Raw genomic sequence first — 52,601 nt, forward strand, 5'->3', positions numbered from 1 at the left:
CAGCTTTCCGGCGCAAAGCGGTGCATCCGGGAGTCTGCGCGCTCCCAGTGTGACTGCCAGTGCTCCGCGCCCGAACCGCCGATGCCGGGCAGGACCACGTAGCGCGTCATTCAGGCGTGTCCGCAGGCCCCTTGAAGCCCTTGGCGATCACGTACCACTCGGACGAACCCTTGCGGCTGGCGGGCGGCTTGGCATGCTTCACGCTGGTGAAGCGCTTTTTCAGGATGCCGAGCAGTTCGGTATCGGTGCCGCCCGCGAAGACCTTGGCAACGAACGTGCCGCCGGGCGCCAGATACTGGATCGCGAAGTCGGCGGCCGTCTCGACCAGGCCCATGGTGCGCAAGTGATCGGTCTGCTTGTGGCCCACGGTATTGGCGGCCATGTCCGAAAGCACGAGGTCGGGCGCGCCTTCCAGCGCGCCTTCCAGCGCGGCGGGGGCTTCGTCGGCCATGAAGTCCATCTCGAAGATGGTCACGCCCTCGATTGGGTCGGTAGGCAGCAGGTCGATGCCCACGACTTTGGCCTTGGGGCATTTCAGGCGCAGCACCTGGCTCCATCCGCCCGGCGCGATGCCCAGGTCGACCGCGCGGGTCACGCCCTTGAACAGGTCGAACTTCTCGTCGAGCTCCAGCAGCTTGTACGCGGCACGGCTGCGATAGCCGTCGGCCTTGGCCTGCTTGACGTAAGGATCGTTGATCTGGCGCGTGAGCCAGCGCGCAGAGCTGGTCGTGCGCTTCTTGGCGGTGCGAAGCCGCTCGTTGGGGTCGCGTCCGGAACGGCTCATGGCCGGTTCTCCAATTGGTGTGAGTGCCCGGCGGGAGCCAGGGTCTTGCTGGCCGAATGCGAAGCGATGAGGCTGCGCAGGATGCCTTCGCGGATACCGCGATCGGCCACCCCGAGGCGGGCGGCGGGCCAGAGGTCGAGAATCGATTCGAGGATCGCGCAACCGGCAACCACGAGATCGGCGCGCTCACGGCCGATGCAGTTCACCTCGCGCCGTTCCTCGATCGACATCGAGGAAAGCCGCGAGCTGATCTCGCGCATCGATTCGGCGGGAACGATCAGCCCGTCGACCATGCGGCGGTCATACTGCGGCAGTTCGAGGTGCAGGCTGGCGAGCGTGGTTACCGTGCCGCTGGTGCCGAGCAGGCGCAGCGGGCCGGTCTGCGCCGCGCCTTCGCGCGCCGGGGAGACGCGCTTGGCGAAGTCGGCGAAACTGTCGGACACGAGGCCATGCATGATCCGGTAGCGTTCCAGGCGCTCTTCCAGCGTGGTGCCTTCAGGGCCGCAGCTCTCGGTGAGCGAGACCACGCCCCAGGGCACCGATTGCCAATCGAGGATGCGGGGCACGGTCCCGGTGCTTTCGATCAGGACGAGTTCGGTGGAACCGCCGCCGATATCGAAAATCATCGCCGGGCCGAAACCTTCCTCCAGCAGGACGTGGCAGCCGAGCACGGCCAGCCGCGCTTCCTCGCGGGCGCTGATGATGTCGAGCGCGATGCCGGTTTCCTGCCGCACGCGTTCGATGAATTCCGGCCCGTTCTCCGCACGGCGGCAGGCTTCGGTGGCCACCGAACGGGCGAGATAGACGTTGCGCCGCATCAACTTGTCGGCGCAGACGCGCAATGCCGCCAGCGTGCGGTCCATCGCCGCTTCGGACAGTCGCCCGGACTGGGCCAGGCCTTCACCCAGCCGCACGACGCGGCTGAACGCGTCGATCACCGTGAAATTCTCGCCCGAAGGACGCGCGATCAGCAGCCGGCAGTTGTTGGTGCCGAGGTCGATCGCCGCATAGGATTGCCGGTACGGCGTCCGCAGCGATTGCCCCGGCGCGACCGGGGAGAAACGGGCGATGGCGGGTTTCGGATCGGCGGCGGCGGCCGGTTCGATCTGGAGTTCCGGTGCGGGGCTGGACGCGGTTCCGGCCGCCTTGGCGCGGGCAACGGGCGCGCGCCCGCTCTTGCCCCGGCGAGACGAGGATTTTCGCGAACCTTTCTGACGCGGACTTCCCGGCCGCGATTGCGACTGGCGGGGTGACGACTGCGCGTCGGAATTCGTTTCTTCGCGCGGCGCTCCGCCTGCCTCGGCGGCGCTGCCCGGAGGGCGCGCCTTGGCCGTGCCGGGTCCGGAGGAGCGTGACTTGCCCTTCCTCGCCTTGCGCCGCCTTCCCGGGCGGCCCGACACATCGACTCTTGCTGCCGGCGGATCTTGCTCCGCCATGATATGTAATCTCGTTCGAATAAATCTTACCGCCAGCGGCGGATACCTGACGCGATGCTAACGCCCCCCGGGCAAAGGGGCAACCCTGACTGCAAAAAGGTGGCTTGACGCGAATCACGACCCCGACTAGAGGGGCGCCTCCCGATGCCCCGTCGTCTAATGGTAAGACTACGGATTCTGATTCCGTCTATCGAGGTTCGAATCCTCGCGGGGCATCCACTTCCTTATCTCAGCCGGTCTCTACCAAGCGCGAACGCCTTGCGTTTCTGCCGCTTTTTCTGCGACATACGGCTCATGCAGTCTCAGCCAGTCTCAGCCAAGCGCAGGCCTCTCGGGGGTACTGTTGGGGGTATCGGGGGTATTCACCCTTGCTAACCGACACTGCCTGCCGGAAGGCGATTCCGGGCGAAAAAGACCGCAAGCTGACCGACGACAGAGGGCTGTATTTGCTCGTGCGCAAGTCGGGCTCCAAGCTCTGGCGGCTCAAATATCGCTTCGCTGGGAAGGAGAAAACGCTCTCGATTGGGGCGTACCCGGACGTGACGCTCAGCGCCGCGCGGATCGCCCGCGACAAGGCGCAGGCACAGCTTCGCGATGGGATCGACCCCTCGGCCGAGAAGCAAGCACGCAAGATACAAGCGCTGGCCGACGCCTTCGACAATTTCGAGCGAATCGCCCGTGCCTGGCACGAAGCGAAGGCCAAGACGCTGAACGATCGCTATGCGGCTGCGATCCTCGGTCGGTTGGAGTTGCATGTTTTTCCCGTGATCGGGAAATTGCCGATTCGCGGCATCACGCCTCCGGTCGTTCTGGAAATGATTCGCCGGATCGAGAAGCGCGGCTCGCACGACGTCGCGCACCGGGTGCGCAACCACGTCTCGGAAGTCTTCGTCTGGGCGATTGCCTCGGGCCTGGCAGAGAACGATCCGGCCGCGATCATCCAGAAAGCACTTCTGCCCACGGACCCGAAATTGCGGCCCGCCGCGCTCAAGGTCGAATTCGCGCGGAAGCTGCTGAAGGACGTGGAGGACTTGCCGGGGTCGCACTGGTCAACTGTGCTGGCCTCCCGCCTGCTGGCGCTGACCGCAGCGCGGCCGGGCGTCGTTCGCTTGGCCGAGCGGCAGGAATTCGAGGGGCTGGACGGTGCGAACCCGATCTGGCGCATTCCGGCCGAGAAAATGAAGCTCACGCGGTCGCAGAAGCGCGATATCACGTGGGAATTCGTCATTCCGCTGTCGAGGCAGGCGGCGGACGTCGCAAAGGCCGCGATCTCGGAAAGCTTGGCCTGCCAGTCGAGGGACGGGCCAAGCTGGCTCTTCCCCGGCCCCGGTGCGTGGACCAAGCCGATCAGCGACAGCACCTTGAGCAAGGTGTACCGGCTCGCGGGGTATCGCGGGGTACACGTGCCGCACGGTTGGCGCTCGACCTTCTCGACCATCATGAACGAACGCGCCGCGATGGAGGATCAGGAACGCGACCGCGCGATCATCGATCTGATGCTCGCGCACGCGCAACAGGGCGTCGAGCCCATCTACAATCGCGCCATGTATCTGCCCCGGCGGCGAAAGCTGGCGCAAATCTGGGCCGACTTGCTGATGCAGGGCGCGGCCGAGCCACACTTGCTGCTGCCGGCACACCGGCCATGGCGATCCAAGGATCGAGCAACACTGGCAGGCTGATCAACCCAGCGGAGGCCGCGCGATGAACGCGGTCTCCTTTGGCAATCTGCTGGCAGGTGCCGCCCGCATCCCATCTTCCGAAGCCCGTGTCAGCTTCTGGCGCCGGACCTTCGACGTCAGCGATTCGCGCGCTCAGGTCGGCCGCATCCTTGGCGACGGCAGCGCCCGCCAAGGCAAGATCGTCCTCTCGACCATCATTGAAGTCGCAAAGAAGTGGTTCAAAAAGGCCAACGAAGATGCCCGAATCGCCTTCGCCGCCGAGCGGGCAGCCTGCGCGAAGGCGGGCGAGGCTACCGGCCAAGCACCGAAAAAGCAGCGCCCGCTGAAATGGAACGTTCTCACCACGCTGGACGCAGTGCTGGGCTTCACCGATTTCAAGACCGGCGAATGCATCGCTACCTATGAGATGATCGCCCAGGCTGCAGAGTGCGGCCGCGACACGGTGTATCGCCATCTCAACATTCTTCGGGATCTCGGCCTGATCGATTGGGTGCGCAGGTGCGAACCCACCGACAACAAAAAGCAGCCGACGAAGGCCGCGCCCAACGCCTACTTCTTCGAAATCACGCGCCTGCCCAGCCCGGTGCAAATGCTCATGCGGCAAATCCTCAAGCGGCGCGGCGTTACGCTCGCTGCGCACCCCGACCGCGTAGGATCGGGTAAGGTGCCCAACCGCGTGCAGCGCTTGGCAGACCGCCTGGGCAAGACCCTGACCGGCGCGGCCGACTTCCTGCGGCGCGGGAAAGAGCGCGCCGAGAAGGTCGATGAAGCCGCCTTCGTGCGCGAGGAAATGGCGCTCATGGGCGACATTCCCACCGACCAGTGGGCTGCGATCCGGCACCCCGACGACGCGGCCGCGCAGGCCTCGTACAACGCCCGCCTCGGCATCCTTTCATTTGCCTCTGAAAGTATGGAAATGCCGCTTCATTCCCCACCTACAGAACCAGATAGAAAGGACTAAGGGCGCTTGGGGCGCCCTTAGGCGTCAAGTTTGTATTGCCCCCATGCCCAGAACATAATTCCCGCCTTCAGCGGAGCGCCAACGGAGAAGGCGCGCGGGGGCGGCTGCGCCGCCCCGGTGTGTCCAGGGGGGCAAGAGCAAAGCTCGTGCCAGTTCCAAACCGCGCGTAACCGGAAAGCGCGTGCAAAAAGGCGCAAAACGACGCGCAAAGCGCCCTCCACGGCCAACTATCAGCCAAAACCGCGCCCTTCCGGGGTGCGCAACGGCGATCCCGCATGCGAAATAACCGCCCAAAGAGCGTGGAGGCGGGGCGTGGGGGCCAGTGCCGCGCGTGGGGTCAGGGCGAGGCCGATCCGTTGCGGGGATACGCAATAATATTTCACCGAGAGATAGGGGGTGACCGCGCGCGGGGGCGGGCCACTCGACCACCATGGGGCGGCGGCCGCGACTGACCTTGCCGCTTGTTCGTGTTATGTTCTATTTCATCGCCATGCGAATCGACCGCCTCTCGCGCCTTGCCCTCCAAGTCCTTGAAGATGCTGCAGCACGGGCGCACTGCGGCGACGTCGAGCGGACATGGGGGCATCGCCTTGCACTGGAATTGCTGGTGCAGCGCGGCTTCGCAGAGCGGTGGCAGGCCGCCCAATTTTGGGAAAACCTCGCCTTTCAGTCCACCTTTCACCAATTCGACAGCGGCGCGACCTATATTCAGGCCAGCACCATGACTTCTTCGGTGATAGCGTGGGCCTATAACATGGGCGTGGAACCGATCGATCCGATCAGAATGGGACGCTTGGCGCGGCGCTATGCGCCTGACCTTGAATTCGACTGCGGAACGCAGCAGCTTCCCTGCATGTGCAACCGATACACTCCGGGCGACCGCCAGCTGATCAAGAACCTGTTCGGCACGCGCCAGTTGCGCGAATTCAACGAGGGCCCGCCCATCGTCCATCCTCGCGATCCGGGCTGGGTTGTGCGCCTGGTCGACGGCGAGCGCGTGCTGGAACAAATGACATGGGGTTTCCCCGTCCACCTGCGCGGCAAGGCGGGACAGCCATTAAAGCCCAAGGCGGTCAACAACGCGCGGTTCGACAAGCTGAAAGGCTTCTGGAAACAATGGGCCCTGTTCCCGGAAAAGCGCTGTCTGATCCCCGCAGCGGCATATGCCGAGGCAGTCGGCCCGGCCGGCGCGATGATGACAACTTGGCTGTCCGTCAAGGACAGCCCGGTTTTTGCATGGGCTGGTCTCTGGCACGACAGCGACGAATGGGGAACCTGCTACACCGGCGTCATGACCGAAAATGCACCGGAACTGGCATCGATCCATGACCGATCCCCGGTAATTCTCGATGCTTCGGATTGGGATACATGGCTCCACGCCCCGTTGGACGAACTGTTTGCTTTCAACCGACCAATGCTGGCAGATCGCATTCGAATTCAGTCCACCAATGTCCTTTGGAAAAATGGCGGAGGCACATTACCTCCCCCTGCAGAGGAGCCCAAATTCTGATTCCCCCTTCACGGAGCCGCGCCTCGTAGCCGCCACCAACAAGCGTTTAAAATCTAACGCTTGTTGCCTGTCCAGCCTGGTTCGGGAATGGCCGAGGTTAGTAGAAGCGCCATTCATACTAGGGGCACGGCATGGCCGCTTTGCGCCCATGTCGGCCGCTTAAAGTTTTCGTTGCCTCTCCCATAACCGGACATTCGCGGGTACAGTCACCCGATGTTCGAAAAGCGTTATACGATCATCGCGGACTCCCCACGCCCCATGTCGAGCGACGATTACGCAAAATATCTGAGGGTGGCGTGGCCAGAACTGCTCAATGGCAACCCTTCTGAATGCCAAATTCAAAACTTCCTAGAGCAACATCCTGCAATGATTCCGGGGGCTTTTAGTGTGATCGGTGGGCCATCCGGGCATGCCCCTTTCCCCGATGCCGTAATCTCGCAACCGGAACTATATGGCTATCAGCGCCGCAAGCCCGATTTCATGTGGATTTCGAAAAATAGCCTGACATTGAATCCCGTTCTCATCGAGATAGAAGCTCCAGACAAAAAAATGTTTCGGAAAAACGGGACACCTACGGCTGAATTTACTCAGGCGAAGAATCAGATTTCTGAGTGGAAAGTATGGTTCAGTAAGCCGGAGAATCAAATTGCGTTCCTTAAGAACTACTCAATCCCATTTAATCGACTAAAACTTGAACCGCATTATGTGCTTATTTACGGGCGCCGTGAAGAATATGAGAATGATGAACATTTAACTCGCCTTAGGTCCGAGCATATGGGTGAAAACGAAGTTCTTATGAGTTTTGATCGATTGCATTTCGATTCGAATTCCGATCAGTTCACGAGCGTTCGGCATAAACCATCGGGATATGAAGTTCTTCATGTCCCGCCCACGTTACGGCTGGGACCGGCAATGTTCAGCTATGACCAGCGACTCAACGGCCTTCGCGAGGCAGTTGGTAAAAATCCACTCATTAGCAATGACCGTAAGCAGTTCATGCTGGAGCGCCTCCCCTACTGGGAGAGAGTGAATAGTGAACGGCGAGGAATATATTCTCAGGCTGATTGCGAGTAATGTGCCAGCTTTCCAGAATATGGCTTATGCCAAATATTCCCACAATCATGTCAGGCGAACCTTGCAACGCCCACGATTGTTTGTACCCTAACAATTGAAGCGGGGTAGGTGATAGGCAGCTTGCCCGCTTTTGCATGTTCACATCGGACATTCCGCTACCGGCCGCTGCAGTCGGGGAACAGGGTGTCGATGTCCAGAAGGGAGCGATTTCTGCCGTTTCTCCGGTGTGCAACAAGCGTGTGATCTCGACCACTCTGGTAAGAGGCTGTTTGGGAAATGCCCAGCAGGGCATTTTCGTTGCGGCACCGGCCCGCTCCCCACCCTACCACACCCAGGATAATTATGTGGGGTAGTAGAGTGGGGAGCAACGGGACGGTGCCGCAAAATTTGCCTGCAGCGAATTTCCAAACGGGCTCGAAGCCCCCCCCGTTTGGCAGCCCTTATGGTCAATTCGTGATGATCACCTCGCCCACCGACTTGGCATTGGCCCCGCCACCAACAGTGTAAGCCAGCTTCTCTTCCCGGAAATCGAACCCGGCGAAGATCCGGCGCACCTCGGGATGATCATTGAGCGACAGGATGAACCGCCCGCGCACGCCGCGCAACTGCTCGGCCATCTGTTCGAACTGGCCCCGGTCGAACAGATCACGGCCATAGTCGCCCTCGCAGCCGTAGTACGGCGGATCGAGATAGAACAGCGTCCCCGGCCGGTCATACCGCGTGATGAAGTCCGCCCAGGGCAAACGCTCGATCACAACGCCCGCGAGCCGTTCGTGGACTGCCTCGATCATCGGGGCCAGCTTGGTCACATCGAACCGCGCGGCCACGTCCGGCGCCACGCCGAACGTCTTGCCCTGCACCTTCCCGCCGAACGCGAGGCGCTGGAGATACAGGAACCGCGCCGAACGCTGCATGTCCGTCAGCGAACTCGGCTCCAGCGCCAGCAGCTTTTCGAAACCGGCGCGGCTCGTGATCTGCCAACGTAGCATGTCGAGAAAGGCGAGGTAGTGGTGCTGGATCACGCGGAAGAACGTCGCCACGTCCTCCGACCAGTCGTTGATGACCTCGGCCTTCGGCTTGTGGTCGCGGCGCAGGAACACCCCGCCCATGCCCACGAACACCTCGGCATAGGTGCGATGCTCGATGGAGTTGATCAGCGAGACCAGGCGCTTTGCCAGCGCGCGCTTGCCTCCGATGTACGGCGCCAGCGGGCGCACAGGTTCGACCCGCTCGATGGACGAGAGAGGGCTCGACAGCATTGATTATGTTCCTTATTTGTTCCCGCGCCGAGTCGGTAGGCGGGGTGGCCCCATGGCGGGACCGAGTGGGATCATGACGAACTGGCATTCGTCGGACAAAGGCGGTGCAACGCCCAAGTCCCCCGCCTCATCGGCGGGAGAAATCCTCAGACGCCCGGCGCCAAATCCGCGGGCGTCTGAAACCGGACGGCCTCAACGCCAAGCCACTCGTTGATCTCCTGCAAGCGGCCCTGAATAGGCACGATCTCCATGTGGTAAAACGACGTCTTGGCGTCGTTGACGTTGCCGAAACCGCTGGTCCCCTTCGGCACCATGCCGATGAGTTGCGGCGGCACCCGGTGCGAGGCGAGCAGATCCTCGGCCGTGACGCTCTTGATGTTCAGAAACTCGTCGTTCGCGCCGATACTGGCGATATTGTGGACCTTCAGACTGCTCTCCTTCCCCTTCGGCAGATGGAGGAAGAAATTGCGGAAGTTGCCCGGCCCTTTCGAATCGCGCATCGCCTGTCTGATCGCCTTGCTATCCTTGTCGCTCAGGCCCTCGTCCGTGATGCACAGGATATAACCGGCGTGCGAACCGTTCAGGTAATACTTGCGCCGGAACAGGGTCGCGCTCTCATTCAGCAGGCCGGATTGCAGCGCCGAGAGATATTCCGGCATGCCATAGATTTCCTGCATGGGGTCCGGTTCGGAAAGGTGATGGATGGCCCCGGCAGGATACTCCACCGCGTCGGAGATCGCATAGCCACGCGGCACCCAGAAATACTGATCGGGACGAAGCCCGACACGCGTGTACGCGGCGGGCGAACAACGAAGCGCGACTGGACGGCCAAGGCGGTTGTCCACCCGTTCCAGATAGGCGTTGCCCATAATCAGCCAGTCGAGTGCCCAGCGCACAAACTGGTCTTTGGATAACAGTGGACTCGGCACGAAGCTGGCCGACAGGAGGTTACGCTTCAGCAGGATCGCAGATTGATGGTGCGGAGCCATGCGATAGGCCCGACCAAGCCCGGCCATTGAGATCGGCGGCTCGTACCAGTGCCCGTTGTGAGCCACTTCGAACAAGTCGAAGATGTCCCGCCTGTCGATGATGCTTTCCGGCGCGCCAAAGGCAAAAGCGGCAGCGCCTTCCGGCGCGTCGACGGTCGCGGGCAGACTGGCCTGCTCGATCATGAGAAAATCTCCAGCGTGGAATCGCCCTCGTCCGTTTCCGTGATGTCGAGGGGTTCGAAATAGAGGGCGTGCATCGTCGCCCAGGCGAGATCGGCATGGCCGACGCCCCCGGCGCGGCTCGCGACGTAGGTGACACCGTACTTGGTCAGTTCCGGCCGGATCGCCATGAAAGCGGCCATCATGTCCAGCCACCCGGCGTCGAACTCCAGGCGACCCTTTGTGATCACGTCCTTCGCCTTGATGACCATCGCAGACTTGGTCTGCACCGAGTACGTGATGGCCTCCGCCGAGGGGAACCATTTGGCCACCAACTGGTGAACGGCCTTGCCCGCACCGCTGACGTCGATGCCGATCTTGGTGACGTTGTATTTGCCCGCCATCGCCTTGATAGCCGCAGCCTGCTCGGGGAATTGCAGCCCCTTGAGACGCTGCTTTTCCAGAATGCGGAACTTGCCGCCCGGCTTCGTGGGAGCAGCGATGGCGACCAACGCGGCATCGTCCGCCGTTATGCTCTCGCTGGCGTTTGGATCGTGCCCGAGCCACACCTCGCCATCGTAGGGGCGCAACGCATAGGGCTGGAAATCCTTGTGCCAGGCGTCCCAGCTATCGACCATGCAGCGCCGCATGGCTTGGAACGGGAACATGCTCTGGCTGTCATCAAGGAAGATGCAGCGGAACAGGTTGTCGAATTCGTCCGGGGCGTAATCGAGTTGAAGCTGCGCCAGTTTGACGAGGTTGAAGCCGCCCTCGATCGCATCGTGCACGGTGACGATCTGGCGCCAGATACCGTCCCCGCCCAACACGCCGCGCTTGAGCGCTTCGTGGCTGACATCGATCTTGAACCGTTCGGCTTTCGGCAGCTGTCTGTTGACGCGCTCGCCCGTCCACATGGGATAGGCTTCGTGCGCCAGCGTGCTGGGCGTCGAGAACAGGGTACGGGTGAAGTGTTCATGCGTGGCGATTGCCGACGCGACCTTGAACAGTTCCTCGAATCCGTAAATCCAGAAGCACTCGTCGATTATGACGTCGCCGGTGTAGCCCTGTGCGGTGCGGTAGTTGGTGCCAAGGAAGTACAGCGTCACCGCGTCCAGCGGCTCGCCGTCCTCGTCCTCGCCGCGCTGAAGCACCATCGGATCGCCTGACAGGGCGATGCCGCAGACCTTCTGCACCCACTGCACGATGTAGTTGCGGAAGATGTTCGCCTGGGCGCGGGAAGCCGATATGAAAATCTGGCTCTTTCCGGTCTCCAGCGCGACCAGCAGGCGCTCGCGTGCGAAGTACCACGTCGCGCCGATCTGGCGCGATTTCAGGATCATGCGGGTGCGCTGAGAGGTGGTGGAAAGCCACTGCTCCTGGTGCCCGAACAATCCGCTTTCGAGATCCGCGCGCAGCTTTGCCAGCATGTCGCGCGTGATGAGGTTCTTGGTCTTTTCCTTCTTGGCGTTCGTCGCCTTCGCGCCGTTTGAGCGGGACGGGTTTAGATCAGCCTCGTTGCCGCCATCGGAATACCGGGCCAAGCGCGCCAGACGTTCGAACTGGCGCCCGATCAGGTCGATTTCCTTGAAGTCGCCGCTAGTCTTGTTGTCCTTGGCCAGCAGCGTCAGGTAACGCTCCAGCGTGCCTTCCTCGGCCCGCTGAATCGCCGGGGCTTCCTCCCACTTGTGACGAACCTTCCACGAATACACCGTGGCATAGGGCAGGCCCATTTCCTCCGCGATCTGCTGGATAGTCCAGCCCCGCCAGAAGAACGACCGCGCTTTGGTGCGCTGGGCGACAATCGCGGGCACGGCGCCCACGGTCGGGCGCTCGCCGGACGGTTCTTCACCGCCCGCCGCCACGTCCTGCCGGGGTTTCTTCGCTGCCGATTTGCTCGCCATGGGGCCACGCTACGGGCGAATTTCATCGGGATCGCCGGGGTAGGGTTGTGGACCCGCGCAGCCACAACGCGCCCGCGTTGCGAAGAAGTCTCCCGCCCTGTCTTTTGGGCTCAATCAGTTCGGCCAGACCCGGCCGCGAACCCGAAGGACCGGAGCTAACCGATGGCAGAACTTCGCTATTTCCGTGTCGCCGTGGAAGGCGACACCACCGATGGCCGCAAGATCACGCGGCAGGACATTCTCGACTGCGCCGAGACGTTCAACCCCGCCCTCTATGGCGTGCGCATCAACCTTGAGCACTTCCGCGCCATCATCCCCGGCGGTTCGTTCGATATGCTGGGCGATGTCACCGCCGTAAAGGCGGAGGAAGTCGCGCTGCCCGTGGGCAACGTCACGCAGAAGGTCATGGGCCTGTTCGCCGCAATCACACCGCTCCCCGCCTTCGTCGAGATCAACAAGAAGAAACAGAAAATCTTCTCGTCCATCGAAATCGGCCAGAACTGCCGTGGCACCGGCAAAGCCTACCTCGTGGGCATGGCCGCAACCGACAGTCCGGCATCGTTCGGCACCGAAGCGCTGGAATTCGCGGCCAAGACGCCCGGCTTCTATTCGAACCGCAAGCTCGCGGCGGACAACCTGCTCTGTCAGGCCTATGAAATTCCGCAGGAAGTCTTCTCGGCCGATCAGGCCGAGGAGCCGAACGCCGATCCTACCGGCGTGTTCGGCTCGCTCAAAGGCCTGATCGACAGGCTGACCGGCACAACCGCAACGCCTCCCGCCGCCGTCGCGCCGCAGCCCATTGCCGTCGAGCCGGCAGTACCCGCTCAGGCCGATCCTTCGCTGGCGGCCTTCGGGATCATCCTTGGTCAGATGGCCAGCGCAATCGAGACTTCCAGCAAGGAAAACCGGCTGCAGATCACCAAGCTGACCACGGACCTCGCCGCGCTCACGACGCAGATCAACGAGACCCCGCAGTCGAACTTCACGAGGCGCTTACCCGCCACCGGCGGCCATGACGGGGCCAATTACGCCGACGTGTTCTGACCCCGCGCTTTCGCCATCCCTTTTCAACGCCGCGCCACAACAAAGGACGATCCATGCAGCGTTACACTCTCTCCGACAACGGCCGCCGGGCGCTGGACAACCTGTTCAGCGAAATTGCCCGTCGCAACGGTGTCGCCTCGGTCTCGCGCGATTTCGCCGTGGAACCCACTGCCGAACAGAAGCTGATCGACCTTCAGCGCGAGGAAGTCAGCTTCCTTGGCCTCATCAATGACTTGCCGGTGGGCGAATTGGTCGGGCAGGTCATCGGCCTGAACGCCGAAGATTTCGTCGCAAGCCGCACCGCCGAAGAGAACCTTCCGCGCCGCCCGACCTATGTCGGCAACATGGATGATCGGGAATACCGCCTCTACAACACCGAATTCGATACCAAGCTGCCGTGGCAGCTTATCGATGCCTGGGCGCGCTTCCCCGACTTCCCTACCCGCTATGCACGCCACATCGCGCGCTCCATCGCCCTGTCCCGCATCTCGATCGGTTGGCACGGCCTTGCCGCAGCCTCGCAGAGCAACAAGACGAACAACCCCAACGGCGAAGACATGAACGTCGGTTGGCTGCAGAAGCTGCGCCTCGAAAGGCCGAGCCACGTCATGGGCCGCGAGCTTCTGAACGGCACCGCTACCGGCGCGGCCAAGCCCATCCACATTCACGCCGATGCACAGTACAAGAACCTTGACGCTCTCGCCTATGACCTGATCGCCGGTCAGCCAAGCTGGGCGCGCAACTCGACCGAACATGTCGTGCTGGTCAGCCAGGACCTCGTGGACGAAAAGTACTTCCCCATGATCAACCGCCCGCTTTCGACGACCATCGACGGCGGACGGTCCACCAGCGACGAAGTGGTCGGCGCGATCATGATGTCGCAGAAGCAGCTCGGCGGTCGTCGTGCTGCCATTGTGCCGAAGTTCCCCGAACGCACCATGGCGGTCACCCCGCTCAAGAACCTGTCGATCTACTGGCAGAACGGTTCGCGCCGCCGCTTCGTCAAGGACGAACCTGAAAACCGCGCCAGCCTCGTGGACTACAACAGTTCCAACGAAGGCTACGTCATCGAAGACACCGATTTCATGACGCTGGCCGAGAGCATCACTTTCACCGCGCCCGAGGATACCGGCGGCGCCTGATCCCCGGATACCCGAGTGCTACGCGGCAACCTGTAGCCAGTGACAAAAGGTGGCCATGCCGCACCGGCCACCTTCCCTGCCCCCGCCCGGCTCCTTCCTCTACCGGGCGGGGCAGGTTCCCATTCGATGGAGCCCGCCAGCCATGTCCAGTCCTTTCCGTGCGCACCAACAGCGCGTCCTCGCCGCCATTTCCGGCTCTGGCCCGGCCGTTGCCGTCGGCTGCGCCGCCCCGATGCCCGAAAGCGGCCCTGTCGCAACCGAGTATCAACTCCTGCTCGCCAGCCTTGGCATCGACCTCAACGCCTTGCGCAACATTCAGTCCACCGAGCGCAAGATCGAAGCCAAGCGCACCATGATCGAGAAGTACCGCCCATGGGTGGAAAGCGCGGCGAAAGCTGCCGCTGGCGCTCAAGACGAAATCGTCTCGAACATGATGATCTGGGCCATCGACATTCAGGATTGGTCGCTGGCTCTCAATCTGGCCGAGTATGTGCTGCTTGCCGGGATCGAACTGCCCCAACGATACAACCGCACGCCCGCCACGCTGGTGGCCGAGGAAGTGGCCGAAGCGGGCATCAAGGAACCCGGCAGCGTCCCCTTCGAAGTGCTGGGCGCCGTCGCTGATCTGGTCAGCGATGCCGACATCTTCGATCAGGTCCGCGCCAAGCTGGAAAAGGCGCTCGGCCTCACGTTCAAGGCGCGGGCCGATGCCTTCGATCCGAACGCGGAATCGGCCGTGGCGGGCGGCAAGCCCGCCCTGCTGGCCGCCGCGATCAGCCATCTCGACCGCGCCATCGCCCTGCACGAGGGCTGCGGCGCCAAGAAAATCAAGCAGGCCTACGAGGCCGAACTGAAAAAGCTCAGTTCGTCCAACGACACGCCCGCATAACAAGCTGCGCCAACCGCGCCGGGGGGCGGAACAGAAGCGGACGGCAACAGCCCAATCCGCGCTCTGAGCCTCACCCCCCACCCCTTTCAGGCCCCACGCCAATCAGGACAATCCGCCCATGTCGTTCGTCGCTGCACCGCCTCGTCCTGCTGACATAACGGTGCCCGGCGATGGCTGGTATCCGGACTTCAACTGCACCGCCATGCGCGATGCCCTGCGCCTGACCACCATGGTCACCCCGGAGCAGCTGCTCGGCGCAGTGCAAGGCGGCATGCTGTCGGTCGAAGGCGAACTGACCGAATGGCGCGCCGAGCGTGAGGTGGACGGCGCGGCCGCCTTGGCAGACGTAAAGCCCGAGCGCACGGTGGCTGGTGAGCATCGCCTGACGCTGCTCTACACGCGCGCCGTCCGCATGTACGCGGCGGCCGAACTGGCCGAGACACACCGCGATCTGACTGCGACGCAAGACGGCCAAGCACGCGCGGATACCGAAGCGACCACGGCGCAGGAATATCTGCGGATGGCCACCCATGCCATCCGCGACATCCTCGACACTCCCCGTACCGCCGTGGAGTTGATTTGATGATCGAGGGACCGCCGATCTGCAACGAATGCTGCCATTTCGTACCCCGCATCAACGGTCTGCCAGCCATTTGCTTGCGGCCGATTGGGCGCGCTTTCAGCCCCGTTCATGGTCAAATCGTCAAACGCCTTGGGCGTACCTGTGGCGCGGAACGGGCAAGCCCACATACGATGATCTTGCGGCGGCTCAAATGTGGCCCTGCGGGGACATTCTTCGTTAAACGGGGCCCGCCGCCGCCCTGCAGCGAGCGTTGATGCAATGCCTTCCTCTGTCATCGCCATGCAGGGCGACACGCTCGACATGATCTGCTGGCGCGTTCTGGGCACAACCGAAGGCGAAGTGGTCGAACAGGCCTATGCCCTGAATCCCGGCCTCGCAGCCCTCGGCACGATACTGCCTGAGGGCCGCACCATCACGCTTCCCGATCCGCCCGCCGCTGCCGCCGTCGCGCTGGACACCATCAATGCCTGGGATTGATCCATGAAGAAGCCCGGCCTGCTCCGCGAAGCCATCGCCGTCTTCCTTCCCGAAACCGCCCGCGATCCGGACAGGCTCGCCATGTGGGTGGAACGCGGCAACATTCGAGCCACCGGCAACCGGCAGCACGGCTTTTCGTGGGAATATGAACTGATCGTCGTGGCCGAGAACTTCACGGGCGATCCCGCCATGCTGTTCTTCGTCATCGTCGAGTGGGCCCGCTATCACCAGCCAGACCTGCTGGCGGGCGATGCCCCGCCGATCCCGTTCGAAACGAACATTATCGACGACAAGACAGCCGACGTCCGCATCACGCTGTCCCTGACCGAGATCGTCACCGTGACCATGGTGGGCGGTGCGCCCGTGCTGACTGTCCTCGACGAAACCGTGCCGATGCTGCCGGACGATACGCCATTGCGCGCCGAAGAAGGCCCGCTCACCTCGATCTGGGCTCATGACAATGATGCGCCGTTTCAGGTCTCCCCGTAATGGCTGAAGGATTTGCCCAGCTAGAGGCGTTCCTTGTCCGCGAACTGGAAAAGCTGTCGCCCGCCCGGCGCCGCCGCATCGCCCGCAAGATCGGCATGGAACTGCGCAAGTCGAATGCGAAGCGCATTGCCGACAATATCCAGCCCGATGGATCGGCCATGCAGCCGCGCAAGAAGCGGGACCTGAAGGCTGGGAAAGACGGCATCAAGAAAGGTCGCATGTTCCGCAAACTGCGCCTCGCCCGCTCGTTCAAGATCAACGCCACACGGGGCGGTGTCTCAGTCGGTTTCGAAGGCATCGTCGCCCACACCGCCCGCGCGCACCAATACGGACTGACCGATTTCGTGGGCCGAACCGAGAACGGAAAGACCGTCCGCACCAAGTATCCCGAGCGTGTCCTGCTCGGCTTCACCCCCGAAGATCTCGATCACATTGCTGAGATCGTCTTCGACATGATCGACGAATAGGAGCCAGGAATGTTCAAGCGCCTTTTTAACCGCTCCGCTGCGAAGCCTGCCCCGAAGGCGGTAGTTCTCGGCTCCCCGCCGCGAGCCACATCGGTCGTTGCCCGCCATACTCGGCCGACCGTGGCAGTCCACTCGCCGCGCGTTGCGATGCCCGTTGGCAAGCCGATCCCCGCGCCGTCATCCCCCTATTCGGACGCATCGCCGGTCTATCAGGACGTGGCGCCCATGCTGGTAAGCGTGATGGACAGCATCGCCGGATCCGCATTCGATGCCTCCCCCTCGTTCGATGCGCCCTCTTGCGACTATTCCAGCGGCGGCAGCGACTTCTGCGGGGGTGGCAGTGATTTCGGCGGCGGCGGCGCCGATGGTGGTTGGTAGCTCCAAGAACACACAAGCCGGGTAACAAAAAACCCCGCCGCCCTATTCGGACGGCGGGGTTTTCTATGTCTCCCGTTATCTGGCGATTACGGCGAAGGTTTGGAGGATTGGCTCGCTGCCAGTTTTTCTACCGCGTCGATCAGCGCATCAAGCTGCACAGCCTGCTCCGCAGCGATCAATCGCTCTTGGGGCGTGAGGCAGAGGCCAGCGGCGCCAGCCAATCGTAGGTCGGCCGCACCATCAATTCCGCCGGGGGCAGAGAGTAGGCCGGGCACTGTGACATTTCCGGTCGTACTGCCAGCGGCGTTTCCGGTTTGGGCGTCCCCGAGCAGGCGCTGATAGCGAGCGCGCACATCGGCAAGGCGCTGCGCATAATCCTTCGAAGCGGCATCGTTGATCTCCTGCTGACGCGCCTTTTCGCGCGCAATCCGTTCGGCATCGAGCCGGGCCGCTTCCGCCTGGGCAGCGCGGTAATCGTCCTTGGTCTTTTGGTGGGCGGCGACAGCGGCCGTGGTGGCTGCGTTGGCCGCATCCCGTTCGGCGATGGCATCCTGTTTGCCGCTCCAGAGCCACCACAGGATGAAAGCGGCGGCGACATAGGACAGCAGGCCAGAATGCGCCTTGATCACATCCAACACCCACGACAGCGCCTTCTTGGCCACGGCGGCGACGGCCAGCGCTTCCATCACGCCTTCCCGTAGAGCGCGGCTTCATCTGCCCGGCGCTTGCGCAGACCTTCCAGCACCTTACCATCGTTGAAGATCCACTTGGCGAACTGCGCCTGGGCATCCGTGAATTTGCCAGCCTTGTGCAGCTTGCCGAGGGTGGAAGTGGCGATGGCCCCGGTGTTGTAGTGGAACGATACCAGAGCATCGAACTGGTTGGCCGTGGTCGGGGTACTGCCGATGAATCGCGCGACCTCGTTCACATAGCGGACGATTTCCCGATCGAAGCGGGCATCGCACTGCGCTCGCGTCCATACGGTGCCGGGGCCGATATCCGGCCCGGTGGAACCCCAGCCAATCGTCCAGGGCTTACCATCGGCGCTACCGGGATCCGGATAGGAATCGAAGCGGCCGTCGGCACGCTTCTTCGCGCAGCCTTCCCACTTGTGGATCAGGGCCTTGCCCCTGGGGCCAAGGGTGCGTGCGTCAGTCATGGCGCCTTTCCTTTCGGTGCGTGAGGTAGTCGAGAACATGGGAGACCAGCGGGCGTGCCTTTGGGTCGAGCGCGGTCATGCGCAGGTGCAGCCGCAGCACCCGCCAGTATCCGAAGCCGGACGCGGCGATGGACACGATGGCCACGATGGCGAGATGGTCCGTCACGGCGTGGCATCCTTGGCCGCGCCTTCATCCATACCCACGCGCCTTCGAACGATGGTCTGGAGCGCGTCGAGGAAGAAGGCGAAGCCGAGCGCGCCCAGCACCATGGACAGCAGCACCACGCCCTCCATCGGCCAGTCGCGCAGGCGCCCGATGACGACTGACAGGGTGGCGAAGGCCGGAAGGGCGGACAGTTCGGAGAACACGAGCCAGCGGCGCTTGCGCTGCCACAGCCCGAACGCCACCGGATCCGAAGGCGGTTCGGGCGCGACCCCGAACAGCATCCACCCAAGCCGCGCGCCGCACAGGGCCAGCCCGCCGAACAGAGACATCAGCCAAAGCAGGAGATCGTCCAGCTTCATCGATCAGCTTCCGATCTGCGGGTTGGCGGCCTTGATGGCGGCGCGCACGGTAGCGCGGGTGGCGGCATCGATCGTGGGCAGGATCGCGAAAGTGGAGAACAGGCAGTTCGCCTTCCCCGATCCGCCGTTGCCGCCATAGAGCATGTCCATGGTCACCTGATTGACCAGCGCGCCCGGCGTCGCCGAAAAGCCCGCGACCGTGGCGATGGCCACGCCGTCCATCAGCAGGGTGGCGTTGTCATTCAGGTAGTCCACCGCGATTTCAAGGATGCCCCACTTGCGGTTGGCCATCGCCACCGGCGCGGCTTCGGTCAGTGTCCAGCTGGTCCCGCCGCCCAAGCGCCGGATCACAGCATAGTAGGTCGAACCATCGGCGGTGATGCCCAGCTGGAGGAAGTCCTTGGCGTTGCCGGTGCGCAGGGCAAACATCGTGCGGTTGGCGCCCATCGCGGTCTTGGGCTTCACGGCCAGCATGATCGTGCATTCGTTGGTCAGCGCCAGCGCGCCGGGCAGCGCGCCGGTCAGCACCGAGGCGGCCTGCCCGTTGATCGTCATGTCGATGATCGGCCGCTGCGACACGGTTGCCGCGCCGGGCTGGTTGGCTTCCGTCGCCTGATCCAGCCTTAGTGCATAGGGCGCCAGGCTGTACATGTTCTTCATGTAGACGCTGCCCGCCGCGCGCGGATTGCACAGCCACGGATCGACGAAGGCATAGCAGCTGGCCAGCGCATCCCCGGCAGCGGCGGCGGCATCGACCGCCATCTGCATCTGCGCGGACATGTCCATGTTGGTGGCATCGCCGCGCCAGCCCGCGTCCAGCGCCAGGCGCACGCCCGTCTTGAGCGAGGCCTTGTAATTGGCGATTTCCCAGCGGGTAAGGCCGACCTTTTCCAAGGCGCCCGCCACGGGCATCTGGCGGTTGCGGATGATCTTGGACAGGACGCTCATGCAAGGAGGCTCCGGACGGTATGGAAGGAGAGGAAGAAGGCGTGGTGCATGCCGGCGTTGCCGTTGCTGAACAGGCCGCGGGCTTCCTTGAAGTCGAGGATGCGATCGTCGAGCTGGCCCAGATCGCTGTACCCGGTGTTGCGGGCGAGATCGGAGTTCGTGTCGTTGCGGTTGAGCACGTCGCGGTACGCCACGTCGGACGGCCGGTAGAGCGGCCCATTGTTCAGCCATGAGCCCTGCGCTCCCAACCGGTAGCTGATCGAGAGGGTGAGGTTGTAGCGAAGCTCGGACGTGGTTTCGTCCACGCGCGGCGCCTGGTTGTTGGACACGATCACGCGCGGCACGCCGTCGCCGCCGTCGAAGGTCAGGATCGCTCCGGCCGCCACGATATCCGGCAGCGATGGCTCGGGGTAATGGTCAAGCATCTGCGTGCCTTCGGCGTTGTAGATGATCGTGTAGCGCAAGCCGTCCGCATAGCGGGAATTGACCATGAGCCGCCCGGCATCCTCGGGAAGCTGGCAGATCGACTGTTCGGACGTGGGGATGCCCGCCAGCGCGGCATCGGCAGAAGGCATCGTGAACGAGCGCTTCCACGTGCCGTGCGGCGTCTCGCTGGTGTCGGCGCGGTCCAGCGTGGCAAGGCTCAGGCCCTGATTGCCGCGAATGGGATAGAACAGCCGCCCTTCGCGCGTGGCGATGCCGTGCGCCGGGCAGAACAGGTTGTCCTGCCCCAGCGTCAGCATCTGCTTGGCGTTCTCTCCACTGATCGGCAGGGCCAGCGGAGTATCCGCCTGCCCCTTCCACGTCAGCAGGTTGTCATCGCTGTAGATGCCCACGATCTGCTGCGGGATGCGGCGGCCCGCCATTAGCCACCACACGTCCGCCACCGGGTCATAGACCGGCGCCGGATCGGCGAAGCCATAGCCAAGGGCCGAAACCTCGTCCGCTTCGCGCAGCAGTTCGAACTGCGGGTTCGTGGCCGAAAGGGTTTCCAGCATCGTCAGGAAGCTGACGGCAGGATCGGTGCGGATCGTCTGTTCGATCCAGCGGACCTGTTCGAAAGTCAGCACGCGGGCGATCACGCGGCGGGTAGCAGCATCGCTGCTGGCGCCCACGCGGCCTTCGCCCACGAACAGCACCTTGTCCTTGCCCACCGCGAAGGCAGGGATGCGCACATAGCTGGTGGTGCCCCGGATGGAGGCGGGCCACTGCGCATTGGACGAGAACAGGATCGGGAACTCGCGCGAGCGGTAGAGCAGGCCCTCGATCATGTCGTTGTAGCGGCGCTGGTCTTGTGTGGTGCCGTCCGGCAGCTTGACCTTGCGGTGCACGTCCTCGCCGTTCGGCCCCACCAGCATGCCCAGCGCGTCTTCGCAGAAGAACCGGGGGCTACCGTCCGGCAGGGCGGCATATGCGCTGTCGTTCAGCCGGTTATCGACGGCCGCAAACTTGGTGACGATGCCGTCCAGTTCGGCCGTCAGATTGCGGTTGCCCACCAGCACAATTTCGCCCTTGGCGTTCACCGCCAGATGGACTTCGCCCAGTGGCCCTTCGATCAGGGACTGGAGCGCGGAATCGAAGGTGGCCGCCGCATCGAGCTGGCGCGATCCGAACACGGTCGCGAGCGGTGCTTTCACCATCGCGCCGTCCTTCACGAACGGGACGAGTTCGGTGCCGGTTACGGTGTCGGCATTGGGAAGCAGGGAAATCTTGGTCATCGTATCGCTCTTTCAGACGCCGATCGTGCGGATCCACACGGTGATCGTGCGGTTGTCGGCATTCCAAAGGCGGATGCCGGTGGGCGGGTCGCCGACGATGCCGGTGATGCCGGTGTTGTCCTGGACGTCGGTGATGCCGCCCGCCGTGCTGACGGCGAGCGATGGATTGACCCATTCGGTGTGGGCCACCGGCAGATTGAAGGTGACGTAAGTGTCCTGGGGGATATCGACTTTCCCCCAAGTCACCTTCTTGCCCGAGGCGTAGACCTCATAGCCGCCGTTCTCGATCAGGCTTCTTTCGACGATCCGGTCATATGCGGAGCCGTGGAAGCCATCGAGAAGATCGGCATCGAGACCCGAGGCAGCACCATCGACCGTCAGCAGCTTCGCGAGCACGTCGTCGGCGGTGTAGGCAGCGGCATCGAGCGGCGTGAAGCCCAGCCAATCGAGCAGCGATGCCTTGGCGACGGCGGCGGTAAGCGCGCGCAGTTCGTCCAGCCCGGCCCGACCCTCGGCCAGCGTGGCCAGCTCCACCACGCCGCGCATGTCTTCAGTCGCTGGCGGGTTCGTGAACAGGGCGTTCCCGTATTCGATGTTTGCCGCCACATCGCTGCCGAACGAGATATCGAAAGCCAGCAGGGCGAAGGCCAGCGCCGCCTTGCTCAGGATCACGTCGGCGCCGGTATAGATCGCAAAGAGCACGCCGTCCGACATGAACAGGCCAAGGCCGGTGGCGGACCACACATCGGCGGAATAGTCGTAGGCGGAAAGGTGCGTGATGTTCGCTGCGGCGGCGAGGCCGGATGTCACATCGATCCGCTTGAATTCGCCCGGCAGCACGGTGAGCGTTGGGGCATAGTCGAACGGGGTAGCGGTGAGGCCAAGGTGGGACAGGACCACCTTGTCGGAACCGGCGGCGCCCTGCACGGCGGCAAGGCCCGCGTCAGTCAGCTTGAGGGCAAGCGAGGCCATCAATGGGTCTCCAGATAATCGAGCCCGTCCTCGGTCAGAACGGGCTCACCGATTTCGGTTTGAAGGATGAGGGACCAGTCGCGGCTTGCATCGTACTGCGCCTGGTAATCGGCGCGGTGCATCGCACCCGCGAAGCCGCCAGCGGCCATGAACAGCGTGGCCTGCGCTTCCAGTGACTGGACGAAATCGAAGTGGGAGCGCAGCGGCTTGGCGGCAGCCACGTCGCGGATGATCGCGTTGGTGGTCTCCACGGTCAGGAAATCCGCGCCGATCTCCAGCACCGGGGCACGGACCTGAAAGCGGTGCGGGGCGAGCTTGGGCGTGATCTGACTGCCCTCGGCCACGGTCAGAGACGGGTGGAAGCGCGCCAGGACTTCTTCCACCGCCGCGCGGGTGCCCTTCTTCTTGTGGAACTTCACGGCCCCGGCCACGGCAGCGCGCTTTTCGGCAACCGTCCACGTCGTGTCCCAATGGCTGATGGCCAGTTCCCACCCAAGGAACGGCAGCACATCGGCCTGACAGGCAAACGGGTTCTTGAGCGGCGGGATGTTCGACCAGTCGATGCGGGCCAGCATCGCGTCTTCCAACGCGCGCTCGGCCGCCGTGGCGTTGGGCGGCAGAAGGGTGGTCACAGTTCGGTGCCCCCGATGGTCACATCGATCGAGACGGGGTTGCCAAGCTGCGAGGTGGAGATCGCGATATCGCCCGCCGGGGAATCCAGTTCCACGCGCTGGACGGTGCTGCCGACGAAAAGCGCAGCGATATGGGCCGAGCGCGACACGTCACGCCCCAGCTTGCGGGCGGTGGCGAGGTAGGCGTCGAGTTGGGTCTTTGCCGTTTCGAGGATCAGGTCCTGGTCGGGACCGGCGAAGGGGTAGATGCGAGCCTTGATCGCATAGTCGATCAGTTCGGGCGCCTGCACCGTCACATTGTCGGTCAGCGGGCGCACATCGCCCTGCAGCACGGTATCGACCGCCGTCAGAACCTCGGCCGAGGGCACGCCGGTGCCGGTGCTGGAAAGCACGGTCACAGTCACGTCGCCGGGCCAGTCGGCCTCGTCCAGCGCCGTGGTCATGGCCGCCACAAGGGCGGCATCGGCATCGTGAGCGGCAAGGATGGACAGGACCAGCGCCGTGATATCGGCAGGCTTGGGCGAGACGGCGGTTGCGTCCGCAACGTCGGCATGGGCCGAACGGGCATGGAACACATAGGCCAGTTCGGGACCGGCAACGGAAAACTGGTGGGGAGCGAGCTGAATGCGCTGGCGATAGACCGTGTCGGTTTCCATGACTGCAGCGGTCGTGTCCGTCGCCGGGGTTACGACCAGGCGCGGGCAATCCATGTTCGCGCCGATCTGATCGAGGTTGGCCCCGGTGGCATAGGCCAGCAGCAATTGCAGGCAGGCATCGTTCACTGCTTGGGCCAGGACCTGTTCGTCCCAGCAATCCGCCTCGATCACCTTTACGGCGGGGTCGCTTTCCACCAGCGCCGTGAATTCGGTGTGCAGGCTGACAAGGCGCGCCAGCTTGGCGGCCTTGCGCTCCGCGTAGGAGGGCTGGGGAACCAGCACCGGCGCAGCCAGCGTCGAAATATCGAGGGCGGGGGAGGAAGCGATTGAACCAACCATTCCCCAGCTATCGGCAGGCCCCGGCCTTATCGCTACCCGCGTGCGTTGTAGGCGGCAGGGGCCACAACCCTAAGGTGTAGCTTGGTTTTTTGGGTCCGCCATTGTGGCCCCATGAGAACGCCCGAAGACGCTCCCACCGATCCCGACGCACTGGCGCGATATGCCGTCATCGCATCCGTGGACCATGCCGCCGCGCGCTGCACGGTCACTCTGGATGACGATGTGGAATCGCCCCCGCTGCCATGGGCGGCCCCACGCATGGGGGAAACGCGCGTCTGGCTTCCCCCCAGCGTGGGAGAACAGGTCCTCGTGATCTGCCCGGCCGGGGAGATCGGCGCCGGGATCGTGGTGGGCGCTGTACCGTCAGACGCAAACCCGGCGCCGATAGACGAACCCGTGGCCCTGATCCGCTTCAAGGACGGGGCAGTGATTTCCTATGATCCCGACGCTTCCGAACTGCTGATCCAGCTTCCCTCCGGCGCAACCACCGTCCTCGCCTCCGATGGCGGGGTGGACATCGTGGGAGACGTCAATGTCACCGGCAAGATCACGGCCAGCGATGACGTTGTTGGAGGCTCGATCAGCCTGAAGAGCCACAAGCACCTCGGCGTTACGGCAGGCACCGCGCAGTCGGGGGGCCCTGCGCCATGACTTCGCTCACCGGCATGAGCACCTCGGGCAAGCCCCTGTCGGGCGATGACCACCTTGTGCAGTCCATCACGGATATCGTCACCACGCCCATCGGTAGCCGCGTGATGTTGCGAGACTACGGGTGCCTGCTGTTCGATTTGATCGACCGGCCAGCGAACCGCGCGGACCTGCTGCTCGCGGCAATGGCGGTAACGCTGGCCATTACCCGGTGGGAACCTCGCATCGCCGTCACTCAGGTGACATTCGAGGGCGATCTCGCCGCCGGGCAAGCCGTCATGAACGTCACCGGCAACCGCACCGACGTGGCGGGCAACGTTCTGACCCGCCTGACCATCCCCCTTTCCCAATAGGAGCCGCCACCATGCACGGCATCAAGACGAACATCCTGCTCACCGGCACCCGCACCATCGCCACGCTCGCCAGCGGCGTGCTGGGCCTGATCGCCACGGCCGACGATGCGGACGCAGCCCTGTTCCCCCTCAACAAACCTGCGCTGATCACGGACCTGCGCAGCGCTCTTGCCAAAACCGGCACCACGGGCACGCTCGGCCCGGCGCTGGAAGCGATCTACGATCAGGTCAGCCCCATCGTGATCGTGGTCCGCGTGGCCGAGGGAGACGACGAGGAAGAGCAGGATGCCGCCGTGATCGGCCAGGCAGGCCTTTACACCGGCATCTACGCCCTGCTCGCGGCTGAGGCGCAGACCGGCTATCGCCCCCGCGTGCTGGGCGCGCCCGGCCTCGATAGCCAGGCCGTCACCACTGCCTTCGCCACGGTAGCCCAGAAGCTGCGCGGCCGCGTTTTCGCCGCTGGCATCGGGGACACGATTGCCCAGGTGAAGACGTACCGAGAGAATTTCGCGGCCCGCGAACTCTCGCTTATCTGGCCCAACTGGTCGAACGACTTCGCAGGCGATGCCGTGGCCCGCGCAATGGGCCTGCGCGCCCAGATCGATGAAACCACGGGCTGGCACAAGTCGCTCAGCAACGTCGCGGTCAATGGCGTGACCGGCATTTCGAAAGACCTGTTCTTCGACATTCAGGACGAAACGACCGACGTTGCCGCTCTGAACGATTCGGACATTGTCACCATGATCCGCTCGCCCTCGGGCGGGTTCGTCTACTGGGGTAATCACACCTGCTCGGACGAACCGCTCTTCGCGTTCGAACCGGCCGTGCGCACGTCGCAGATGCTGCAGGACGAGATTGCCACCGGGCTGGTCTGGGCGATGGACAAGCCGCTGACCGTGGCGCTGATCAAGGATATCCTTGAATCGATCAACGCCAAGTTCCGCAGCCTCGTGGTGCAGGGCCGTCTCATCGGCGGCAAAGCATGGTTCGATGGGGAACTGAACCCCACCGAAGACCTCGCCGCAGGCAAGCTGGTGATCGACTACGACTTCACCCCGGCCGCGCCGCTGGAAGGCCTGACCCTGAACCAGCGCATCACCGACAAGTATTACGCCGACCTCGCCGCCCAGCTGGCCGCTTGATCGCCGCGCACTGACACCGCACACACAGGAGAACCGCGATGGGCTTCCCCTCGAAACTCGTAGACATGAATTGCTATGGCGATGGCGATAGCTGGAAGGGCGAAGTGCCCGAACTGACTATCCCGAAGCTGGCCCTCAAGACTGAAGAATACCGGGGCGGCGGCATGCTCGGCGCCGTGATCATCGACCAGGGCATCGACAAGATCGAATTCGAATTCAAGGCGGGCGGCATGTTCCTGTCGCCGCTGCAGCAGTTCGGCGCCACCACGGTGGATGCAGCCCAGCTTCGTTTCGTCGGCGGCTATCGCAATCAGGGCACCGGAGTGGTCGACTATGTCGAAGTGGTCGCGCGCGGCCGATACACTGAGGTGGACTTCGGCAGCCAGAAGGTGGGAGACGATACCGAGACCACCTACAAGATGGCCTGCGCCTACTACAAGCTGGTGCGCAACAACACCGTGATCCTCGAAATCGACCTGCTGGCCGGCATCTTCGTCGTGTTCGGCGTGGACCGCTACGCCGAGATCCGCGCGATCATCGGCACCTGATCCAATCCGGGCCGCACCTCTCCCAACACGCGGCCCAACTTCCCCCCCTTCCGGCGAATTCTGGCGGGCGCGCCGGAAGGGGGTTCCATCTGCCCGCCGCTGATCAAGGAATGCCGCCATGGCCGATGCCGAAATCCCGACCGCAACCACCCAGCCCCAGACTGTAACGATCACGCTATCGAGCCCGATTATGCGCGGCGATGCCGCAATCTCGCAGGTTACCATTCGCAAGCCCAAGGCTGGCGAACTGCGCAATCTCAAGGTCGAAGAACTGTTCAACACGGATGTCAACACGCTCTTCGTCGTGTTGCCGCGCATCACCATGCCGACCCTCATGGAAAGCGATATCGCCGGTCTCGACACCGAAGACCTGTTGGAATTCGCAGGCGCAGTGAAAGGTTTTTTTATGCCCCCCGCGATGAAGGCCGCGATGGTCAAAGCACTTGGGGGCTGATCGAGGAGCAGATCGCCAACGTTGCGGCCGTGTTCCACTGGCCGCTCTCCGAGTTCGCGACGATGGACCTTGAAGAATTGGACATGTGGTCGCGCCTCGCTGTGGACCGCTGGAACACGATGAATCGGGTGGAATAGGCACATGGCCGACAACAAGCTGAACCTGCTGTTTCAGTTCACCGGGGTCGATAAGGTCTCGGACAACATCAAGAACATCATCGGCGCCAGCAAGGGCGGCGCCGATGCGATCCGGAACATGCAGAAAGAAGTGCGGTCCATGGAAAAGGACCTCGCTAAGATTCACCGCACCATGTCTACGGGCGGCTCGCAGAATGGCGGCCTGATAATGGCCGAGCGCGAGTTGAAGACCGCGATTGCCGACACCAACCGCGAAATCGAAATCCAGCAACGCCGCCTGCAGCGTGTGGAAACGATCCGCACGCGCGCGGGCAAGACTGCCGAAATCGCGGGCAAGGCGGGCGCAGCCGCATCGGCGGCGGTTACCCTGCCTCTGGTGGCCTTTGGGCGCGCTGCATTTCAGGCCGCTGTCGATGCAGGCGAACTGGAAAGCGCATTCGGCGTCACCTTCGGGAAACAGGCCGACATGATGAACGCCTGGGCGGAAAAGACCGGCAACGCACTCGACCGCACCAAGGTTGAGATGATGGAGTCTGCAAACACCTTCGGCATCTTCTTCAACATGGCAGACCCCAGCAAGTCCGCCGCCATGAGCCAACAGTTCGCCGTTCTCGCGCAGGACTTGTCCAGCTTCTACAACGTAGATCCCGGCACTGCGCTGGAGAAACTGCGCTCCGGTCTGACCGGCGAAAGCGAACCGCTGCGCGACTTCGGCGTGTTCATGACAGACGCCGCGGTTAAGGCGCAGGCCCTGAAAATGGGCCTGAAGCCGGTCGGCAAGGAGTTTTCCGAACAGCAGAAGATCATGGCCCGCGCGTCCCTGATCATGGAATCGACCAAGAACGCCCAGGGCGACTTGATCCGTACCAGCGACCAAACGGCAAATCGCATGCGTGCGGCCGATACGGCATGGCAGAATATGTCGTTGACCATCGGCACCGAACTGATCCCCGCCCTCACTCCGGCCATTAAGACCTTCACCGATGTTGTGAAAAGCTTCTCGGCGCTGTCGCCCGAGACCCGGCGCTGGATCGTCATCGGGGGTGCCGTGGCGGCCGTGATCGGGCCGATCCTTGTCGGCTTCGCCGGTGTAGCAGGTGCGATTGGCACATTGGCCCCGATAATCGGCGGACTTGTCACCGGGTTCGGCATTGTCGCATCCGTGATCGGCACCGTCGTCGCTGCAGTTGGTGCTGTGCCTATCCTGATCGGGCTCGCCGTGATCGCTATAGGTGCAGCGGCCTATGCGATTTACGCCCACTTCGGCTCGATACAGGGCGCGATCACCGGCAGCATCGCGTGGCTCAAAGGCGCCTTCAATGCCCTGCCCGGTTGGATGAAATCGATAGGTTCCATGATGATGCAGGGCCTGCTCATGTCGCTCAACCCGGCACTGTTGGTCACGCGCCTGATCAGCATCGCCAAATCGGGCGTCACCGCCTTCAAAAACTACTTCGGCATCAAGAGCCCTTCGCGGCTGTTCATGGAGATGGGCGGCCACATCAACGAGGGGCTGGGTATCGGGCTTGAACGTGGTCAGGGCAGGCCCGTGCGCGCAGTGGGCCGCATGGCCAGTGCTGTGGCCGGTGCCGGTGCAACGCCGTTCGCTCCGGCCGCCGCTGCCGCGCGCGCTGCACAGCAGCCCGCGAAGGTCGAGAACCACTTTCACATCACCCAGAAGCCCGGTGAAGATTCCGAAGCGTTTGCCCGCCGCGTGGCGAAGTTGGTCGAGGAAGGCCAGCGCCAGAACGGCCGCCGCGAATATGGAGACGATTTCTAATGCTGGCCGCCCTTGGAATGTTCGTCTTCGATACGACCACGCTCCCCTTCGACGGCCGCTCTCGCAAGCGCGACTGGAGAAATGAAAAAACCGAGCGCTTCGGTGCGCGTCCAGCCAGCCAGTTCACTGGCCCCGGCGATGACAAGATTACGCTGAAAGGAACGATCGTACCCGGACTGGCCGGCACCTATTCATCACTGGAAACACTCGCGCAGATGGCGGGTGAGGGTGAGGCGCTGCCGCTGCTCGATGGTCTGGGCAACAACCTCGGCACCTTCACGATAGATTCGCTTGGCGAGGATGCCGACAATCTGATCGATGACGGGCGCGCCCGCACAACGGCGTTCACCCTTGAACTTTCGCGGGTGGCGTGATGGCAGAGATTGCCACCTCCGGCCAAGCCTACATCCAACCCCGCGCGGCGTGGGACGTCTCGCTGGACGGCACGAGCCTTACGGACAGAATCGATCCTCGGTTGATATCTCTACGCCTCTCGGAGCGCCGTGGTGAAGAAGCAGACGAACTCGAAATCACGGTACACGATAGCGATGGCGAATTTGCTCCCCCACCTCAGGGCTCAACCCTGCGCCTCAAGTTGGGATGGCTGCGCGGCACTGGCGTGACGCCTGGATTGGTCGACAAGGGAGCCTTCACGGTGGACGAGGTTAGCTGGGAAGGCCCACCGGATTGCATCTGCATCCGCGCCCGCAGCGCCGACTTCAAGGACTCCTTCCGCACCCGGCGTAACAAGGTCTGGACCGGCACGACTATCGGTGCAGTTGTCAGTGAAATTGCCAAGCGGCATACCCTAAAGGCGCGCTGCCACCCCGATCTATCCGGCGAAACGGTGACGGCGGGGGAGCAAGGCAACAAGTCTGATATGCAATTCCTGCGCGATCTGGCCCGACGATACGATGCAAGCGCCACGGTAAAGGGTGGCGCACTGATCTTCGCCCCCATCGGAGCGGCGACCACGGCAACGGGGGCAACATTGCCCACCGCCACGATAAGCCGCCACCAGTGCAGCCGGTATTCGTGGAAGCGCTGCGCCCGTGACAAGGCGCAGGACGGCACAGAGGCGCAGTGGCACGATCACAAATCCGGCAAGCGCAAAACGCACAGCACGGGCGGAAACAACCGGAAACGGCTTAAGCGCGTCTATGGCAGCGAGCCGGATGCAAAGGCCGCCTGCAAGGCAGAACACAAGCGGCTCCAGCGGGCCAGCGCCAGCTTCGAACTGTCACTGGCATACGGGAACCCCTTGCTCGCTCCGGGCGTCGAAGTGACGGCGACAGACTTTCGGCCGCACGTCGACGCCACAAAATGGCTGATTGCATCGGCCGACCACGAAATGTCCGGACGCGGTGGGCTGTCGAGCAGCTTAACCTTAGAGGTCGCGATCTAACAATTTCAGTCCCACGGGTTCGTGGTCTTTAGTGTCGGAACCTGCTCTTTCGGTGCAGGGTTCCGGCATTCCGCAAGCTTCTTGTCGAATTCGCGCACATAGCCTTGCTTCGCAGGCTCTGGCAGACGAGCCCCGTATTTTCCAGCGTTAACGCCCGCCGCAAGTGCCCCCTTGCATGCGGTTGAGAGACCACTGGGGGCGCGTACCGGCGCTTCATCAAACAACGCATCGGGCGTCTTCGCCTCGCCGCAGATCGTCTGCGCCGAGGCAAGATCACCATGGACAGCCTGATTACAAGCATCGACTTGGGCAGGCGTCGCCACGAGCAAAATCAGCGCTATCATTTTGCCCCATCCAATTCAGCGATGCGAGCCAACAGCGCATCCGTGTGCTGGAAGATATCGACCGGCCCCGCAACCGGACGCCGCTCTTCATCTTTCCCGGTGAACACGCCAAGATAACGCGCGGACTGGCTGTTGAAATGCATGCGCGCAATGGTTCGGCGATTGTTGTCATCGAGCAGAACAGCACAATAGGATTTTGCATCACGCATCACGATCCGCTCAGGAGCAACTGCCTTTGAACAGATTGCGCGGATGATGTTAAACCCATCGATCTCGACTTGTGTCGTCTCGATTGCATCCGGGTCTGCTGGCACTGCGTCGAACGCTGGCTCCGGCTCTTCATTTCTCGTCATCGCATTCTGCAAGCGTTCGTCGATTCGCTGCCGAATAAGGCCGTCGATAGCCTGCGTGATCGCCGTCTGGTATTTTTCGCGAACCGGTTTGGTCAACATTCCATCATGAAGCCTGGACGCTATCACGCGAACGAACTCTTCGGACGGCTCCGCAAATTCCTTCTTCAATTCTGCCATCACTTGGGATTGCAGCTTGAGCGAGCCGGCCTGAGCGACGATTCGCTCGACATCGAATTCGCTCTTCTGGAATGCAGAAAGGTTGCGTAGGTCCGACTTGCGATAGTCGTCGAGATTGAACGTAAAGAACGGCACCTCGTCCATCATGTTCGGCTTATCCGAATCGGTGAAGAACTTGAAAATCACACCATTGGTCAGCAGAGCAAAACGTGCGTTGGTCGCTGCGAAGTAGCGGAATAGCTGGCTCGCGTGTTTAATCGACAGTTCACTCGAAACCGGCTTGCATTCGACCAAGACGGTGATTTCGCCCCCCACGCAAAGAGCGTAATCGACCTTCTCACCCTTCTTTGTACCTACATCACACGTGAATTCGGCTTTGACCTCCGACGGATTGAACACATCGAATCCCAGCGAGCGCAGGAAAGGCAAAACCAGTGTAGTTTTCGCCGCCTCTTCTGTCTCAAGAACCTCGCGATGCTCGCGAAGCCGGGACTGCAGTTCGGCGATACTGGCTTCAAAATCCATATTCACTTACCCCGTCTTCGTGACTGTACGAAATATCCGTACATTCCCGTAAGGCGTCGGTAAACCGCGTGTCCACAAGGAAAATCCCCGCGCTCTAAATTTTCTCCTTCCCTACAACCACATGTTCCTTCAATGAAGGAACAAATAGGGAACGGACTTAGGTACGACGGGGTGAACGATAAGGTCTTCCGACTAACGCCAGGATGCGAATTTGCCTGTCCGAACTGTCGCGTGAAATGCGCTACGGCCGTGCTGGCCCGCGACGCCTTGTGGCGTGAGTTGGAAGAAGCGAGGCGCCTTCAATCTCTTCGTCCGACGGTAGCTCAACAACGCCGGGTCCGATTGCTGCAAAGCCAGTTGGCAGCCGCTGAGCGAGAATTCGCGCGGCTTCAGCCCGAGTTGCTTCCGGAGGAATCAAGGCTAGCAGCGTTTCAAACATCGCTGCGAGGGCGGCTTCACTAGGCATCACAGCCTGGACGGTGAAGAATTGGACCTGAGGTCGTGCCGCATCAATCTCGCGCACCTCGGGTTCTGCCTCGGTATCGTTCAGCCCTGCCAGCTTCATTACCTCTGCCGGATCGACATGCCGTTCGGAGAGGATGGCAGCGATCCGTCGCGTCAGGTCCAGCGGCAGCGTCGGCTTCTTGTATGCGGCCCGTTCGTAAAAGTTGTACGACGCCGAAGGTATGCCGAGCGCTTCGGCCATCCCCCGGATGGTCAATTTTGGCTGCGCTTTTTCGCGCAATTCCTTGAGTTTTGAACTGACCGACATCATCGGCGAAGCCTGAGCAAGATTTTCACACATAGTATGCTTGAAAATTCCGTTGATTCTTGAGTGAAATTATCACACACAGACGAACATGAGTTCGCAACACACCATCTTCGACCTGTTCGGCGGCATCCGGCCGATGGCACGCGCACTGAAAGTGCCCGCCTCCAACGTCTCTTCGTGGAAGCGTGTCGGCCGTATCCCGGCCGAAAATCAGCCCCATGTGCTGGAGCGCGGGCAGGAACTCGGCCTGCCCGTCACCGCAGAGCATGTTGTCTATCCCTTGGGTCTCCCCATCCGCCCCGTCGCTACCAAAGCAGTAGGACGCTCCGGCAGCGCGCGATACGGAAATAGCCGCGCGATTTTGGACACTTGCGGTGCGGGAGCCCCGACATGACCAAGCCGCGCAAGCCCCTCACCCACTATCGGGCCCTCAGCCTCGTGGCCGATCATCTTGGCTGGGATCGCTGCGCCGCCATTTCCGACCTTTCGGAATCGATGCTGCGCAAGATGGGCGATCCGGAAACCGGCCGCGAAATCAAGCTGCGCGACGCGATGCGGCTTGAAGCCGTGTACCGGCAGGACGGCGGTGAAGGCTCTCCCTTCTTCGATTGCTTCGCGGCCCGTCTGGGCGTCGATACCGCCAGCACCGATGCCGGCTTCTGCGTGATCAAGGCATCCAGCAAGGTTGCCAAGGAAGCTGGCGAAGCCGTTGCCGCCGCGCTCGATGCGGCTGGCCGGGGCGATCATGCCTCCAAGGCGGCAGCGCTGAAAGAGGCAGAGGAAGGCCTCGCCGCCATGGTCGCATTGGTGCGCAGCCTTCGCGTGGAGGCTGCGGCGCCATGAACATGCAAGAGCCCATTCAGGCCACCGCCGATGTGCCCCTGATCGCGGACGATGACGTTTCCCGCTTCGCGCCGATGCGCTGCCCGCACTGCGACAGCCGTGCCCGCAACCGCACAAGCAAGACGGTGACCGGCCAGCATCGCGAGGTTTTCTACCAGTGCACGTTCATCCCGTGCGGCCACACGTGGCGGGCTTCGCTCGTCTACGACTACGGCATCGTTCCCAGCGGCATTCCCAACCCCAAGGTTGACCTGCCGCTGAAGCAGATGACGCGGCAGGAAGCGCTGGAAGTTCTCCGCCCACGCGATCCCTCACAGCCCGACATGTTCGACGCGCCGCCCGGTCACACGCCCGGCACGGCCTGAGGAAACCCTCCATGAACCGCCCGCAAATCCACCCGCGCAACTGCCGTTGCGCGGCCTGTTCCCCTGCGCCTTCGGCATCCGATGCGCGCCTTATCGCCGCGTTCGTCGCGGCATCCACCCTGATCATCGTCGCCCTGGCACTGGCTGTGCAGGCGTCGGCGCTCTGGTCCCCGCTCTGACCCGAGAAAGGCACGCCATGCACTTCCATTTCCTTGATCGCGCACTCGCACCTGCCCCGGTCGCTCTGCCCGTTCCCGTCACCATCGAATGCCACGGCTGCGGCGCAGTGGAGCATCGCCGGGTGGCCGTCCTGCCCGAAGGCTGGACCGCCAAGGCCGAGGGCGATGATGCCCATGCCTTCTGCGTGGACTGCTCGGAAACCGTTCCTGATGGATCGACGCAGTGATCGTCCTGCCCATCATTCCTGCGGCCGATCCGGCCGAGGACCTCTCCGAACGAGACATCGCCCGACTGGAGGCCATGTGGGGCCTGCCCGGCAGCGATGGCCCGCTGATCGCCAGCCTGAATGCGGGGAAGGCCTGGGCGAACATCCTCCGCCGCGTTCTGACCGCCGCCCTGCCCGCACTCGGCCTTGCCGTCGCGGTTGCCCAACTTGTGAAGTGGATCGCCCTGTGAACGCCGAAGTTACCAGCTATTCCAGCGCCTGTGCGGCGGTGAAGGAACACAATAAGGCCTCGGTGTCGTGGCTCCAGCGCCAGCTTGGCGTAGGCTACAATGCCGCTTCCAAGTTCATCGAACGGATGGAGCAGGACGGCTTCATCTCCGCGCCGGACCATGTGGGCCGCCGCACGGTACTGCTCAATGGCGATGCCCCGCCGCCCGCCCCCGAACAGCAGATCGAAATCCCCGTCGATTTGCCCAACGCGCACCGCGCAGCCGATGACAAGCTTCGCCTTCTGATCGAGCGCGTTGAGCGCCTGGAGGAAGAGAAGAAGGCCATCGGAGATGATATCCGCGACGTCTACAACGAGGCGAAGGCGGTCGGCTACAACGTCAAGATCATGCGCGAGATGGTGCGTATCCGGAAAATGAAGCCGGACGACCGCCGCGAAATGGACATGCTGGTAGACACCTACAAGTCGGCCCTCGGGATCGACTGACCGTGTTCGGCTTCCTTCGCCGCCACAGGGCAGAACAGGCCGCTCCCGCTCAAGACCTGAGCGCAGCATCCCGGCAACTCGCCTCTGCCCCGCGCCGCGAAGACAAGCCCAAGCGCCCCCGCACCAACCGCGCCCTCGTCCGCGCCATGACAGATGCCCTCCGGGCCGATCTGCGCGGCAAGGGCCACACCCACCTTGAACCGATCGATTGGAGCAAGTTTCCATGAATGCCAGCCCCGCTGCGTTCTTCGATGCGCCTGATCTCGATATGGCCGATTTTCAGACGGCCCTGCGCACGATCCGCACCACAACGAATTTCGACACGCTGCGCCTTGCAGCCGCCTTCCGCGCCAAACCCCGCCCCGCCGCCCAGCGCGCACCCCTGATCGCCGCGCCGAATCCCGGCCCCTGCCGCCACTGCGGCGGACGCGGCGTTTTCGGCTGCGACCACTACCTCCCGCACAATGGGGAGGCGCACCGTGGCTAATCCCCGCCGAAAAGCGCCCCTGTTCCCCACCGCCGTCACCGATCCGAAGGCGCTGAAATTGCAGGTTCGCGCCACGGACCATCCAGGGCAGTTCAACGTCGAAAACGACTTCCGGAACTTGGAGCATTTCGACCGCGAGCATGTGCATTTCGGCGGATACTTCGGCACACATGGCCCGCACGTCTTTGCCGCCGCCCCCGAACTGCTTGAGGCGGTAATCGACCTGCTCGCCCCGCTGGAACGGGCATCGCTGATGCTCGCTGCCAAGGGCAAAAAGCTGGATCGCAGCGCGCAGGCGTCCCTCGATTTCGCCCGCGCCGCCGTTGAGAAAGCACATGGGGAGGCGCCCCGTGGTTAACTCCTTCGAACCCAAGCTGGGCTTCCATTGGACCCGCGAACAGCAGCGCATCATCCGAAAGGTCGCGATCAAGAGCGTTCTGTCTGACCTTGCGATGCACCTGTTTCAAGGCCTCGCAATTGTCACCTTTCCGATCTGGTATCTGCCCGCCTGCCTGATTGTTGGGGTGCTGGCCATGGGCCGCTGGTCCGGGCTCATCAAGGAAATCCGGGACAGCATGAATACCGACCGATTGGTGAGGATGTTCCGCCTCGCAGTCCGGCCTGATCGGCTCCCCCGCACCAACCTGTCCCGCGTCATGCAACTCTCAGAGGAAGAAGGCGAATGAGCGTCGAAGAACGCCTCGCAGACTGGACCCCGGCCCGCTTCATCGAATTCGTGGCGTCCGTCTCGGAACAGATGGCCTGGGGTGCCGGTGTCGGCGGTCGGGAAACGGCCGGTGGCATCATCTCCTATCTGGCCCTCAAGCCCGAGCATATCGAGCCGTTCCTGAACGGCGGTATCTCGGAACTGCCAGATGAATGGATCAAGGGCGGCCGCCTCTCATGGCACGCCGTCAGCGGCAAGATCATGCACCCCGGCGATACGGGCGCCGATAACCCGCAACCGAGTGCCCAAGTGCGCCTGGACCTTGTGCGCGATGCGCTACGGCGGGCGACCACGAACTGCGGCGGATGGATGCGCGAAGCGCGCAGGCTGCAGGCGCAGGCCGATTCGCAGGCGCAAGCGTTGGAGGAAGTCCGCGAGACCCTGCGGAATTGTTCCTATGAGGGAGAACCTGCTCGTTATCGAAACGCCCGCGCGTCCCTGCAACTGTACGCCCTTATCGAGCATATCAGGGGTGAGCACGACACCGGCATCCTTCCGAGCGAGGTGCCCTACTGATGGGCCGCGTTCTGATCGCCTGCGAGCGCTCCGGCGTTGTGCGCCGCGAATTCCTCAAGCGCGGCCATGACGCTTGGTCCTGCGACTTGGCCTCGGCCGACGATGGAAGCAACCGCCACATTCGCGGTAACGTCCTCGACTATCTGCACGAAGGCTGGGATTTCATCGCCGTCATGCACCCGCCCTGCACGGTCCTGTGCAACTCGGGCGCGCGGTGGTTGTACATCGACGGCCGGGAGGAAAACGGCCGTGATCCGCAGCGCTGGGCCGAACTGGAAGAGGCCGCGGACTTCTACCGCCGCCTTCGCGATGCTCGCCAGATACCGCACCGCGCGGTCGAAAACCCGATCATGCATCGCCACGCCATCGAACTCACCGGCCGGGGCAACGTCCAGTTCGTGCAGCCCTGGCAATTTGGCGAGCCGCATTTCAAGGCCACTGGCCTCGAATTGGTGAACCTGCCGCCGCTGCGCGCCACCAACCGGCTCACCCCGCCCCGTCCAGGCACACCGGAACACAAGCAGTGGAGCGGCATCCACCGGCACTCAGGCTGGGGCCGCCACGCCGAAGACCGCGCCCGCAACCGCAGCAAGACCTTCCCCGGCATCGCCGCCGCCATGGCCGATCAATGGGGCCGCCTGCTGCCGGGCCACGTCGAGCCCACACAGATCGACCTTTTCCCCGCATTGGAGGCACAGGCAGCGTGAGCAGCAGACGCCTCTCCACCGATCAGATCGTCATGCTGCGATGTTCCGGCCATGACCCGAAAAAGGGTTGTGGCTTTGGCGTCCGGCTCATGAGCGCCTGCAATTGGCGCACCGCCCGCGCGCTCGAACGGCGTGCCCTCGGGTGGATCGAGCACAACCACCCGCCCCGCTTCTTCGCGAACCAATCGGGCACCGCAATCACGCGGGCGCTCGTCCCCGTCGATGGTCGGTTGTGAACGTGCATCGCCACAACCTCACCCCCAAGCAGAAAGACAAAAAGAGCTTAAGCCTCATGACCTTGACAACAATTCCGGGCACGCGCAGTGTGATTTTCGTCTCCACAAAAAAGGTGGCGATGCGGTTTAGCAGCCGTTATGAGTCAGTCCGCTCGACGCGCGTAAACCGCGCGTTTTCTATGGTCGGGCGCACCGTGAGGCCTTCGGGCCTGCCGGAAATGGGCTTACTCACCGGTCTGCTAACTCGGTGTTGCCCGACCTCCAGAACAGCAGCTGGTGTTCGGGCACTCTTCGGAGTGAGCCTGGTTGTACACGTCTCCCCTTTTCGATCTTCGATGCCGCGACAGCCTAAGCTGGTTCGCGCGTACTGGATCGCGGGAGGCGCGCATGTCTGACATTGCCTCTGCGCCGTCCGGCCGCTTCCTGAAAATCGCAGACGTCATAACCGAGACCTCGCTGTCCCGCGCCACGATCTACCGCCTCGTCGCCAAGGGCGAATTCCCCGCCCCGATTCGCGTCAGCGCCCAGCGCGTCGCATGGGTCGAAGAGGCCGTTCAGGGCTGGAAAGTCCAGCAGGCAAGCGAGGCCTCCAATCTAGCGTCTTGGGGGTATCCTAGGGGGTATCAAGCGCAAGCGATGACAGAAAAACAACCATTTTCCAGAGAGTTAGAGATGCAATCCAATTCCTCGCGGGGCATCCAATTTTCCCTAAATCGCTGATTTTGCTGCCCGCCGGGTGATCCGGTGGCCGGTGCGCGATTGCGCGCGATGCCTGTGCGGTATCGTGCCGATGGCCCGGCGCAGCGTCTATTTCATCCATTCCCTGCGCCACACGCCGCGGCTGGCGCGGCGGGCTTCGGTTCCGCAGTGCTCGCACGTGCCGGTATAGTGCTGGCCGTCCCAGTGAACCTTGTCACGGGCGGGGCGATGGCGATTGAGTTTGCACAGGATGGCTTGCGGCAGCAGCGGGGGCATCGTGAATACTCACATAGGGGGAATGCTGAAAAAGTGGCGTTTGCATAATTGCAACGCAGCGCAGCGCACCCCTGCCTGTTCGTGCGAAGTTCTTGAAATACAGCCCTTTGGACTTCGCTGCAATGCGGAAATTGTGGCAAGAATCTGGCGGGTTTATTACAGGCGCGGTTGTGCGAATTTATCCGAAAGGGTGCGGAAGATTAAATGCACGACTTGATCGGTTTTGCTATCGACCGACGATCAACATGATGAAATTTCGCGACAATCTGAGCCCGTTGTGCATTTCGAGCGACGGAGCGTCCGTGCGGCCGGGTTTTTTCGCGCTCAAACGAAAAATGGGCGGCCCGTAACAAGGCAGGGCCGCCCGAAGTCGGGGAGAAGCGGTTCGCACCGCCCGCAAGGTGTGGGGTGGCGGTGCGCGACCGGCAGGGGTTCCATCGCCTCTGCGGCGCCGAATCGCATTGATCGCCGTCAAATGCGGAGCCTGCCCTTAAATTTAATTCGCGGCGGCCGTTCAGCGTCCGCATGGATTCCCGCCGCTTCAAGCCGACGCCGATCTTCCGCGAACGCCGGATCGGGCAATGCGCACACATCACGCTGGCCGATTCGGCGGGGCGCGCGATCGATATCATCGTGCGCGACGTATCCTCGCACGGGTTCAGTGCCGCTGCTGCAGGCGCGCCGCCGCCACGCAACGAGGTGGTGTGCGCGGTGATGGAGGACGGGCGGGAACTGTGGGGGCTGGTGCGCTGGACGGACGGAAACCTGTTCGGCGTCGAGTTTGATACGCGCGCCCGCGAATCCGTCACACCGCCGAACTGAAACGCCGCAGCGAATCCTTGCGATATGGGTCGAACCGCGCGGCGATCGAGCGGGCGTAGGGCAGGCCGCCGGGGAGGATCACCAGGTCATTGCCATCGGGCTCGCACAGGCTGGCGTCGAAATAGGGCAGCAGCAGCGGCCATGCCTCGCACTGAAGGTCTGCATCGATGCGCGACCGCCCCCGGCACAGCAGCGATTCGATGACGGCACTGCGCCTGCGATCCTCGGCGGTGCGGCGGATGCCGCGGTTGGCTGTTAGCCGCTCCTCGGAAAGCATCATGCGATAGCGACCGGTGTTCTTCTCGTTCTGGGCAAGGAGTCCCGGAAAACCGCTGATCGCCGAAGCGCCGAGGCCGAGCAGGACCGGCGCGCGGTCCTCGGTGAAGCCCTGGAAGTTGCGGCGCAGCTGCCCGGCAAGCGCGGCCTGCGCGATGGCGTCTCCCGGCAGGGCGAAGTGATCGAAACCGATGGGAACGTAGCCAGCCTCGACCAGTCTCGCATGGCCTCGTGCGGCCATCGTGAACCGAGCCTCGGCGTCAGGCAGGGCGCTTGCGTCGATCCGCCGCTGGCGAGGGATCAGGTGCGGGACGTGCGCGTAGCCGAACAGCGCGATTCGTTCCGCGCCGAGCGCCACCGTGCGCTCCAGCGAATCGTCGAGCTGCGCCATCGTCTGGCCGGGCAATCCGTACATCAGGTCGAAATTGAGCGAAAGGATACCGGCCCGGCGCAGCAGGGCGACCGTCTCCTCGATCATCCACGAGGGCTGGATGCGGCCGATCGCCTGCTGGAGGGGCGGCGCGAAAGTCTGCACGCCCAGGCTGGCGCGGCTGATGCCGACCGCGCCGATCACCGAGGCCCAGTCCGCCGTCATCGTGCGCGGGTCGAGTTCGATCGACATGACCGGGCGCGAGGCGGAGAACTGCAGGGTCAGGGCATCGACCAGCCGGACGAAGTCCACCGGCGAGATGCCGTTGGGGCTGCCGCCGCCGAAAGAGATGCGCGTGATGCGCGCGCTTGCCGGCAGCCGCTCCGCCATGAGGCCGATCTCGCGGTGAAGCGCATCGAGATAGCCCGAGACCCGATCGGTGCGGTTGGCGGCGCTGGTATTGCACCCGCAGTACCAGCAGATCTTCTCGCAGAAGGGGATGTGGACGTAGAGGGAAACGTCGCCGTCCACGCCTTCGAGTGCCTGCACCAGTTCGGGCGTGCCGACGCTCTCGTCGAATTCGGCGGCCGTCGGGAAGCTGGTGTAGCGGGGAACGGGGATCGCGAGCAGATCGGGGTGATAGGTCCACATGCACGCAGGATCGCGCAGCGCGCAGCGGCCGTCATTGCGATCGATCAACCGGAGGAAAATCGCGGAATTTCGCCGAATTTGCGCGCGATCAATTCCCTTGGCGATGGATGCGGCCACACGGTCGCTGCTGCCGCTCAAGAGGGGGGACCCGCACGGTGCGGCCCCGGCGGCGCAGGAAAGACCGATCATGCGTAGACTGACCATGCTGGCGGCGACTGCTTTCGCCGCCGCCACCGCGATCGCCACCCCGGCCATGGCCGGAAGCCCGGACGGCAAGTGGCAGGTCAAGGTGCTCGGCACCGCAGTGCTTCCCGATGGCAAGATCGACAAGATCAAGTCGATCGACACCGATACCACGCTGGGCGGCACGCTTGCCGCGCTGGATACGGTGGGCACCAGGGCGAACGACAATGTGGTGCCGACACTCGCTGTTGAATATTTCTTCAACCGCAACTTCTCGGTCGAGACGATCTGCTGCTTCACCCAGCATCACGTGAGCGGCACGGGCGACGTTGCCGGAGCGGGGCTGGTGGATCATGTGCTGATCCTGCCGGCCACGGTAACCGCCAAGGCGCATCTCGACACCGGCACCCCGTTCAAGCCCTATGTCGGCGCGGGTCCGGCATGGTTCTTCGTGTTCGACGAGAAGCCGGGAGAAACGGCCCGTGCGCTGGGGGTCGACAAGGTGAAGATGTCGAACAAGCTCGGTTTCGCGCTTCAGGGAGGCGTGGATATCGCGATCAACGACAAGGGGCTCGGCCTTTCGCTTGACGCCAAGAAATACTGGGTGAAGCCAACCGCGTCGTTCTACGAGGACGGGGACCTGGCGCTGAGGACCCGCCACGATCTCGACCCGTGGGTGCTGAGCGCAGGCGTATCCTATCGCTTTTGAGCAGGGCGCGCGGATGCGGAAGAAGGGGAGCTTCGGCTCCCCTTTTTTCGTGGGCACTTGACCTGTGCGAATGACTCCATAACATAGTATATAACGCGATATGGAGTTTATTGTGATCGACGCTATCGCCGACAAGGGCGGGATTCTTCTGGGCAGCCGGCTGAAGCGGCTGGCGGAGCGGCTTCAGGGCGATGCCGCGCAGATCATCCAGGCCACCGGCCTATCGGTGCAGCCTGCGCAGATTCCCCTGCTTACCGCGCTTGACGGCCGTGAACTGACCGTGGGGCAACTGGCCGAGGCCGTGGGATCGAGCCAGCCGGGCGTCACGCGCGCGATCGGCCAGCTCGCGGCGCTCGGGCTGGTGCAGGCGGTGCAGGGCAGCGATCTCAGGCAGCGCCATCTCTCGCTGACGCCGGAAGGCCGGGCGGTGATGGCGCGCGTGAAGATGCATGTCTGGCCGGGGGTTGGCCTTGCGGTGGATGAGATGAGCGGGGGTGAAACCGGACGATTGCTTGAACTGGTGGGCCGGATCGAGACCGCGCTCGACCAGTCCTCGATGGTGGAACGTTATGAACGGCTGAAGCCGGAGGTTCTGCGTATCCGTGAATTCAGCGATGATCTGGCGCGGGATTTCCACGATATCAACGCCGAGTGGATCGAGGCGATGTTCACGCTGGAACCGACGGATCGAGAGGTGCTGGAAAATCCGCGCGCCCGCATCGTCGAACAGGGCGGGACGATCCTCTTCGTGGAGGCACAGGGAATCGGGATCGTCGGAACCTGCGCCTTGCAGAAGACCGGGGATCGCGCCTTCGAACTGACCAAGATGGGCGTTCGCGCCTCTGCGCGGGGCCTGAAGGCGGGTGAGTTCCTGCTCTCGGCGATGATCGCGCGCGCGCGGGAGATGGGCGCCGAGCCGCTTTACCTGCTGACCAACAAGCGCTGCGAGGCTGCGATCCATCTCTACGAAAAGCTCGGCTTCCGGCACGATGCCGGGATCATGGCGCGATACGGCGCCCGATACGAGCGGTGCGACGTGGCCATGATACACATGGGTTGAGCCGTTCCGTCATCTGGCGTTCAGCTTGGCCAAGGCAGCTTCGGGCTTCGCGAAAGGGTCGAGTCACAGGAGTAATTCCCCCATGCGAACGATGAGAATGCCTTCGAGGAAGTATCTTTTCGGTGCCGCTGCGCTTGCCCTCCTCGGGGCGGGAGTGGCGGAGGCGGCCACGGCCGGGCTCCATACGATGAAGGTGGATGCGCCGGACGGCTCGGTGGTCCACGTCCGCTACACCGGCGATGTCGCCCCGCGGGTAGAGATCGTTCCCGCTGATGTCCGGGCAGCCTCCGCACGGCAGGACGGCGATATTCCTGCCATGGTCGATCCTTTCTCGCAGATGGAGCAGATTTCCGCGATCATGGATGCGCGGATGAACGCCATGATGCAGCAGGCCGCGCTCATGCAGCAACATGCCGTGCAGATGCAGCAGCAGGCGGTCGCCACCGGCAATGCCCAAGGCGCTCCGCGCCTCCTGACAGCGGGGGACACCCCCCAGGGCATGCATGTGACGTATTACTCCTCGTCTACCGACGGCAATGGCTGCACGCGCTCGGTTTCCTATAGCTCGGACGGTTCGGGCGCGGCTCCGCAGATGACGCAGGCGGCCTCCGACGGATGCGATGCTACCCGCCCCGGCGACCGCGCGATCCCCGCCAAGGCCGAGAAGCCGGTGGAACAGCAGCAGGATCTGCCGGGCAGAAAGGTCTGACACGAAACGGTTTCCCGGTCTTCGCGCACCCCCCCCTTTGCGAAGGCCGGATGAAGGAACGGCGCCGCGCCCCCCTGCGGCGCCGTTCCATTTATCCCGGTAGCCCGATCAGCGCGCGGCCCCTGAAGCCTTCCCGCGCCGAGCCCGTCACTTCCAGCGTCATCGCCTTGAGCCGCTCGGCGCCATTGTCGCCGAACACCATGTCGCGCGCGATGTCCCGCGATTGCGCCCAGGGGCGGACCGAACGCGTATAGGCAGGCTGCCGGTAAGCGGCATCGCACGCGTCGGCGGGCACCGCGAGCTGGGAGGTCAGCCGCGCGAACTTGCCGGTGGTGGCGACGTCCAGGCTTGCGAAGGCTTCGAAATGGATGTGCGGGAAGCGGCCCATGTAACAGCCGGGAACGATCGTGCTGAACCGCACCAGTCCATCGGCGTCCGCGACCTGGAGGCCGCGCAGCCAGGACCGTTCCGGCTGGTCGTAGAGCGAGTACTGCCCGGCAGGATCGCAGTGCCAGAGGTATACGGCATAGCCCGCCAGCGGCGCGCATCCCGTGTTGACGTCCACCAGCCGCAGCGTGAGTTCGAGCGGAACGCCCGCCACGTCGTGGCCGCCACCGATATCGCCGCGAATATCCTGCCGTCGCAGGCCTGACTGGCCGAGCACGTTGGAGATCGCCCCGCGCGCGCCGTTCGAACCGTCGGCGGGATAGGGGCCCTGCGTTTCGCGGGCGAAGGACACGCAGCGATTGCCGTCCGGCGCGGTGGCGGTGACGACGGGGCCGTTGTCCATGTGTGGAGGCGGTCCGCCGGGATGGCCGCCCGGACCGATGCTGCCCGGACCCATGCTGCCCAAGTCCCCCGGAGGCGGTCCGAACCGTCCGTCCGGCGGCGGAGGGCCGCCGGGGCCGTCCCAGCCTGCCGGGGATGCGCATCCGGCAAGCGCGGCTACCCCGCCTCCGATACCGACCATCGCGCCAAGCGAAAGCATTCGGCGGCGGTCGATGTTCATGCGCTCGATCCGCGTCAGATCGGCGTGGAGGCCTTCCCGTTCCTGTCTGTCCATGCGTTCTTCTTCTGCTGGAAACCCATGTCGCACCATGGGCATTCCTAGCAGCGGGGCGCGCAGGAGCGCCGTCGCAAATTGTCGCGGATCGTAACCGGGTGGACGCCGGACGCCGGCGTCACTTCAGGGTTTCGAGGTAGTCTATGACTTCCTTGCGCTTTTCAGGGTTCGGCACGCCGATCACCATCTTCGTGCCCGGCACCATCTTCATCGGCCCTTGCAGCCAGGTGTCGAGTGACTGGCGATCCCAGGTCACGCCGGAATTCTTCAGGGCGGGGCTGAAGTTGTAGCCCGGAACGTCGCCCGCCCTGGTCCCGACGATGCCGAACAGCGAGGGGCCGACCCCGTTCTTGCCCGGCTCCACCGAATGGCACGAACGGCAGGTCGCGAAGGCCGCAGGAGGCTGGGATGTGGGCGCCGAGGCGGAAGCCGGGGCCGATGTAGAAGCCGGAACGGCAGCAGCCGGTGAAGTTTCTTCGGCCGGTTCCGCGGCCTTGCCCTGTTCGCCGCCCGAACCGCCGCAACCGCCCAGCATGGCAAGCGGCACCGCAAGGGGCAGCGCAAGGGCAAGGGGGAGGGCCCTGAACTTCATGCATTCTCTCCTGTGGGACGGCTCTTTTCAAGGTCATGGGTCTCGAATATTCTATTTTATAGCAATTCATCGAGACTTGAAGCGAATAGTGCTTTCGTCCCACAATTCCAGCGCCTATCGCCGGGCCGACAATGGCGACGCATCATCTTCCTTCGACTTTCCGGGCCGAACTGGCCGCTACCCTGCGCCTTGCGGGGCCGCTGGCGCTCGCCAACCTGCTGCAGATGGCGGTCTTCGCCACCGACGTGATCTTCGTGGCCCGTCTCGGCCAGCAATCGCTGGCGGCGTCCAGCCTTGCCATCGCCATCGTTGCGCTGATGATGATGGGGATCAACGGCGTGACCAGCGCCGTGGCGCCGCTGATCGCCGCCGAAATCGGCCGCCGCCGCCATGCCGTGCGCGAAGTGCGGCGCTCGGCACGCATGGCACTGTGGGTGGCGGCGATGTTCAGCCTTGGCGCCATCGCCCTTTCGCACCTCGGCGAACTGCTGATGACGGCGACCGGGCAGGACCCCGAAGTCTCCGTCCTGTCGGCGGCGTTCCTCAAGGTCGTGTCGCTCGCGGTATTGCCGATGACGATCGCCAACGTCCTGCGCACTTTCGTTTCGGCGCTCGGGCGGCCGATCTTCGCGACGATGATAACGGCCCTTGCGATCGCCGTGAACGCAGCAGGGAACTACGTGCTGGTGTTCGGCCATTTCGGCTTTCCCGCGCTGGGCCTGACGGGCTCGGCGATCGCCAGCATCACCACCGCCTGCGCGACGGTGCTGGCCTATGTCGTCGCCATCCGCGCCGATCGGCGGTTGCGGCGCTATCATGTGCTGGGACGGCTGTGGCGGCCCGAATGGCAGCGACTGCGCCAGATCCTCGCGCTCGGCCTGCCGATCGCGGCCACCCTCATCGCCGAGGGCGGCCTGTTCAGCGGCGCGGCCTTCCTGATGGGCCGCATCGGCGAGGCGCAACTGGCCGCGCATACCGTGGCGCTTCAGATCGCCGCCTTCGCGTTCCAGGTGCCGTTCGGCGTAGGGCAGGCGGCGACGATCCGGGTCGGCTATCATTACGGCGCAGGCAATCGCGGCGGCGTGGGCCGGGCGGGCTGGGCGGCGATCACCGTCGCGATGATCTTCATGGTCATCTCCGCCTCGACGATGCTGCTGGCGCCGCGATTCATCCTCTCGGCCTATGTCGACGTGACGGCGCCGCAGAACGCCGTCCTCGTGCACTTTGCGCTCGATTTCCTGTTCGTGGCGGCGATATTTCAGCTTACCGACGGCCTGCAGGCCGTGGCGGCAGGCGCGCTGCGCGGCATCCAGGATACCCGCGTGCCGATGGCGATCGCCCTGTTCGGATACTGGGCCGCAGGTTTCGCCACTTCGGCGGTGCTGGGCCTCTACACCGGGCTGGAAGGCGTGGGTGTGTGGATCGGTCTCGCAGTGGGGCTGACGGTGGCCGCGGTCCTGCTGCTGGCGCGCTGGCACTGGCGCGACGAGTTCCATCTCGACCGGGTGTAACCGTCTCGTCTCATCCCGCGCCCATACCGGGTGAGAATTTTTTGGAGGCGACCTGCTTGACGGCGCCTGCGGCGGGAACCATATCCACGCCCGTTGGCACTCTCCAACCTTGAGTGCCAATCCAGTTTCTTGCCCTTTTAGTTCGTAGGGAGAATCCCATGACTTTCCGCCCGCTGCACGACCGTGTTCTCGTGCGCCGCGTCGAGGCCGAAGAAAAGACGGCCGGTGGCATCATCATCCCCGACAGCGCCAAGGAAAAGCCGGCTGAAGGCGAAATCGTCGCCGTCGGCACCGGCGCCCGCGCCGAAAACGGCACCATCACTCCGCTCGACGTTGCCGTTGGCGACCGCGTGCTGTTCGGCAAGTGGTCCGGCACCGAAGTCAAGGTCGGCGGTGAAGACCTGCTGATCATGAAGGAATCGGACATCCTCGGCGTTATCGGCTGAGCATTCTGATTTTCTGCATTTTTACAGATTTTCTATAAGGAATTCAAAATGGCAGCCAAGGACGTAAAGTTCGGCCGCGACGCGCGTGAACGCATTCTCGCCGGCGTCGACACCCTCGCCAACGCCGTCAAGGTGACCCTGGGCCCCAAGGGCCGCAACGTCGTGATCGAGAAGAGCTTCGGCGCTCCCCGCATCACCAAGGACGGTGTTTCGGTCGCCAAGGAAATCGAACTCAAGGACAAGTTCGAGAACATGGGCGCGCAGATGCTGCGCGAAGTGGCCTCGAAGGCCAACGACAAAGCCGGTGACGGCACCACCACCGCGACCGTTCTCGCCCAGGCGATCGTTCGCGAAGGCATGAAGTCGGTTGCCGCCGGCATCAACCCGATGGACCTGAAGCGCGGCATCGACCTCGCCGTCCTCAAGGTCGTCGAGAACCTCAAGAGCCGTTCGACTGCGGTTGCCGGTTCTTCGGAAATCGCCCAGGTCGGCATCATCTCGGCCAACGGCGACGTCGAAGTCGGCGAAAAGATTGCCGAAGCGATGGAAAAGGTCGGCAAGGAAGGCGTCATCACCGTTGAAGAGGCCAAGGGTCTCGAATTCGAACTCGATGTCGTCGAAGGCATGCAGTTCGACCGCGGCTACCTGTCGCCCTACTTCGTCACCAACCCCGAGAAGATGACGGTCGAGCTCGAAAACCCGTACATCCTCATCCACGAAAAGAAGCTGTCGTCGCTCCAGGCGCTGCTTCCGATCCTGGAAGCCGTGGTGCAGTCGGGCCGTCCGCTCCTCATCATCGCCGAAGACATCGAAGGCGAGGCCCTGGCCACGCTCGTCGTCAATAAGCTGCGTGGCGGCCTGAAGATCGCTGCCGTCAAGGCACCGGGCTTCGGCGATCGCCGCAAGGCCATGCTGGGCGACATCTCGACCCTGACCGCCGGCGAAATGATCTCCGAAGACCTCGGCATCAAGCTTGAGAGCGTCACGCTCGGCATGCTTGGCCAGGCCAAGAAGGTCACCATCGACAAGGACAACACCGTCATCGTCGACGGCGCCGGTTCGCATGACGAAATCAAGGCCCGCGTCGAGCAGATCCGCGCCCAGATCGAAGTCACCACCAGCGACTACGACCGCGAGAAGCTCCAGGAGCGTCTGGCCAAGCTTGCTGGCGGCGTGGCCGTCATCAAGGTCGGCGGCGCCACCGAAGTCGAAGTGAAGGAACGCAAGGACCGCGTCGACGACGCTCTCCACGCGACCCGCGCTGCGGTTGAAGAAGGCATCGTCCCCGGCGGCGGCACCGCGCTGCTTTACGCAACGCGCGCTCTCGACGGCCTGACCGGCGCCAACGAAGACCAGACCCGCGGCGTGGACATCGTCCGCAAGGCGATTTCGGCTCCGGTCAAGCAGATCGCTGAAAACGCCGGCAGCGACGGCGCCGTCGTCGCAGGCAAGCTGCTCGACCAGTCGGACGAAGGCATCGGCTTCAACGCCGCCACCGACGTCTACGAAAACCTGAAGGCCGCCGGCGTCATCGACCCGACCAAGGTCGTTCGCACCGCGCTGCAGGATGCGGCTTCGGTCGCCGGCCTGCTGATCACCACCGAAGCGGCGATCAGCGACAAGCCGGAAGACAAGGCCTCCATGCCGGCAATGCCCGACATGGGCGGCATGGGCGGCATGGGCGGCTTCTAAAGCGCTCACGTCACCGACGCGAATTGGGGCCGGAAGGAGCGATCCTTCCGGCCCTTTTTCGTTTTGCGATTCAAAACGGATGGATTCGTTCATCTGGGCGACAGGATTTTACGATTCCAAGCAATTGCCCGCATGGGTCATGCATTTCGTCGCGCGAGGCTGGCGTTTTATCTCGTTCGGCGTAACTCTCGGGAACATGTACAAGAACAGGGTGGGATCTGCATGATCGGGGCAGAGAAACTCCTCTCGCGGAGCGGCAATGCACCGCGACGCTTCCTTCAGGCCGCGGCCGCCGTGGCGCTCGCCGCGTTTTCCTTGGCGCCTGCCCATGCGGGCTCCATCAACGATGTGCAGGATTCGTTCGATTCGGTCTTCGGCACCGAACAGCGTGCACCGCGAACCTATTCGAGCGATTTCGGCAAGCAACTGGCCGCCGTGGCGGAAGCCTCGCAGGGGCGTATCGGCGTTGCCGCGATGGACCTTTCCAGCGGCCGCATGGTGGACGTGCTGGGGAACCAGCGTTTCCCGATGGCCAGCACCAGCAAGATCGCCATCGCCGCGACGTTCCTCGAAGGCGTGGACAAGGGCAAGTGGACGCTTTCCAGCGAATTTCCGCTGATGGTGCCGGTGCCTTCGGCGCCGTTTTCCAGCGCGGTGGCGCCGGTCCGGGCCGGAACCTACATGAGCGCGCGCCAGCTTATCGAGCTGATGATCACCCGTTCCAACAACTACGCCACCGATGCCCTGCTCAAGGTGGTGGGCGGACCTTCGGCGGTAAACGCCTGGGTGCGCCGCACGGGTATCGACGACTGGCACATTGACCGCGACATCGCGACGCTGGTGCGTGACGATGGCGCCATCGATCCGGCCAAGGTGGTGGACAAGCGCGACAGTGCCACCCCGATCGCCGTGGTCCAGCTGCTTTCGGGAATCTACCAGGGCAAGTGGATGAGCCAGCAGGGCCGCGATGTGCTGCTGGGCGCGATGAGCCGCTGCGTGACCGGCAAGCGCCGCATTCGTGCCGGATTGCCGGCGGAAGTCTCGGTTTCGCACAAGACGGGTTCGCTCAACAACACGTCCAGCGATATCGGCATCATCGAAACGGCGGACGGCCACGCTTATGCCGTGGCGATCTACGTTACCGGGCAGGGCACGCGCCCGAACCGCGAAGCACGCATCGCCAGCATCGCCCGCACCATCTACAACGGCTATCTGGCCGAAGCTCCGGGTTATCGCACCGCCGCGCGCTGACCGGGGGGCATGAAAAACCGGGGGGCATGAAAAAAGGCGCCGGAGACACTGTCTCCGGCGCCTTTTTCGTTGTCTGCCCGGCGGCTCAGTGCTGCGGGGTGTCGTGCGGCTGGCCTTCGGCGTCGGTCACGTCGGCAGCGGCCTTCTCGGCGTCTGCGGCGATATCGTCCGTGGTCTTTTCGGCCTGCTTCAGGGCGTCCTTGGCGGCGTCCTTGGTATCGTCGGCGGCATCGGAGGCCTTGGCGCCGAGATCGTTGACGGTGTCACCCACGTCTTCGGCGGCTTCCGAGAAGTCGCTCGCGGCCGAGGTTGCGGTGTCGGAGGCGGCGTCCTGCGTCTTTTCCGAGCAGGCGGCGAGCGACAGGGCCGCGGCGGCGGCAGTGGCGACGATAACGATCTTGCGCATAATTTCGGTATTCCCTCGTTTGCTGAAAAGACAAACCCCGTGAGCCCATCCGCGCAGATGCGGGCGGCTTCGCCCCGTGGGGAGCGAAACTAAGCCGGTCGCAAATGCGTTTCAAGCAGTCGCGGGCAAACGGCGGTGGAGCGAATTTGTTCCCGGCGATTTCACCCGTCTCGTCGCACTGGGCTGCTGACGGCCGGTGCCCACGCTGCTACGGATCGTGCCATGGATTCCAAGCAGCATCTCTATCTCGTCGACGGCTCGGCCTATATCTTCCGCGCCTATCACCGCCTGCCGCCCCTGACGAACCCCGAAGGGACGCCGGTCGGCGCGGTCTACGGCTACACGACGATGCTGTGGAAGCTGGCGGACGACCTCAACAAGGCCGACGGCCCGACCCACCTTGCGGTGATCCTCGATGCCGGAAGCCATTCGTTCCGCAACGACATCTACGAGGACTACAAGGCCAACCGGCCGCCGCCGCCTGAAGACCTGGTTCCCCAGTTCCCGCTGATCCGCGACGCGACACGCGCGTTCTCGCTCCCCTGCATCGAGGAAGCGGGCTTCGAGGCGGACGACCTCATCGCCTCCTACGCCCGCGCCGCCACCGCGCAGGGCTGGGACGTGACGATCGTGTCCTCGGACAAGGACCTGATGCAGCTCGTCGGCAAATGCGGCATCGGCGGCGGCTGCGTAGACATGCTGGACACGATGAAGAACCAGCGGATCGACATTCCCGAAGTGGTCGAGAAGTTCGGCGTCCCGCCCGAGAAGGTGGGCGACGTGCTGGCGCTGATGGGCGACTCTGTCGATAACGTGCCCGGCGTTTTCGGCGTCGGCCCCAAGACCGCGTCCAAGCTGATCCAGGACTATGGCGATCTCGAATCCGCGCTCGCCGCCGCGCCGTCGATGAAGAAGTCCAAGCTGCAGGAACGCCTGATCGAACAGGCCGAGCAGGCGCGCCTGTCCAAGGTGCTGGTCACGCTGAAGGAAGACTGCACGCTGCCGATGGCGCTGGAGGACTTCAAGCTGGACGCGATCCCGCCGCAGCCGCTCGCCGATTTCCTCGGCAAGCACGGCTTCACCAGCCTGCTCAAGCGCCTTGGCGCGGGCAATGGCAGCCCGGAACGGGCAACGCAGCTTCATCCGGCCAAGCCCGTCACCGCGGGTAGCGGTCCCGGCGAAGGCGCTGCGCGTCAGCCGCTGCCGGAATGGCCGGCGGTGGACTATGCCGCCTACGAATGCGTGCAGACGGTCGAGGCGCTGGAGCGCTGGGTGGCGCGGGCGCTGGCTGCCCACGTGGTGGCGGTCGACACCGAGACCTCGATGCTGGATGCGATGAAGGCGGACCTTGCCGGCATCAGCCTCGCGCTCGGGCCGAACGATGCCTGTTACATTCCGCTGGGCCACGGCGGCACCGACATGTTCGCCGAGAAGCCGCAGCAGGTGCCGCTTCAGACCGCGCTGGCGCTGCTCAAGCCGCTGCTGGAAAGCGATGCGGTTCTCAAGGTCGGCCAGAACATCAAGTACGACCTCAACGTCCTGGCTCGCCACGGCATAGACGTGGCGCCGGTGGACGATACCATGATCGTCAGCTTCTGCCTCGACGCGGGCCGCCAGATCGAGGGTATCGGCGGCGGTCACGGCATGGACGAACTGTCCGAGCGCCACCTTTCGCACAAGACGATGGCGTTCAAGGACGTTTGCGGTACCGGCAAGAAGGCGATCCCCTTCGGCGAAGTCCCGCTCGACCGGGCCACGCCTTATGCGGCCGAGGATGCCGACGTCACCTGGCGGCTGCACAAGCTGCTCAAGCCGCGCTTGTCCGATGAGGGCGGCACGCGCATCTACGAGCGCGTGGACCGTCCGCTGATCCCCGTCGTGGCCCAGATGGAGCGCCATGGCATCAAGGTGGACCGGGAGAAGCTGGCCGGGCTCTCCAGCCAGTTCGCCGAGGCCATCGGCGCGCTGGAAGGCGAGATCCATGGCAAGGTCGGGCAGGAATTCACCATCGGCAGCCCCAAGCAGCTGGGCGACATCCTGTTCGAGAAGCTTGGCTACAAGGGCGGCAAGAAGGG

67 protein-coding genes, 1 tRNA gene and 1 pseudogene (2 of these 69 running past the window's edge) are annotated in these 52,601 nt (G+C 63.6%); 47 read left to right on the top strand and 22 right to left on the bottom strand.

The features are described from left to right. The 3 genes in view from ACLIMP_RS04120 to ACLIMP_RS04130 are tightly spaced (each overlapping or abutting the next) and all read right to left on the bottom strand, a layout consistent with a single transcriptional unit that may run on beyond the window. Positions 1 to 110, bottom strand: the start of a protein-coding gene (locus tag ACLIMP_RS04120; RefSeq protein ID WP_054441018.1) for an RBBP9/YdeN family alpha/beta hydrolase. Its footprint begins 430 nt before the window's first position; the window shows 110 of its 540 coding nt (coding positions 1-110); its start codon is at positions 108 to 110; its stop codon lies off the left edge, out of view. Further along, complete coding sequence (locus ACLIMP_RS04125; RefSeq protein ID WP_054441016.1) at positions 107 to 784, bottom strand: RlmE family RNA methyltransferase; 678 nt, start codon at positions 782 to 784, stop codon at positions 107 to 109. Before ACLIMP_RS04125 ends, ACLIMP_RS04120 begins: the two co-directional genes overlap by 4 nt. Next, complete coding sequence (locus ACLIMP_RS04130) at positions 781 to 2,220, bottom strand: Ppx/GppA phosphatase family protein (protein ID WP_054441014.1); 1,440 nt, start codon at positions 2,218 to 2,220, stop codon at positions 781 to 783. Before ACLIMP_RS04130 ends, ACLIMP_RS04125 begins: the two co-directional genes overlap by 4 nt. Positions 2,221 to 2,365: 145 nt before the next feature. Here ACLIMP_RS04130 and ACLIMP_RS04135 point away from each other — a divergent pair. From ACLIMP_RS04135 to ACLIMP_RS04155, 5 genes are all read left to right on the top strand, one after another. Further along, a tRNA-Gln gene (locus ACLIMP_RS04135) sits at positions 2,366 to 2,439 on the top strand. Positions 2,440 to 2,588: 149 nt separating this feature from the next. Further along, complete coding sequence (locus tag ACLIMP_RS04140) at positions 2,589 to 3,899, top strand: tyrosine-type recombinase/integrase (RefSeq protein ID WP_443478051.1); 1,311 nt, start codon at positions 2,589 to 2,591, stop codon at positions 3,897 to 3,899. Between the two features lie 22 nt (positions 3,900 to 3,921). Further along, a complete protein-coding gene (locus ACLIMP_RS04145) occupies positions 3,922 to 4,860 on the top strand; it encodes a helix-turn-helix domain-containing protein (RefSeq protein WP_443478052.1) in 939 nt (312 codons plus the stop codon). A gap of 472 nt (positions 4,861 to 5,332) precedes the next feature. Beyond that, entirely contained in the window at positions 5,333 to 6,370 is a 1,038-nt protein-coding gene (locus ACLIMP_RS04150) for an SOS response-associated peptidase (protein ID WP_443478053.1), read from the top strand. Between the two features lie 213 nt (positions 6,371 to 6,583). Next, positions 6,584 to 7,444 carry a Shedu immune nuclease family protein gene (locus tag ACLIMP_RS04155; RefSeq protein WP_443478054.1) on the top strand — a complete coding sequence of 287 codons (861 nt, stop codon included), beginning with the start codon at positions 6,584 to 6,586 and terminating at the stop codon, positions 7,442 to 7,444. Between the two features lie 446 nt (positions 7,445 to 7,890). On the opposite strand, the gene ACLIMP_RS04160 is transcribed toward ACLIMP_RS04155, so the two are convergent. From ACLIMP_RS04160 to ACLIMP_RS04170, 3 genes are all read right to left on the bottom strand, one after another. Then, positions 7,891 to 8,703: a DNA adenine methylase gene (locus ACLIMP_RS04160; protein WP_185998231.1), complete on the bottom strand. Its 813-nt coding sequence runs from the start codon at positions 8,701 to 8,703 to the stop codon at positions 7,891 to 7,893. A 146-nt stretch (positions 8,704 to 8,849) separates the two neighbouring features. Further along, entirely contained in the window at positions 8,850 to 9,875 is a 1,026-nt protein-coding gene (locus ACLIMP_RS04165; protein ID WP_185998230.1) for a phage portal protein, read from the bottom strand. Continuing rightward, a complete protein-coding gene (locus ACLIMP_RS04170; RefSeq protein WP_185998229.1) occupies positions 9,872 to 11,752 on the bottom strand; it encodes a terminase large subunit domain-containing protein in 1,881 nt (626 codons plus the stop codon). The genes ACLIMP_RS04165 and ACLIMP_RS04170 overlap by 4 nt, the downstream gene beginning before the upstream one ends. A 162-nt stretch (positions 11,753 to 11,914) precedes the next feature. Between ACLIMP_RS04170 and ACLIMP_RS04175 the strand changes: the two genes are divergently transcribed. The 8 genes from ACLIMP_RS04175 to ACLIMP_RS04210 all read left to right on the top strand — a co-directional run bounded on the left by ACLIMP_RS04175 (position 11,915) and on the right by ACLIMP_RS04210 (position 17,221). Continuing rightward, on the top strand, positions 11,915 to 12,796 hold the full coding sequence (locus tag ACLIMP_RS04175; protein WP_443478055.1) for a GPO family capsid scaffolding protein: 882 nt from the start codon (positions 11,915 to 11,917) through the stop codon (positions 12,794 to 12,796). Positions 12,797 to 12,849: 53 nt separating this feature from the next. Beyond that, positions 12,850 to 13,938 (top strand): phage major capsid protein, P2 family, encoded by a 1,089-nt coding sequence (locus tag ACLIMP_RS04180; protein WP_185998227.1) that lies wholly within the window; start codon positions 12,850 to 12,852, stop codon positions 13,936 to 13,938. A gap of 142 nt (positions 13,939 to 14,080) precedes the next feature. Next, positions 14,081 to 14,827, top strand: a complete 747-nt coding sequence (gpM, locus tag ACLIMP_RS04185; protein WP_443478056.1) for a phage terminase small subunit — start codon at positions 14,081 to 14,083, stop codon at positions 14,825 to 14,827. Between the two features lie 118 nt (positions 14,828 to 14,945). Continuing rightward, positions 14,946 to 15,410 carry a head completion/stabilization protein gene (locus ACLIMP_RS04190; protein ID WP_185998226.1) on the top strand — a complete coding sequence of 155 codons (465 nt, stop codon included), beginning with the start codon at positions 14,946 to 14,948 and terminating at the stop codon, positions 15,408 to 15,410. 258 nt (positions 15,411 to 15,668) lie between these two features. Further along, on the top strand, positions 15,669 to 15,887 hold the full coding sequence (locus ACLIMP_RS04195) for a tail protein X (RefSeq protein ID WP_185998225.1): 219 nt from the start codon (positions 15,669 to 15,671) through the stop codon (positions 15,885 to 15,887). A 3-nt stretch (positions 15,888 to 15,890) separates the two neighbouring features. Further along, positions 15,891 to 16,376, top strand: coding sequence for a phage tail protein (locus ACLIMP_RS04200; protein WP_443478057.1), 486 nt, complete (start codon positions 15,891 to 15,893; stop codon positions 16,374 to 16,376). Beyond that, the gene (locus ACLIMP_RS04205; protein WP_443478058.1) at positions 16,376 to 16,843 is read left to right on the top strand and encodes a phage virion morphogenesis protein; all 468 of its coding nucleotides are present in this window, start codon (positions 16,376 to 16,378) and stop codon (positions 16,841 to 16,843) included. Before ACLIMP_RS04200 ends, ACLIMP_RS04205 begins: the two co-directional genes overlap by 1 nt. Before the next feature lie 9 nt (positions 16,844 to 16,852). Further along, positions 16,853 to 17,221, top strand: coding sequence for a hypothetical protein (locus tag ACLIMP_RS04210; RefSeq protein WP_443478059.1), 369 nt, complete (start codon positions 16,853 to 16,855; stop codon positions 17,219 to 17,221). A gap of 86 nt (positions 17,222 to 17,307) precedes the next feature. Here the strand turns inward: ACLIMP_RS04210 and ACLIMP_RS04215 are convergent, their stop codons facing one another. Genes ACLIMP_RS04215 through ACLIMP_RS04255 form a run of 9 tightly spaced genes read right to left on the bottom strand, consistent with a single transcriptional unit; the run spans position 17,308 to position 24,170 of the window. After that, positions 17,308 to 17,907, bottom strand: a complete 600-nt coding sequence (locus ACLIMP_RS04215) for a hypothetical protein (RefSeq protein WP_185998221.1) — start codon at positions 17,905 to 17,907, stop codon at positions 17,308 to 17,310. Then, a complete protein-coding gene (locus ACLIMP_RS04220; RefSeq protein WP_443478060.1) occupies positions 17,907 to 18,380 on the bottom strand; it encodes a lysozyme in 474 nt (157 codons plus the stop codon). The genes ACLIMP_RS04215 and ACLIMP_RS04220 overlap by 1 nt, the downstream gene beginning before the upstream one ends. Further along, positions 18,373 to 18,546, bottom strand: coding sequence for a hypothetical protein (locus tag ACLIMP_RS04225; RefSeq protein WP_443478061.1), 174 nt, complete (start codon positions 18,544 to 18,546; stop codon positions 18,373 to 18,375). The genes ACLIMP_RS04220 and ACLIMP_RS04225 overlap by 8 nt, the downstream gene beginning before the upstream one ends. Continuing rightward, the gene (locus tag ACLIMP_RS04230) at positions 18,543 to 18,905 is read right to left on the bottom strand and encodes a hypothetical protein (protein WP_443478062.1); all 363 of its coding nucleotides are present in this window, start codon (positions 18,903 to 18,905) and stop codon (positions 18,543 to 18,545) included. The genes ACLIMP_RS04225 and ACLIMP_RS04230 overlap by 4 nt, the downstream gene beginning before the upstream one ends. 3 nt (positions 18,906 to 18,908) lie before the next feature. Continuing rightward, positions 18,909 to 19,853: a hypothetical protein gene (locus ACLIMP_RS04235; RefSeq protein WP_443478170.1), complete on the bottom strand. Its 945-nt coding sequence runs from the start codon at positions 19,851 to 19,853 to the stop codon at positions 18,909 to 18,911. Continuing rightward, positions 19,850 to 21,571 (bottom strand): sialidase family protein, encoded by a 1,722-nt coding sequence (locus ACLIMP_RS04240; RefSeq protein ID WP_443478063.1) that lies wholly within the window; start codon positions 21,569 to 21,571, stop codon positions 19,850 to 19,852. The genes ACLIMP_RS04235 and ACLIMP_RS04240 overlap by 4 nt, the downstream gene beginning before the upstream one ends. A gap of 12 nt (positions 21,572 to 21,583) precedes the next feature. After that, positions 21,584 to 22,543 (bottom strand): hypothetical protein, encoded by a 960-nt coding sequence (locus tag ACLIMP_RS04245; RefSeq protein WP_185998215.1) that lies wholly within the window; start codon positions 22,541 to 22,543, stop codon positions 21,584 to 21,586. Continuing rightward, positions 22,543 to 23,175 (bottom strand): phage tail protein I, encoded by a 633-nt coding sequence (locus ACLIMP_RS04250; protein WP_185998214.1) that lies wholly within the window; start codon positions 23,173 to 23,175, stop codon positions 22,543 to 22,545. Before ACLIMP_RS04250 ends, ACLIMP_RS04245 begins: the two co-directional genes overlap by 1 nt. Beyond that, on the bottom strand, positions 23,172 to 24,170 hold the full coding sequence (locus tag ACLIMP_RS04255) for a baseplate assembly protein (protein ID WP_185998213.1): 999 nt from the start codon (positions 24,168 to 24,170) through the stop codon (positions 23,172 to 23,174). The genes ACLIMP_RS04250 and ACLIMP_RS04255 overlap by 4 nt, the downstream gene beginning before the upstream one ends. Positions 24,171 to 24,281: 111 nt before the next feature. Between ACLIMP_RS04255 and ACLIMP_RS04260 the strand changes: the two genes are divergently transcribed. From ACLIMP_RS04260 to ACLIMP_RS04300, 9 genes are all read left to right on the top strand, one after another. Then, on the top strand, positions 24,282 to 24,821 hold the full coding sequence (locus ACLIMP_RS04260; protein WP_185998212.1) for a phage baseplate assembly protein V: 540 nt from the start codon (positions 24,282 to 24,284) through the stop codon (positions 24,819 to 24,821). After that, on the top strand, positions 24,818 to 25,171 hold the full coding sequence (locus tag ACLIMP_RS04265; protein ID WP_443478064.1) for a GPW/gp25 family protein: 354 nt from the start codon (positions 24,818 to 24,820) through the stop codon (positions 25,169 to 25,171). Before ACLIMP_RS04260 ends, ACLIMP_RS04265 begins: the two co-directional genes overlap by 4 nt. Before the next feature lie 11 nt (positions 25,172 to 25,182). Beyond that, on the top strand, positions 25,183 to 26,313 hold the full coding sequence (locus ACLIMP_RS04270) for a phage tail sheath subtilisin-like domain-containing protein (protein ID WP_185998210.1): 1,131 nt from the start codon (positions 25,183 to 25,185) through the stop codon (positions 26,311 to 26,313). A 38-nt stretch (positions 26,314 to 26,351) separates the two neighbouring features. Further along, positions 26,352 to 26,861, top strand: a complete 510-nt coding sequence (locus ACLIMP_RS04275) for a phage major tail tube protein (RefSeq protein ID WP_185998209.1) — start codon at positions 26,352 to 26,354, stop codon at positions 26,859 to 26,861. A 118-nt stretch (positions 26,862 to 26,979) separates the two neighbouring features. Then, positions 26,980 to 27,315 carry a phage tail assembly protein gene (locus ACLIMP_RS04280; protein WP_185998208.1) on the top strand — a complete coding sequence of 112 codons (336 nt, stop codon included), beginning with the start codon at positions 26,980 to 26,982 and terminating at the stop codon, positions 27,313 to 27,315. Positions 27,316 to 27,326: 11 nt separating this feature from the next. Further along, a complete protein-coding gene (locus ACLIMP_RS04285; protein ID WP_185998889.1) occupies positions 27,327 to 27,452 on the top strand; it encodes a GpE family phage tail protein in 126 nt (41 codons plus the stop codon). Between the two features lie 4 nt (positions 27,453 to 27,456). Continuing rightward, complete coding sequence (locus ACLIMP_RS04290; RefSeq protein WP_443478065.1) at positions 27,457 to 29,232, top strand: phage tail tape measure protein; 1,776 nt, start codon at positions 27,457 to 27,459, stop codon at positions 29,230 to 29,232. After that, positions 29,232 to 29,606, top strand: coding sequence for a phage tail protein (locus tag ACLIMP_RS04295; RefSeq protein ID WP_185998206.1), 375 nt, complete (start codon positions 29,232 to 29,234; stop codon positions 29,604 to 29,606). Before ACLIMP_RS04290 ends, ACLIMP_RS04295 begins: the two co-directional genes overlap by 1 nt. Beyond that, positions 29,606 to 30,637 (top strand): contractile injection system protein, VgrG/Pvc8 family, encoded by a 1,032-nt coding sequence (locus ACLIMP_RS04300; protein ID WP_443478066.1) that lies wholly within the window; start codon positions 29,606 to 29,608, stop codon positions 30,635 to 30,637. Before ACLIMP_RS04295 ends, ACLIMP_RS04300 begins: the two co-directional genes overlap by 1 nt. A gap of 5 nt (positions 30,638 to 30,642) precedes the next feature. Here the strand turns inward: ACLIMP_RS04300 and ACLIMP_RS04305 are convergent, their stop codons facing one another. The 3 genes from ACLIMP_RS04305 to ACLIMP_RS04315 all read right to left on the bottom strand — a co-directional run bounded on the left by ACLIMP_RS04305 (position 30,643) and on the right by ACLIMP_RS04315 (position 32,841). Then, on the bottom strand, positions 30,643 to 30,981 hold the full coding sequence (locus ACLIMP_RS04305) for a hypothetical protein (protein ID WP_185998204.1): 339 nt from the start codon (positions 30,979 to 30,981) through the stop codon (positions 30,643 to 30,645). Then, entirely contained in the window at positions 30,978 to 32,036 is a 1,059-nt protein-coding gene (locus ACLIMP_RS04310) for a type I restriction endonuclease (protein WP_185998203.1), read from the bottom strand. The genes ACLIMP_RS04305 and ACLIMP_RS04310 overlap by 4 nt, the downstream gene beginning before the upstream one ends. A gap of 241 nt (positions 32,037 to 32,277) precedes the next feature. Continuing rightward, positions 32,278 to 32,841, bottom strand: a complete 564-nt coding sequence (locus tag ACLIMP_RS04315; RefSeq protein WP_185998202.1) for a helix-turn-helix domain-containing protein — start codon at positions 32,839 to 32,841, stop codon at positions 32,278 to 32,280. A 55-nt stretch (positions 32,842 to 32,896) separates the two neighbouring features. Between ACLIMP_RS04315 and ACLIMP_RS04320 the strand changes: the two genes are divergently transcribed. The 17 genes and pseudogenes from ACLIMP_RS04320 to ACLIMP_RS04400 all read left to right on the top strand — a co-directional run bounded on the left by ACLIMP_RS04320 (position 32,897) and on the right by ACLIMP_RS04400 (position 39,607). Continuing rightward, positions 32,897 to 33,202: a carph-isopro domain-containing protein gene (locus tag ACLIMP_RS04320; RefSeq protein WP_185998201.1), complete on the top strand. Its 306-nt coding sequence runs from the start codon at positions 32,897 to 32,899 to the stop codon at positions 33,200 to 33,202. Beyond that, positions 33,199 to 33,651, top strand: a complete 453-nt coding sequence (locus tag ACLIMP_RS04325) for a hypothetical protein (RefSeq protein WP_185998200.1) — start codon at positions 33,199 to 33,201, stop codon at positions 33,649 to 33,651. Before ACLIMP_RS04320 ends, ACLIMP_RS04325 begins: the two co-directional genes overlap by 4 nt. After that, complete coding sequence (locus tag ACLIMP_RS04330; RefSeq protein WP_185998199.1) at positions 33,648 to 34,016, top strand: Ogr/Delta-like zinc finger protein; 369 nt, start codon at positions 33,648 to 33,650, stop codon at positions 34,014 to 34,016. Before ACLIMP_RS04325 ends, ACLIMP_RS04330 begins: the two co-directional genes overlap by 4 nt. A gap of 11 nt (positions 34,017 to 34,027) precedes the next feature. Next, positions 34,028 to 34,195 carry a hypothetical protein gene (locus tag ACLIMP_RS04335; RefSeq protein WP_185998198.1) on the top strand — a complete coding sequence of 56 codons (168 nt, stop codon included), beginning with the start codon at positions 34,028 to 34,030 and terminating at the stop codon, positions 34,193 to 34,195. A 17-nt stretch (positions 34,196 to 34,212) separates the two neighbouring features. Continuing rightward, complete coding sequence (locus ACLIMP_RS04340; protein ID WP_185998197.1) at positions 34,213 to 34,422, top strand: hypothetical protein; 210 nt, start codon at positions 34,213 to 34,215, stop codon at positions 34,420 to 34,422. Continuing rightward, positions 34,419 to 34,652: a hypothetical protein gene (locus ACLIMP_RS04345; RefSeq protein ID WP_185998947.1), complete on the top strand. Its 234-nt coding sequence runs from the start codon at positions 34,419 to 34,421 to the stop codon at positions 34,650 to 34,652. Before ACLIMP_RS04340 ends, ACLIMP_RS04345 begins: the two co-directional genes overlap by 4 nt. After that, positions 34,649 to 34,825 (top strand): annotated as a pseudogene (locus ACLIMP_RS04350) (DNA translocase FtsK); the annotation flags it as partial. The gene ACLIMP_RS04345 and the pseudogene ACLIMP_RS04350, both read left to right, overlap by 4 nt. A gap of 66 nt (positions 34,826 to 34,891) precedes the next feature. Beyond that, entirely contained in the window at positions 34,892 to 35,137 is a 246-nt protein-coding gene (locus tag ACLIMP_RS04355; protein ID WP_443478157.1) for a DUF2312 domain-containing protein, read from the top strand. Positions 35,138 to 35,139: 2 nt separating this feature from the next. After that, a complete protein-coding gene (locus ACLIMP_RS04360) occupies positions 35,140 to 35,364 on the top strand; it encodes a hypothetical protein (protein WP_443478067.1) in 225 nt (74 codons plus the stop codon). Then, the gene (locus ACLIMP_RS04365; RefSeq protein ID WP_185998195.1) at positions 35,361 to 35,624 is read left to right on the top strand and encodes a hypothetical protein; all 264 of its coding nucleotides are present in this window, start codon (positions 35,361 to 35,363) and stop codon (positions 35,622 to 35,624) included. The genes ACLIMP_RS04360 and ACLIMP_RS04365 overlap by 4 nt, the downstream gene beginning before the upstream one ends. Next, positions 35,617 to 35,982, top strand: a complete 366-nt coding sequence (locus tag ACLIMP_RS04370; protein ID WP_185998194.1) for an XkdD/Y8K6 family phage-associated protein — start codon at positions 35,617 to 35,619, stop codon at positions 35,980 to 35,982. Before ACLIMP_RS04365 ends, ACLIMP_RS04370 begins: the two co-directional genes overlap by 8 nt. Further along, on the top strand, positions 35,975 to 36,310 hold the full coding sequence (locus ACLIMP_RS04375; protein ID WP_443478068.1) for a hypothetical protein: 336 nt from the start codon (positions 35,975 to 35,977) through the stop codon (positions 36,308 to 36,310). Before ACLIMP_RS04370 ends, ACLIMP_RS04375 begins: the two co-directional genes overlap by 8 nt. Then, positions 36,307 to 36,867: a hypothetical protein gene (locus tag ACLIMP_RS04380; RefSeq protein ID WP_185998192.1), complete on the top strand. Its 561-nt coding sequence runs from the start codon at positions 36,307 to 36,309 to the stop codon at positions 36,865 to 36,867. Before ACLIMP_RS04375 ends, ACLIMP_RS04380 begins: the two co-directional genes overlap by 4 nt. Next, positions 36,867 to 37,574, top strand: a complete 708-nt coding sequence (locus tag ACLIMP_RS04385; protein ID WP_185998191.1) for a hypothetical protein — start codon at positions 36,867 to 36,869, stop codon at positions 37,572 to 37,574. The genes ACLIMP_RS04380 and ACLIMP_RS04385 overlap by 1 nt, the downstream gene beginning before the upstream one ends. Then, a complete protein-coding gene (locus ACLIMP_RS04390) occupies positions 37,571 to 37,810 on the top strand; it encodes a hypothetical protein (protein ID WP_185998190.1) in 240 nt (79 codons plus the stop codon). The genes ACLIMP_RS04385 and ACLIMP_RS04390 overlap by 4 nt, the downstream gene beginning before the upstream one ends. A 387-nt stretch (positions 37,811 to 38,197) precedes the next feature. Next, on the top strand, positions 38,198 to 38,530 hold the full coding sequence (locus ACLIMP_RS04395) for a helix-turn-helix transcriptional regulator (protein WP_185998189.1): 333 nt from the start codon (positions 38,198 to 38,200) through the stop codon (positions 38,528 to 38,530). 780 nt (positions 38,531 to 39,310) lie between these two features. After that, on the top strand, positions 39,311 to 39,607 hold the full coding sequence (locus ACLIMP_RS04400; protein WP_054440931.1) for a hypothetical protein: 297 nt from the start codon (positions 39,311 to 39,313) through the stop codon (positions 39,605 to 39,607). Here ACLIMP_RS04400 and hemN read toward each other — a convergent pair. Beyond that, positions 39,591 to 40,904: an oxygen-independent coproporphyrinogen III oxidase gene (gene hemN / locus ACLIMP_RS04405; RefSeq protein ID WP_324698995.1), complete on the bottom strand. Its 1,314-nt coding sequence runs from the start codon at positions 40,902 to 40,904 to the stop codon at positions 39,591 to 39,593. The genes ACLIMP_RS04400 and hemN overlap by 17 nt on opposite strands. 187 nt (positions 40,905 to 41,091) lie before the next feature. Between hemN and ACLIMP_RS04410 the strand changes: the two genes are divergently transcribed. From ACLIMP_RS04410 to ACLIMP_RS04420, 3 genes are all read left to right on the top strand, one after another. Continuing rightward, positions 41,092 to 41,796, top strand: coding sequence for an OmpW/AlkL family protein (locus ACLIMP_RS04410; protein WP_324697721.1), 705 nt, complete (start codon positions 41,092 to 41,094; stop codon positions 41,794 to 41,796). A 112-nt stretch (positions 41,797 to 41,908) separates the two neighbouring features. Next, on the top strand, positions 41,909 to 42,856 hold the full coding sequence (locus ACLIMP_RS04415; RefSeq protein WP_292636383.1) for a bifunctional helix-turn-helix transcriptional regulator/GNAT family N-acetyltransferase: 948 nt from the start codon (positions 41,909 to 41,911) through the stop codon (positions 42,854 to 42,856). Between the two features lie 97 nt (positions 42,857 to 42,953). Next, positions 42,954 to 43,565, top strand: a complete 612-nt coding sequence (locus tag ACLIMP_RS04420; protein WP_443478069.1) for a hypothetical protein — start codon at positions 42,954 to 42,956, stop codon at positions 43,563 to 43,565. Positions 43,566 to 43,656: 91 nt separating this feature from the next. Here ACLIMP_RS04420 and ACLIMP_RS04425 read toward each other — a convergent pair whose 3' ends face one another. Then, entirely contained in the window at positions 43,657 to 44,628 is a 972-nt protein-coding gene (locus tag ACLIMP_RS04425; RefSeq protein WP_324697726.1) for a dioxygenase family protein, read from the bottom strand. A gap of 118 nt (positions 44,629 to 44,746) precedes the next feature. Continuing rightward, positions 44,747 to 45,220, bottom strand: coding sequence for a c-type cytochrome (locus tag ACLIMP_RS04430; protein WP_054440927.1), 474 nt, complete (start codon positions 45,218 to 45,220; stop codon positions 44,747 to 44,749). 131 nt (positions 45,221 to 45,351) lie between these two features. On the opposite strand from ACLIMP_RS04430, the gene ACLIMP_RS04435 reads away from it, so the two are divergent. From ACLIMP_RS04435 to ACLIMP_RS04450, 4 genes are all read left to right on the top strand, one after another. Continuing rightward, positions 45,352 to 46,731, top strand: coding sequence for an MATE family efflux transporter (locus ACLIMP_RS04435; RefSeq protein ID WP_054440925.1), 1,380 nt, complete (start codon positions 45,352 to 45,354; stop codon positions 46,729 to 46,731). A gap of 158 nt (positions 46,732 to 46,889) precedes the next feature. Continuing rightward, positions 46,890 to 47,177: a co-chaperone GroES gene (groES, locus tag ACLIMP_RS04440; RefSeq protein WP_054440923.1), complete on the top strand. Its 288-nt coding sequence runs from the start codon at positions 46,890 to 46,892 to the stop codon at positions 47,175 to 47,177. Between the two features lie 48 nt (positions 47,178 to 47,225). Next, on the top strand, positions 47,226 to 48,869 hold the full coding sequence (groL, locus tag ACLIMP_RS04445; protein WP_054440921.1) for a chaperonin GroEL: 1,644 nt from the start codon (positions 47,226 to 47,228) through the stop codon (positions 48,867 to 48,869). A gap of 222 nt (positions 48,870 to 49,091) precedes the next feature. Continuing rightward, positions 49,092 to 50,120: a serine hydrolase gene (locus ACLIMP_RS04450; RefSeq protein ID WP_132469392.1), complete on the top strand. Its 1,029-nt coding sequence runs from the start codon at positions 49,092 to 49,094 to the stop codon at positions 50,118 to 50,120. Between the two features lie 85 nt (positions 50,121 to 50,205). Here ACLIMP_RS04450 and ACLIMP_RS04455 read toward each other — a convergent pair whose 3' ends face one another. Beyond that, a complete protein-coding gene (locus ACLIMP_RS04455) occupies positions 50,206 to 50,526 on the bottom strand; it encodes a hypothetical protein (RefSeq protein ID WP_054440919.1) in 321 nt (106 codons plus the stop codon). 222 nt (positions 50,527 to 50,748) lie between these two features. Between ACLIMP_RS04455 and polA the strand changes: the two genes are divergently transcribed. Continuing rightward, positions 50,749 to 52,601: the 5' portion of a DNA polymerase I gene (gene polA, locus ACLIMP_RS04460; protein ID WP_443478070.1), read on the top strand. It continues 988 nt past the right edge of the window; 1,853 of the gene's 2,841 nt are visible here — the first part of the coding sequence; the start codon lies at positions 50,749 to 50,751; its stop codon lies off the right edge, out of view.

The sequence above is a fragment of the Novosphingobium aeonii genome (genome assembly GCF_052279045.1).
In the GTDB taxonomy this organism is placed as follows: domain Bacteria; phylum Pseudomonadota; class Alphaproteobacteria; order Sphingomonadales; family Sphingomonadaceae; genus Novosphingobium.

Excerpts from the sequence above, each read along its gene's own strand:
- ACLIMP_RS04280 (WP_185998208.1), top strand. The coding sequence starts at position 26,980 with ATGGCCGATGCCGAAATCCCGACCGCAACCACCCAGCCCCAGACTGTA.
- ACLIMP_RS04125 (WP_054441016.1), bottom strand. The coding sequence starts at position 784 with ATGAGCCGTTCCGGACGCGACCCCAACGAGCGGCTTCGCACCGCCAAG.
- ACLIMP_RS04310 (WP_185998203.1), bottom strand. The coding sequence starts at position 32,036 with ATGGATTTTGAAGCCAGTATCGCCGAACTGCAGTCCCGGCTTCGCGAG.
- ACLIMP_RS04230 (WP_443478062.1), bottom strand. The coding sequence starts at position 18,905 with ATGAAGCTGGACGATCTCCTGCTTTGGCTGATGTCTCTGTTCGGCGGG.
- ACLIMP_RS04450 (WP_132469392.1), top strand. The coding sequence starts at position 49,092 with ATGATCGGGGCAGAGAAACTCCTCTCGCGGAGCGGCAATGCACCGCGA.
- ACLIMP_RS04400 (WP_054440931.1), top strand. The coding sequence starts at position 39,311 with ATGGATTCCCGCCGCTTCAAGCCGACGCCGATCTTCCGCGAACGCCGG.
- ACLIMP_RS04455 (WP_054440919.1), bottom strand. The coding sequence starts at position 50,526 with ATGCGCAAGATCGTTATCGTCGCCACTGCCGCCGCCGCGGCCCTGTCG.
- ACLIMP_RS04130 (WP_054441014.1), bottom strand. The coding sequence starts at position 2,220 with ATGGCGGAGCAAGATCCGCCGGCAGCAAGAGTCGATGTGTCGGGCCGC.
- ACLIMP_RS04245 (WP_185998215.1), bottom strand. The coding sequence starts at position 22,543 with ATGGCCTCGCTTGCCCTCAAGCTGACTGACGCGGGCCTTGCCGCCGTG.
- ACLIMP_RS04150 (WP_443478053.1), top strand. The coding sequence starts at position 5,333 with ATGTTCTATTTCATCGCCATGCGAATCGACCGCCTCTCGCGCCTTGCC.
- groL (WP_054440921.1), top strand. The coding sequence starts at position 47,226 with ATGGCAGCCAAGGACGTAAAGTTCGGCCGCGACGCGCGTGAACGCATT.
- ACLIMP_RS04215 (WP_185998221.1), bottom strand. The coding sequence starts at position 17,907 with ATGGAAGCGCTGGCCGTCGCCGCCGTGGCCAAGAAGGCGCTGTCGTGG.
- ACLIMP_RS04420 (WP_443478069.1), top strand. The coding sequence starts at position 42,954 with ATGCCTTCGAGGAAGTATCTTTTCGGTGCCGCTGCGCTTGCCCTCCTC.
- ACLIMP_RS04165 (WP_185998230.1), bottom strand. The coding sequence starts at position 9,875 with ATGATCGAGCAGGCCAGTCTGCCCGCGACCGTCGACGCGCCGGAAGGC.
- ACLIMP_RS04265 (WP_443478064.1), top strand. The coding sequence starts at position 24,818 with ATGACTTCGCTCACCGGCATGAGCACCTCGGGCAAGCCCCTGTCGGGC.
- ACLIMP_RS04180 (WP_185998227.1), top strand. The coding sequence starts at position 12,850 with ATGCAGCGTTACACTCTCTCCGACAACGGCCGCCGGGCGCTGGACAAC.
- ACLIMP_RS04255 (WP_185998213.1), bottom strand. The coding sequence starts at position 24,170 with ATGGTTGGTTCAATCGCTTCCTCCCCCGCCCTCGATATTTCGACGCTG.
- ACLIMP_RS04380 (WP_185998192.1), top strand. The coding sequence starts at position 36,307 with ATGAGCGTCGAAGAACGCCTCGCAGACTGGACCCCGGCCCGCTTCATC.
- ACLIMP_RS04170 (WP_185998229.1), bottom strand. The coding sequence starts at position 11,752 with ATGGCGAGCAAATCGGCAGCGAAGAAACCCCGGCAGGACGTGGCGGCG.
- ACLIMP_RS04320 (WP_185998201.1), top strand. The coding sequence starts at position 32,897 with ATGAGTTCGCAACACACCATCTTCGACCTGTTCGGCGGCATCCGGCCG.
- ACLIMP_RS04220 (WP_443478060.1), bottom strand. The coding sequence starts at position 18,380 with ATGACTGACGCACGCACCCTTGGCCCCAGGGGCAAGGCCCTGATCCAC.
- ACLIMP_RS04410 (WP_324697721.1), top strand. The coding sequence starts at position 41,092 with ATGCGTAGACTGACCATGCTGGCGGCGACTGCTTTCGCCGCCGCCACC.
- ACLIMP_RS04330 (WP_185998199.1), top strand. The coding sequence starts at position 33,648 with ATGAACATGCAAGAGCCCATTCAGGCCACCGCCGATGTGCCCCTGATC.
- ACLIMP_RS04175 (WP_443478055.1), top strand. The coding sequence starts at position 11,915 with ATGGCAGAACTTCGCTATTTCCGTGTCGCCGTGGAAGGCGACACCACC.
- ACLIMP_RS04195 (WP_185998225.1), top strand. The coding sequence starts at position 15,669 with ATGCCTTCCTCTGTCATCGCCATGCAGGGCGACACGCTCGACATGATC.
- ACLIMP_RS04430 (WP_054440927.1), bottom strand. The coding sequence starts at position 45,220 with ATGAAGTTCAGGGCCCTCCCCCTTGCCCTTGCGCTGCCCCTTGCGGTG.
- ACLIMP_RS04335 (WP_185998198.1), top strand. The coding sequence starts at position 34,028 with ATGAACCGCCCGCAAATCCACCCGCGCAACTGCCGTTGCGCGGCCTGT.
- ACLIMP_RS04295 (WP_185998206.1), top strand. The coding sequence starts at position 29,232 with ATGCTGGCCGCCCTTGGAATGTTCGTCTTCGATACGACCACGCTCCCC.
- groES (WP_054440923.1), top strand. The coding sequence starts at position 46,890 with ATGACTTTCCGCCCGCTGCACGACCGTGTTCTCGTGCGCCGCGTCGAG.
- ACLIMP_RS04190 (WP_185998226.1), top strand. The coding sequence starts at position 14,946 with ATGTCGTTCGTCGCTGCACCGCCTCGTCCTGCTGACATAACGGTGCCC.
- ACLIMP_RS04395 (WP_185998189.1), top strand. The coding sequence starts at position 38,198 with ATGTCTGACATTGCCTCTGCGCCGTCCGGCCGCTTCCTGAAAATCGCA.
- ACLIMP_RS04240 (WP_443478063.1), bottom strand. The coding sequence starts at position 21,571 with ATGACCAAGATTTCCCTGCTTCCCAATGCCGACACCGTAACCGGCACC.
- ACLIMP_RS04435 (WP_054440925.1), top strand. The coding sequence starts at position 45,352 with ATGGCGACGCATCATCTTCCTTCGACTTTCCGGGCCGAACTGGCCGCT.
- ACLIMP_RS04210 (WP_443478059.1), top strand. The coding sequence starts at position 16,853 with ATGTTCAAGCGCCTTTTTAACCGCTCCGCTGCGAAGCCTGCCCCGAAG.
- ACLIMP_RS04260 (WP_185998212.1), top strand. The coding sequence starts at position 24,282 with ATGAGAACGCCCGAAGACGCTCCCACCGATCCCGACGCACTGGCGCGA.
- ACLIMP_RS04205 (WP_443478058.1), top strand. The coding sequence starts at position 16,376 with ATGGCTGAAGGATTTGCCCAGCTAGAGGCGTTCCTTGTCCGCGAACTG.
- gpM (WP_443478056.1), top strand. The coding sequence starts at position 14,081 with ATGTCCAGTCCTTTCCGTGCGCACCAACAGCGCGTCCTCGCCGCCATT.
- ACLIMP_RS04290 (WP_443478065.1), top strand. The coding sequence starts at position 27,457 with ATGGCCGACAACAAGCTGAACCTGCTGTTTCAGTTCACCGGGGTCGAT.
- ACLIMP_RS04365 (WP_185998195.1), top strand. The coding sequence starts at position 35,361 with ATGAATGCCAGCCCCGCTGCGTTCTTCGATGCGCCTGATCTCGATATG.
- ACLIMP_RS04200 (WP_443478057.1), top strand. The coding sequence starts at position 15,891 with ATGAAGAAGCCCGGCCTGCTCCGCGAAGCCATCGCCGTCTTCCTTCCC.
- ACLIMP_RS04160 (WP_185998231.1), bottom strand. The coding sequence starts at position 8,703 with ATGCTGTCGAGCCCTCTCTCGTCCATCGAGCGGGTCGAACCTGTGCGC.
- ACLIMP_RS04300 (WP_443478066.1), top strand. The coding sequence starts at position 29,606 with ATGGCAGAGATTGCCACCTCCGGCCAAGCCTACATCCAACCCCGCGCG.
- ACLIMP_RS04340 (WP_185998197.1), top strand. The coding sequence starts at position 34,213 with ATGCACTTCCATTTCCTTGATCGCGCACTCGCACCTGCCCCGGTCGCT.
- ACLIMP_RS04315 (WP_185998202.1), bottom strand. The coding sequence starts at position 32,841 with ATGTGTGAAAATCTTGCTCAGGCTTCGCCGATGATGTCGGTCAGTTCA.
- ACLIMP_RS04275 (WP_185998209.1), top strand. The coding sequence starts at position 26,352 with ATGGGCTTCCCCTCGAAACTCGTAGACATGAATTGCTATGGCGATGGC.
- ACLIMP_RS04235 (WP_443478170.1), bottom strand. The coding sequence starts at position 19,853 with ATGAGCGTCCTGTCCAAGATCATCCGCAACCGCCAGATGCCCGTGGCG.
- ACLIMP_RS04385 (WP_185998191.1), top strand. The coding sequence starts at position 36,867 with ATGGGCCGCGTTCTGATCGCCTGCGAGCGCTCCGGCGTTGTGCGCCGC.
- hemN (WP_324698995.1), bottom strand. The coding sequence starts at position 40,904 with ATGTGGACCTATCACCCCGATCTGCTCGCGATCCCCGTTCCCCGCTAC.
- ACLIMP_RS04305 (WP_185998204.1), bottom strand. The coding sequence starts at position 30,981 with ATGATAGCGCTGATTTTGCTCGTGGCGACGCCTGCCCAAGTCGATGCT.
- ACLIMP_RS04425 (WP_324697726.1), bottom strand. The coding sequence starts at position 44,628 with ATGGACAGACAGGAACGGGAAGGCCTCCACGCCGATCTGACGCGGATC.
- ACLIMP_RS04325 (WP_185998200.1), top strand. The coding sequence starts at position 33,199 with ATGACCAAGCCGCGCAAGCCCCTCACCCACTATCGGGCCCTCAGCCTC.
- ACLIMP_RS04155 (WP_443478054.1), top strand. The coding sequence starts at position 6,584 with ATGTTCGAAAAGCGTTATACGATCATCGCGGACTCCCCACGCCCCATG.
- ACLIMP_RS04145 (WP_443478052.1), top strand. The coding sequence starts at position 3,922 with ATGAACGCGGTCTCCTTTGGCAATCTGCTGGCAGGTGCCGCCCGCATC.
- ACLIMP_RS04270 (WP_185998210.1), top strand. The coding sequence starts at position 25,183 with ATGCACGGCATCAAGACGAACATCCTGCTCACCGGCACCCGCACCATC.